This window comes from Caulobacter sp. KR2-114, from assembly GCF_049446115.1.
Lineage (GTDB): Bacteria > Pseudomonadota > Alphaproteobacteria > Caulobacterales > Caulobacteraceae > Acaudatibacter.
On record NZ_JBMSEC010000007.1, the window covers coordinates 162680 to 216392 of the forward strand.

General features: G+C 69.3%; 56 protein-coding genes, 1 tRNA gene, 1 other RNA gene and 1 pseudogene (2 of these 59 cut by a window edge). 24 read left to right on the top strand and 35 right to left on the bottom strand.

Translation table 11 applies throughout. The features are described from left to right. Together ACO2Q3_RS22505 and ACO2Q3_RS22510 are read left to right on the top strand one after the other, a co-directional pair. Positions 1-883, top strand: partial view of an ATP-binding protein gene (locus tag ACO2Q3_RS22505; RefSeq protein WP_423310727.1) — the 3' portion only. The gene continues 623 nt to the left of window position 1, outside the view; 883 of the gene's 1506 nt are visible here — the last part of the coding sequence; its start codon lies off the left edge, out of view; the stop codon is at positions 881-883. Between the two features lie 158 nt (positions 884-1041). Next, a complete protein-coding gene (locus tag ACO2Q3_RS22510; protein WP_423310729.1) occupies positions 1042-1386 on the top strand; it encodes a hypothetical protein in 345 nt (114 codons plus the stop codon). Positions 1387-1632: 246 nt separating this feature from the next. Here ACO2Q3_RS22510 and ACO2Q3_RS22515 read toward each other — a convergent pair whose 3' ends face one another. After that, entirely contained in the window at positions 1633-3252 is a 1620-nt protein-coding gene (locus tag ACO2Q3_RS22515) for an FMN-binding glutamate synthase family protein (RefSeq protein WP_423310731.1), read from the bottom strand. Between the two features lie 175 nt (positions 3253-3427). Between ACO2Q3_RS22515 and ACO2Q3_RS22520 the strand changes: the two genes are divergently transcribed. Beyond that, on the top strand, positions 3428-4522 hold the full coding sequence (locus ACO2Q3_RS22520) for an MBL fold metallo-hydrolase (protein ID WP_423310733.1): 1095 nt from the start codon (positions 3428-3430) through the stop codon (positions 4520-4522). A gap of 136 nt (positions 4523-4658) precedes the next feature. Continuing rightward, the gene (locus ACO2Q3_RS22525; RefSeq protein ID WP_423310735.1) at positions 4659-5294 is read left to right on the top strand and encodes a TetR/AcrR family transcriptional regulator; all 636 of its coding nucleotides are present in this window, start codon (positions 4659-4661) and stop codon (positions 5292-5294) included. Positions 5295-5316: 22 nt separating this feature from the next. On the opposite strand, the gene ACO2Q3_RS22530 is transcribed toward ACO2Q3_RS22525, so the two are convergent. Together ACO2Q3_RS22530 and ACO2Q3_RS22535 are read right to left on the bottom strand one after the other, a co-directional pair. Then, positions 5317-7893 carry a polynucleotide kinase-phosphatase gene (locus tag ACO2Q3_RS22530; RefSeq protein WP_423310737.1) on the bottom strand — a complete coding sequence of 859 codons (2577 nt, stop codon included), beginning with the start codon at positions 7891-7893 and terminating at the stop codon, positions 5317-5319. A gap of 4 nt (positions 7894-7897) precedes the next feature. After that, complete coding sequence (locus ACO2Q3_RS22535; RefSeq protein ID WP_423310739.1) at positions 7898-9295, bottom strand: 3' terminal RNA ribose 2'-O-methyltransferase Hen1; 1398 nt, start codon at positions 9293-9295, stop codon at positions 7898-7900. Between the two features lie 486 nt (positions 9296-9781). On the opposite strand from ACO2Q3_RS22535, the gene ACO2Q3_RS22540 reads away from it, so the two are divergent. Next, positions 9782-11179 (top strand): hypothetical protein, encoded by a 1398-nt coding sequence (locus tag ACO2Q3_RS22540; RefSeq protein ID WP_423310741.1) that lies wholly within the window; start codon positions 9782-9784, stop codon positions 11177-11179. A 172-nt stretch (positions 11180-11351) separates the two neighbouring features. Here the strand turns inward: ACO2Q3_RS22540 and ACO2Q3_RS22545 are convergent, their stop codons facing one another. Both ACO2Q3_RS22545 and ACO2Q3_RS22550 read right to left on the bottom strand, forming a co-directional pair. Beyond that, a complete protein-coding gene (locus ACO2Q3_RS22545) occupies positions 11352-12380 on the bottom strand; it encodes an MBL fold metallo-hydrolase (RefSeq protein WP_423310743.1) in 1029 nt (342 codons plus the stop codon). A 198-nt stretch (positions 12381-12578) separates the two neighbouring features. Then, positions 12579-13241, bottom strand: a complete 663-nt coding sequence (locus tag ACO2Q3_RS22550) for a peroxiredoxin (protein WP_423310745.1) — start codon at positions 13239-13241, stop codon at positions 12579-12581. Between the two features lie 182 nt (positions 13242-13423). Between ACO2Q3_RS22550 and ACO2Q3_RS22555 the strand changes: the two genes are divergently transcribed. The 5 genes from ACO2Q3_RS22555 to ACO2Q3_RS22575 all read left to right on the top strand — a co-directional run bounded on the left by ACO2Q3_RS22555 (position 13424) and on the right by ACO2Q3_RS22575 (position 17048). After that, positions 13424-14938, top strand: coding sequence for a PLP-dependent aminotransferase family protein (locus ACO2Q3_RS22555; RefSeq protein ID WP_423310747.1), 1515 nt, complete (start codon positions 13424-13426; stop codon positions 14936-14938). A 63-nt stretch (positions 14939-15001) separates the two neighbouring features. Next, on the top strand, positions 15002-15379 hold the full coding sequence (locus ACO2Q3_RS22560) for a hypothetical protein (protein ID WP_423310749.1): 378 nt from the start codon (positions 15002-15004) through the stop codon (positions 15377-15379). 96 nt (positions 15380-15475) lie between these two features. Continuing rightward, positions 15476-15565, top strand: a tRNA-Ser gene (locus tag ACO2Q3_RS22565). A 108-nt stretch (positions 15566-15673) separates the two neighbouring features. Then, on the top strand, positions 15674-16366 hold the full coding sequence (locus tag ACO2Q3_RS22570; RefSeq protein WP_423310751.1) for a hypothetical protein: 693 nt from the start codon (positions 15674-15676) through the stop codon (positions 16364-16366). 478 nt (positions 16367-16844) lie between these two features. Then, positions 16845-17048, top strand: coding sequence for a hypothetical protein (locus tag ACO2Q3_RS22575; protein WP_423310753.1), 204 nt, complete (start codon positions 16845-16847; stop codon positions 17046-17048). Positions 17049-17491: 443 nt separating this feature from the next. On the opposite strand, the gene ACO2Q3_RS22580 is transcribed toward ACO2Q3_RS22575, so the two are convergent. Both ACO2Q3_RS22580 and ACO2Q3_RS22585 read right to left on the bottom strand, forming a co-directional pair. Then, positions 17492-18058 (bottom strand): hypothetical protein, encoded by a 567-nt coding sequence (locus ACO2Q3_RS22580; protein ID WP_423310755.1) that lies wholly within the window; start codon positions 18056-18058, stop codon positions 17492-17494. 105 nt (positions 18059-18163) lie between these two features. Further along, complete coding sequence (locus tag ACO2Q3_RS22585; protein WP_423310757.1) at positions 18164-18457, bottom strand: hypothetical protein; 294 nt, start codon at positions 18455-18457, stop codon at positions 18164-18166. A 95-nt stretch (positions 18458-18552) separates the two neighbouring features. Between ACO2Q3_RS22585 and ACO2Q3_RS22590 the strand changes: the two genes are divergently transcribed. Further along, positions 18553-18954 (top strand): hypothetical protein, encoded by a 402-nt coding sequence (locus ACO2Q3_RS22590; protein WP_423310759.1) that lies wholly within the window; start codon positions 18553-18555, stop codon positions 18952-18954. Here ACO2Q3_RS22590 and ACO2Q3_RS22595 read toward each other — a convergent pair. Further along, positions 18896-19483, bottom strand: coding sequence for a hypothetical protein (locus ACO2Q3_RS22595; protein WP_423310761.1), 588 nt, complete (start codon positions 19481-19483; stop codon positions 18896-18898). The two genes, ACO2Q3_RS22590 and ACO2Q3_RS22595, sit on opposite strands and share 59 nt — an antisense overlap. 200 nt (positions 19484-19683) lie before the next feature. Between ACO2Q3_RS22595 and ACO2Q3_RS22600 the strand changes: the two genes are divergently transcribed. Next, entirely contained in the window at positions 19684-20049 is a 366-nt protein-coding gene (locus ACO2Q3_RS22600) for a hypothetical protein (RefSeq protein WP_423310763.1), read from the top strand. 28 nt (positions 20050-20077) lie between these two features. Here ACO2Q3_RS22600 and ACO2Q3_RS22605 read toward each other — a convergent pair whose 3' ends face one another. Genes ACO2Q3_RS22605 through ACO2Q3_RS22615 form a run of 3 tightly spaced genes read right to left on the bottom strand, consistent with a single transcriptional unit; the run spans position 20078 to position 21098 of the window. Next, the gene (locus ACO2Q3_RS22605) at positions 20078-20530 is read right to left on the bottom strand and encodes a hypothetical protein (protein WP_423310765.1); all 453 of its coding nucleotides are present in this window, start codon (positions 20528-20530) and stop codon (positions 20078-20080) included. A gap of 8 nt (positions 20531-20538) precedes the next feature. Further along, positions 20539-20811, bottom strand: a complete 273-nt coding sequence (locus ACO2Q3_RS22610; RefSeq protein ID WP_423310767.1) for a hypothetical protein — start codon at positions 20809-20811, stop codon at positions 20539-20541. Continuing rightward, on the bottom strand, positions 20808-21098 hold the full coding sequence (locus ACO2Q3_RS22615; protein WP_423310769.1) for a hypothetical protein: 291 nt from the start codon (positions 21096-21098) through the stop codon (positions 20808-20810). The genes ACO2Q3_RS22610 and ACO2Q3_RS22615 overlap by 4 nt, the downstream gene beginning before the upstream one ends. 65 nt (positions 21099-21163) lie before the next feature. On the opposite strand from ACO2Q3_RS22615, the gene ACO2Q3_RS22620 reads away from it, so the two are divergent. Beyond that, on the top strand, positions 21164-21409 hold the full coding sequence (locus ACO2Q3_RS22620; RefSeq protein ID WP_423310771.1) for a helix-turn-helix domain-containing protein: 246 nt from the start codon (positions 21164-21166) through the stop codon (positions 21407-21409). A 367-nt stretch (positions 21410-21776) separates the two neighbouring features. Here ACO2Q3_RS22620 and ACO2Q3_RS22625 read toward each other — a convergent pair whose 3' ends face one another. The 16 genes from ACO2Q3_RS22625 to ACO2Q3_RS22700 form a co-directional block, all read right to left on the bottom strand. Continuing rightward, positions 21777-24359: a cell wall hydrolase gene (locus ACO2Q3_RS22625; RefSeq protein WP_423310773.1), complete on the bottom strand. Its 2583-nt coding sequence runs from the start codon at positions 24357-24359 to the stop codon at positions 21777-21779. A 172-nt stretch (positions 24360-24531) separates the two neighbouring features. Further along, a complete protein-coding gene (locus ACO2Q3_RS22630; RefSeq protein ID WP_423310775.1) occupies positions 24532-24912 on the bottom strand; it encodes a hypothetical protein in 381 nt (126 codons plus the stop codon). Between the two features lie 87 nt (positions 24913-24999). Next, on the bottom strand, positions 25000-25638 hold the full coding sequence (locus tag ACO2Q3_RS22635; protein ID WP_423310776.1) for a hypothetical protein: 639 nt from the start codon (positions 25636-25638) through the stop codon (positions 25000-25002). A gap of 240 nt (positions 25639-25878) precedes the next feature. After that, the gene (locus ACO2Q3_RS22640) at positions 25879-26079 is read right to left on the bottom strand and encodes a hypothetical protein (protein ID WP_423310778.1); all 201 of its coding nucleotides are present in this window, start codon (positions 26077-26079) and stop codon (positions 25879-25881) included. A 45-nt stretch (positions 26080-26124) separates the two neighbouring features. Then, positions 26125-26568: a hypothetical protein gene (locus ACO2Q3_RS22645; RefSeq protein WP_423310780.1), complete on the bottom strand. Its 444-nt coding sequence runs from the start codon at positions 26566-26568 to the stop codon at positions 26125-26127. After that, positions 26565-26894 carry a hypothetical protein gene (locus ACO2Q3_RS22650; RefSeq protein WP_423310782.1) on the bottom strand — a complete coding sequence of 110 codons (330 nt, stop codon included), beginning with the start codon at positions 26892-26894 and terminating at the stop codon, positions 26565-26567. The genes ACO2Q3_RS22645 and ACO2Q3_RS22650 overlap by 4 nt, the downstream gene beginning before the upstream one ends. Before the next feature lie 295 nt (positions 26895-27189). Continuing rightward, positions 27190-29391, bottom strand: coding sequence for a bifunctional DNA primase/polymerase (locus tag ACO2Q3_RS22655; protein WP_423310784.1), 2202 nt, complete (start codon positions 29389-29391; stop codon positions 27190-27192). Then, positions 29388-29654 carry a hypothetical protein gene (locus tag ACO2Q3_RS22660; RefSeq protein ID WP_423310786.1) on the bottom strand — a complete coding sequence of 89 codons (267 nt, stop codon included), beginning with the start codon at positions 29652-29654 and terminating at the stop codon, positions 29388-29390. Before ACO2Q3_RS22660 ends, ACO2Q3_RS22655 begins: the two co-directional genes overlap by 4 nt. A 35-nt stretch (positions 29655-29689) precedes the next feature. Further along, positions 29690-30124, bottom strand: a complete 435-nt coding sequence (locus ACO2Q3_RS22665; RefSeq protein ID WP_423310788.1) for a hypothetical protein — start codon at positions 30122-30124, stop codon at positions 29690-29692. Positions 30125-30333: 209 nt separating this feature from the next. Continuing rightward, positions 30334-30528 carry a helix-turn-helix transcriptional regulator gene (locus ACO2Q3_RS22670; RefSeq protein ID WP_423310790.1) on the bottom strand — a complete coding sequence of 65 codons (195 nt, stop codon included), beginning with the start codon at positions 30526-30528 and terminating at the stop codon, positions 30334-30336. Positions 30529-30659: 131 nt separating this feature from the next. After that, positions 30660-31319 (bottom strand): hypothetical protein, encoded by a 660-nt coding sequence (locus ACO2Q3_RS22675; protein WP_423310792.1) that lies wholly within the window; start codon positions 31317-31319, stop codon positions 30660-30662. Continuing rightward, on the bottom strand, positions 31316-32704 hold the full coding sequence (locus ACO2Q3_RS22680; RefSeq protein ID WP_423310794.1) for a tyrosine-type recombinase/integrase: 1389 nt from the start codon (positions 32702-32704) through the stop codon (positions 31316-31318). Before ACO2Q3_RS22680 ends, ACO2Q3_RS22675 begins: the two co-directional genes overlap by 4 nt. Before the next feature lie 271 nt (positions 32705-32975). Then, positions 32976-33152: a hypothetical protein gene (locus ACO2Q3_RS22685; protein WP_423310796.1), complete on the bottom strand. Its 177-nt coding sequence runs from the start codon at positions 33150-33152 to the stop codon at positions 32976-32978. A gap of 428 nt (positions 33153-33580) precedes the next feature. After that, on the bottom strand, positions 33581-34150 hold the full coding sequence (locus ACO2Q3_RS22690; protein WP_423310798.1) for a hypothetical protein: 570 nt from the start codon (positions 34148-34150) through the stop codon (positions 33581-33583). After that, a complete protein-coding gene (locus ACO2Q3_RS22695) occupies positions 34125-38492 on the bottom strand; it encodes an RHS repeat-associated core domain-containing protein (protein ID WP_423310800.1) in 4368 nt (1455 codons plus the stop codon). Before ACO2Q3_RS22695 ends, ACO2Q3_RS22690 begins: the two co-directional genes overlap by 26 nt. Positions 38493-38538: 46 nt before the next feature. Then, entirely contained in the window at positions 38539-38832 is a 294-nt protein-coding gene (locus ACO2Q3_RS22700; RefSeq protein ID WP_423310802.1) for an RHS repeat domain-containing protein, read from the bottom strand. 116 nt (positions 38833-38948) lie between these two features. Between ACO2Q3_RS22700 and ACO2Q3_RS22705 the strand changes: the two genes are divergently transcribed. Further along, positions 38949-39071: a hypothetical protein gene (locus ACO2Q3_RS22705; RefSeq protein ID WP_423310804.1), complete on the top strand. Its 123-nt coding sequence runs from the start codon at positions 38949-38951 to the stop codon at positions 39069-39071. Positions 39072-39137: 66 nt separating this feature from the next. Beyond that, a pseudogene (locus tag ACO2Q3_RS22710) lies at positions 39138-39479 on the top strand (low temperature requirement protein A); the annotation flags it as partial. On the opposite strand, the gene ACO2Q3_RS22715 reads toward ACO2Q3_RS22710, so the two are convergent. Further along, complete coding sequence (locus ACO2Q3_RS22715; protein WP_423310806.1) at positions 39437-39592, bottom strand: hypothetical protein; 156 nt, start codon at positions 39590-39592, stop codon at positions 39437-39439. The pseudogene ACO2Q3_RS22710 and the gene ACO2Q3_RS22715 overlap by 43 nt on opposite strands. A 44-nt stretch (positions 39593-39636) precedes the next feature. Between ACO2Q3_RS22715 and ACO2Q3_RS22720 the strand changes: the two genes are divergently transcribed. Further along, positions 39637-40035, top strand: a complete 399-nt coding sequence (locus tag ACO2Q3_RS22720; protein WP_423310808.1) for an RpiB/LacA/LacB family sugar-phosphate isomerase — start codon at positions 39637-39639, stop codon at positions 40033-40035. Here ACO2Q3_RS22720 and ACO2Q3_RS22725 read toward each other — a convergent pair. After that, the gene (locus ACO2Q3_RS22725; protein WP_423310810.1) at positions 40032-40955 is read right to left on the bottom strand and encodes a LysR family transcriptional regulator; all 924 of its coding nucleotides are present in this window, start codon (positions 40953-40955) and stop codon (positions 40032-40034) included. The two genes, ACO2Q3_RS22720 and ACO2Q3_RS22725, sit on opposite strands and share 4 nt — an antisense overlap. 128 nt (positions 40956-41083) lie before the next feature. Here ACO2Q3_RS22725 and ACO2Q3_RS22730 point away from each other — a divergent pair, with 128 nt between their 5' ends. Beyond that, the gene (locus tag ACO2Q3_RS22730; protein WP_423310812.1) at positions 41084-41824 is read left to right on the top strand and encodes an SDR family NAD(P)-dependent oxidoreductase; all 741 of its coding nucleotides are present in this window, start codon (positions 41084-41086) and stop codon (positions 41822-41824) included. 9 nt (positions 41825-41833) lie between these two features. Here the strand turns inward: ACO2Q3_RS22730 and ACO2Q3_RS22735 are convergent, their stop codons facing one another. The 3 genes from ACO2Q3_RS22735 to ACO2Q3_RS22745 all read right to left on the bottom strand — a co-directional run bounded on the left by ACO2Q3_RS22735 (position 41834) and on the right by ACO2Q3_RS22745 (position 45325). Then, positions 41834-42640, bottom strand: coding sequence for a hypothetical protein (locus ACO2Q3_RS22735; protein WP_423310814.1), 807 nt, complete (start codon positions 42638-42640; stop codon positions 41834-41836). 129 nt (positions 42641-42769) lie between these two features. Then, positions 42770-43678 (bottom strand): hydroxymethylglutaryl-CoA lyase, encoded by a 909-nt coding sequence (locus ACO2Q3_RS22740; protein ID WP_423310816.1) that lies wholly within the window; start codon positions 43676-43678, stop codon positions 42770-42772. A gap of 3 nt (positions 43679-43681) precedes the next feature. Beyond that, complete coding sequence (locus tag ACO2Q3_RS22745; protein ID WP_423310818.1) at positions 43682-45325, bottom strand: ArnT family glycosyltransferase; 1644 nt, start codon at positions 45323-45325, stop codon at positions 43682-43684. A gap of 317 nt (positions 45326-45642) precedes the next feature. On the opposite strand from ACO2Q3_RS22745, the gene ACO2Q3_RS22750 reads away from it, so the two are divergent. Further along, a complete protein-coding gene (locus ACO2Q3_RS22750) occupies positions 45643-46368 on the top strand; it encodes a glycosyltransferase family 2 protein (protein ID WP_423310820.1) in 726 nt (241 codons plus the stop codon). Between the two features lie 242 nt (positions 46369-46610). Beyond that, positions 46611-47042, top strand: coding sequence for a hypothetical protein (locus ACO2Q3_RS22755; protein ID WP_423310822.1), 432 nt, complete (start codon positions 46611-46613; stop codon positions 47040-47042). Positions 47043-47434: 392 nt separating this feature from the next. Here ACO2Q3_RS22755 and ACO2Q3_RS22760 read toward each other — a convergent pair whose 3' ends face one another. Continuing rightward, entirely contained in the window at positions 47435-47956 is a 522-nt protein-coding gene (locus tag ACO2Q3_RS22760; RefSeq protein ID WP_423310824.1) for a thioredoxin family protein, read from the bottom strand. Continuing rightward, entirely contained in the window at positions 47953-48669 is a 717-nt protein-coding gene (locus ACO2Q3_RS22765; protein WP_423310826.1) for a c-type cytochrome, read from the bottom strand. Before ACO2Q3_RS22765 ends, ACO2Q3_RS22760 begins: the two co-directional genes overlap by 4 nt. Before the next feature lie 169 nt (positions 48670-48838). Here ACO2Q3_RS22765 and ACO2Q3_RS22770 point away from each other — a divergent pair, with 169 nt between their 5' ends. From ACO2Q3_RS22770 to ACO2Q3_RS22780, 3 genes are all read left to right on the top strand, one after another. Further along, a complete protein-coding gene (locus tag ACO2Q3_RS22770) occupies positions 48839-49603 on the top strand; it encodes a 3-deoxy-manno-octulosonate cytidylyltransferase (protein ID WP_423310828.1) in 765 nt (254 codons plus the stop codon). Beyond that, positions 49600-50466 carry a prephenate dehydratase gene (locus tag ACO2Q3_RS22775; RefSeq protein WP_423310830.1) on the top strand — a complete coding sequence of 289 codons (867 nt, stop codon included), beginning with the start codon at positions 49600-49602 and terminating at the stop codon, positions 50464-50466. Before ACO2Q3_RS22770 ends, ACO2Q3_RS22775 begins: the two co-directional genes overlap by 4 nt. 234 nt (positions 50467-50700) lie before the next feature. Continuing rightward, entirely contained in the window at positions 50701-51141 is a 441-nt protein-coding gene (locus tag ACO2Q3_RS22780) for an MAPEG family protein (protein WP_423310832.1), read from the top strand. A gap of 166 nt (positions 51142-51307) precedes the next feature. Here ACO2Q3_RS22780 and nudC read toward each other — a convergent pair whose 3' ends face one another. Beyond that, positions 51308-52234 (bottom strand): NAD(+) diphosphatase, encoded by a 927-nt coding sequence (nudC, locus tag ACO2Q3_RS22785; protein WP_423310834.1) that lies wholly within the window; start codon positions 52232-52234, stop codon positions 51308-51310. A gap of 125 nt (positions 52235-52359) precedes the next feature. Here nudC and ffs point away from each other — a divergent pair. Then, positions 52360-52452, top strand: an RNA gene (gene ffs, locus ACO2Q3_RS22790) — signal recognition particle sRNA small type. Positions 52453-52475: 23 nt separating this feature from the next. Further along, positions 52476-53713 carry the 5' portion of a DNA polymerase III subunit gamma/tau gene (locus tag ACO2Q3_RS22795; RefSeq protein ID WP_423310836.1) on the top strand. Its footprint extends 667 nt past the window's final position, so 1238 of the gene's 1905 nt are visible here — the first part of the coding sequence; the start codon lies at positions 52476-52478; its stop codon lies off the right edge, out of view.

Sequence of the window (53713 nt, forward strand, 5' to 3'; positions counted from 1 at the left end):
GGCCGCGGCGGTGCTGGGCCTGGCCTGCCTGGCGGCGGTGCTGCTGGGCCTGCTGGTCAGCCGCCAGATGCTGCGCCGGGTCGAGGCGGTGAACGCGGTCTGCGACCGGGTGCGCCAGGGGGACCTGGCCGCCCGGGCCGGCGGCGCCGAGGCCGACGACGAGTTCGGCGCCCTGTCGCGCCACGTCAACGACATGCTGGAACAGATCGCCGCCCTGGTGCTGGGGCTGCGCGACGTCTCCAACCGCATCGCCCACGACCTGCGCACACCCATCGCCCGGCTGAAGGCCGACCTGGAGCGCGCCGCCGCCGCGCCCGACCTGGACGCGGCGCAGGCCGGCGCCGAGGCCGCCGCGGCCGAGACCGAGGTCATCCTGGAGACCTTCCAGGCGCTGCTGGACATCGCCGAGGCGGAAGCCGGGGCCGATGGCGGCCTGCAGCCGATCCGGCTGGACGACGCGGCGCGGGGGGCGGTCGACCTCTACGAGGCGGTGGCCGAGGAAGCCGGCGTGACCCTGGTCGCCGAGCTGGAGCCGGCGCCGCTGCTGGGCGAGCCGTCGCTGGTGGTGCGCCTGGCCGCCAACCTGGTGGACAACGCCATCAAGTTCTCGCCGCCGGGCGGGCGGGTGGTGGTGCGCACCGTCCGCGCGGGGAGCGAGGTGGTGCTGTCGGTGAGCGACCAGGGACCCGGCATCCCCGCCGGGGAGCGCCAGGCAGTACTGCGCCGCTTCGTGCGCGCCGAGGCGACCCGCGCCACGCCCGGCCACGGCCTGGGCCTGGCCCTGGTGGCGGCGGTGGCCAAGCGCCACGGGGCGAAGATCCGCATGGACGACACCGTCCCAGCCCCCGGCCTGACGGTCAGCGTCACCTTCCGCGCGTTCTGAGCGCCGGGGCGCCGAACCTTACGGCCCGTGTAAGTCTCTGACAGGCTTTGTCAGAAACTGTCGGGGTCTGTAAGTACAGCCTCGCCGCAGCGGCTCGTAATCTCTCTTCATCGGCGAACGGATGGACCGGACGCCAGACCAGAAGAGGGATTATACTGATGACCAGCAAGATGATCCGCGGCGTTGTCGTCGCCTTTGCCGCCGCCGCCGTGTTCGCCGCGTCGGCCACCAGCGCCGCCGCCGCCGACCGCCGGGTCGTGGTGGTGAACGACACCAACCACACGATGACCAACCTCTACGCCTCCAGCGTCCGCGACAGCCGCTACCACGGCGACTGGCTGGGCCGTTCGGTCCTGCGGCCCGGGGAATCGATGGTGGTGGACTTCAATGACGGCAGCGGGGCCTGCCTGATGGACGTCAAGGGCGTGTTCAGCGACCACACCTCCGCCACCAACCGCTACAACGTCTGCCGCGGTTCGGAGATGGACTTCACCGGCAACTGACCGTGACCCTTCCCCGCGGCAACAAGGCCGCCGCGAGCGATCGCGGCGGCCTTTTCTTGTGTCGAGCCCCGCCGGCCGAACTGAGCCCGGCACGCCCTCCCCTCGTCACCCCGGCCGCAGCGAAGCGGAGAGCCGGGGCCGGCCGGGCCGCCGTCCAGCTGGATGCCATCCTGGGCCCCGATGGGCCGGCCCCGGATCGGCGGCGCTGCGCGCCTGGTCCGGGGTGACGAGACTGGGTTTGCCCCCTTACGCCGGGGCCTTGGCGTCGAAGCTGTCGGCCGAGGCGAGGTCCCAGTTGCGGCCGTAGAAGGTGCGGGCGGCGGCGCCGTCGAGCAGGGCGCCCGGCTGCAGGAACTCGTGGATCTGGTCGAAGCCGCGGATCTCGGTGGCGCTGACCCGGCGCGACAGGTGGTGCGCGGCGATCTGGCTGGGGTGCGACAGGCCGGCGGCGGCCAGCATGTCGGCCAGGGCCTTCAGCGTGTTGCCGTGGAAGCTGGCCACCCGCTCGGCCTTGTCCGGCACCACCAGGGCGCGCTGGCGCAGCGGATCCTGGGTGGCCACGCCGGTGGGGCAGCGGTTGGTGTTGCAGCTCAGCGACTGCACGCAGCCCAGGGCGAACATGAAGCCGCGCGCGGCGTTCACCCAGTCGGCGCCGATCGCCAGCACGCTGGCGATGTCGTAGGCGCTGACGATCCGCCCGGCGGCGCCCACCCGGATCTGCTGGCGCAGGCCCGCGCCCACCAGGGTGTTGTGCACGAACAGCAGGCCCTCGCGCATCGGCGCGCCGATGTGGTCGGAGAACTCCACCGGCGCGGCCCCTGTGCCGCCCTCGGCGCCGTCGACGACGATGAAGTCGGGCCGGATGCCGGTCTCCAGCATCGCCTTGACGATGCCCATGAACTCCCACGGATGGCCGATGCACAGCTTGAAGCCCACCGGCTTGCCGCCGGACAGCTCGCGCAGCCGGGCGATGAAGTCCATCAACTGGCGCGGGGTGGCGAAGGCGCTGTGCCGGGGCGGCGAGATGCAGTCGCGGCCCATCGGCACGCCACGTGTCTCGGAGATCTCGCGGGTGACCTTGGCCGCCGGCAGGATGCCGCCGTGGCCCGGCTTGGCCCCCTGGCTGAGCTTGATCTCGATCAGCTTCACCTGGTCGGTGGTCGCCTGGGCGGCGAACCGGTCCGGATCGAAGCGCCCCTCGGCGTCGCGGCAGCCGAAATAGCCGCTGGCCACCTCCCAGCAGATGTCGCCGCCGCCGGCGCGGTGATAGGGGCTGATCGAGCCCTCGCCGGTGTCGTGGTAGAAGCCGCCGCGCCGGGCGCCCTCGTTCAGGGCGTGGATGGCGTTGGCGCTCAGTGAGCCGAAGCTCATCGCCGAGATGTTGAACACCGAGGCCGAATAGGGCTGCGCGCACTGGTCGCCGCCGATGGTGATGCGATAGGTCGACGGGTCGGCCGCCGCCACCGGGGCCATCGAATGGCCGACGAACTCGTAGCCGGGGCGGTAGACGTCCAGCAGCGTGCCGAACGGATGCTCGCCGGCCTCGCCCTTGGCCCGGCGGTAGACCAGCGAGCGCTGGCTGCGCGAGAACGGGGCGGCCTCCTCGTCGCTCTCGAACAGGTACTGGCGCAGTTCCGGCCGCACCAGCTCCACCATCCAGCGGATGTGGCCGATCACCGGATAGTTGCGCTGGATCGAGTGTTCCGCCTGGGTCAGGTCATGCAGGCCGAGCAGGGTCAGCAGCCCCCCCGCCACCGCCAGGCTCCAGCCGGCGTGCGGATGGCCCAGCACGATCAGCGCCACCCCGGCGGCCAGGGCCAGGACGCACAGGGCGAACGCCGTGAACCGGCTCGGATGAATTCCCATGCGCCACTCCCGTTGCGCGCGGCCGGCCCCGCGCCTGATCGTTGCGCGAGCCTTGGGCGGGCGGGCGGCGCCCGTCAAGCGCGGGCGAGGAGATGACGCGCCGCCGCGACCGTGATAATGACATACTAACTGTCATATGTTGCCGCGCCGGATCGCCGGCCGAGGAGCGCTCCCCTTGAAACGTCTGCTGCCCGCCCTGCTGGCGGTCCTGGTGCTGGCCCTCGTGCTCGCCGGCGGGGTCTGGCTGATGCGGGGGCGCCTCGCCGTCGCCGCCATGGGCCGGATCTACGCCAAGGCGCTGGGCCACGACGCGATCGCCGAGCTGCCGGACGGGCTGCACGTGGGCCTGTGCGGCTCCGGCTCGCCCCTGCCCGACCCCAGCCGCGCCGGCCCCTGCACGGTGGTGATCGCCGGACGGCGGATGTTCGTGGTGGACGCCGGCGAGGGCAGCGTGCGGCGCCTGTCGCTGATGGGCTTCCAGCCGGGCCAGGCCAGCGCCCTGTTCCTCACCCACTACCACTCCGACCACATCGCCGACCTGGGCGAACTGATGCTGCAGCACTGGGCCGGCGGGGCGGCCGCCGCGCCGCTGCCGATCTACGGCCCGACCGGCGTCGACCAGGTGGTGCAGGGCTTCGAGGCCGCCTACGCCCTGGACCGCGGCTACCGCATCGCCCACCACGGCCCGAAGGTGGTGCCGCCGGCGGGCTTCGGCGGCGCGCCGCACGGCTTCGCCGCCGACCGCGCCGCGCCGGACGTGGTGCTGATCGACGAGCCGGACCTGAAGGTGATCGCCTTCCCCGTCGACCACCACCCGGTCGAGCCGGCCGTGGGCTATCTGTTCGTCTACAAGGGCCACCGCGTGGTGGTCAGCGGCGACACGGCCCCCTCGGCCCGGCTGGAGGCGGCCGCCAGGGGGGCGGACGTGCTGGTGCACGAGGCCCTGGCGCCGAACCTGGTGGCGGTGCAGCGGCAAGAGGCGCTGAAGGCGCACCGCGACAACCTCGCCGCCATCTTCCACGACATCCTCAGCTACCACACCACGCCCGAGCAGGCCGCCGCCATCGCCGAGCGCGACCACGTGCGCTACCTGCTGTACACGCACCTGATCCCGCCGCTGCCATCGACCGCCCTCTACCCCGCCTTCCTCGGCCGCTCGGGCGAGATTTTCCACGGTCGCATCCGGGTCGGCGAGGACGGCGATCTGCTGAGCCTGCCGACCGGCTCGCAGGAAATCCGCCTCTCCCACCGCCTGCGGACGTTCCAATAACGCGACCGTTGCAGGCCTGCTCTGGCGGAAGCTTAGCCTTTACATCCACTTAACCGTGTTCTCTCAACGAACGCTGGCGCAATGTCGCCGGTCTAGCTAAGCAAGGACGTCGCCCTTCACGGAGATCCCCCAACCCGTGACCGCACCACGAGTCAAAACGCCGCCGGCCGATTCCGTGGCCGACGCCGATCCGCCTGCCGCGCCGGAGACCGACGGCCGCCGCCGCCGCTCGCAGGACAGCCGCGCGCGGATCGTTTCGGCCATGCTGGAGCTGGTGCACGCCGGTGACGCCACGCCCGGCGCCGAACAGGTGGCCGCCCGCGCCAACGTCGGCCTGCGCACGGTGTTCCGCCATTTCAGCGACATGGACAGCCTCTACGCGGAGATGGCCCAGGTCATCGAGAGCGAGCTGCGCAGGGTGGTCGACAGCCCGTTCGTGGCCACCACCTGGCGCGAGCGGATGGTGGAAATGGTCGGCCGGCGCAGCGCCGCGTTCGACCGCATCGCCCCCTTCCGCCGCGCGGCCGACGTCCACCGCCATCACTCCCGCTTCCTGCAGCAGGCGCACGAGCGGATGAACGCGGTCGGCCGCGAGCTGCTCAAGCGCGAACTGCCGGCGGAACAGGCGCGCGATGCGACCCTGGTCGAGACCCTGGACCTGCTGCTCAGCTTCGAGGCCTGGAACCGCCTGCGCCGCGACCAGGACCTGACCCCCCGCCGCGCCCGCGACGTCCTCGAACAGGCCATCCGCCGCGCCGTCGGCGAGGACTGACGCGAGGCGGGCCGACAGGCCCTCAGAGCCGAGGGTCGATCGGCTCGCTTTCCAGCGCCAGCACCGCGAACACGCACTCATGCACCCGCCGCAGCGGCTCGCGCGCCACGAAGCGGCGCAGGGCCTCGTGGCCCAGGGCGAACTCCCGCAGGGCCAGGGTGCGCTTGCCGCCGAGGCCGCGCACGCGCAGCCGCTCCAGGTTGGCCGGGGCGTCGTATTCCGGGCCGTAGATGAGCCGCAGGTAGTCGCGCCCGCGCACCTTCAGCGCCGGCTGGATCACCCCCTTGGGGCCGCGCGCCACGAAGCTCAGCGGCTTGACCACCATGCCCTCCCCGCCGCTGGCGGTGAGTTGCTCCCACCAGTCGCAGACTTCAGCGCACGCCACGTCGTCAGCCAGGTCCACGCGCCGCCAGCGCGTGCGCGTGACGACGCCGTCGCCACTCGCCTCGGCGGCCTCGGCCAGCCGATCGGCGACGCCCATGTGCCAGGCGTGATCCCGTTCGAAGTGCGCCGCGCCCTCGCTGGCCAGCACGTGGAACGGGGCCACCTTCAGGTCGCCGGGTCCCGTAACCGGCCAGACATAGGGCGCCCAGGCGTCGGCGTAGCGCGCGGCGCGGGCGGCGCGGTCGTCGGTGGCGACCCGCAGATCGGCGACCGGGACGCCGCGTCCCGCCGCGCGGGCCAGGGCCTCGCGCGCGGCGGCGAGGCCAGCGGCGGAGGCGGCCGCCACCGGCCGGTACTGGCCGTCGATCAGGCTGGAGGCCTTGGCCGACCAAGGCATGATCTCGGCGTCCAGCAGCAGCCAGTCGGCCTTCAGCTCGTCCCACAGCCCGGCGCCGTCCGCCGCCGCGCGCAGCCGCGCCAGCAGCGCCTCGGTGGTCGCCGGATCGTTGAAGAAGCTGCGGCCCGTGCGGGTCCAGATGGCGCCGGTCTCGTCGCGCTGGGCGTCGAAGCGCGACCGGGCGGCGGCGGCGTCGCGGCACAGGCCGATCACCGCGCGCGAGCCCATGTGCTTTTCTTCGCACACCACCTCGCCGATCTTCTGGCTGCGGAAATAGCCCAGCGCCTCCTCCGGCCGCTCCAGCCAGCCCTCCTGGCGGCTGGTCTCGGAGGGCGACATGGTCGGCGGCAGATAGGCGAGCCACTGGGGCGCCAGGGCGAAGCGGCTCATGGCCTCGAGCGCGGCCGCGGCGTTCTCCTCGGCCACCACCACGCGCCCGCGCAGGGTGGTCTCGGCCCAGCGCCGGCCGCTGACGTCGGCCATATCCAGCAGACTGTCGGCCAGGGCCTGGCCGCCCGGCCCCCCGCCGGCCGGGACCAGCGGCCGCTGCGGTTCGCACCACACCGCCTGCGCCGGGACCTGCACCAGGGTCCGTTCGGGCCACCGCAGCGCGGTCAGCTTGCCGCCGAACACACAGCCGGTGTCGATGCACAGGGTGTTGTTCACCCACTCGGCCTCGGGGACCGGGGTGTGGCCATAGACCACCGTGGTGTCGCCCCGGTAGGCGGCGGCCCAGTCGGCGCGCACCGGCAGGCCGTAGGCGTCGATCTCGCCGGTGGTCTCGCCGTACAGGGCGAACTCGCGCACGGCGCCCGAGCCACGGCCGATCATCTCCGCCTTCAGCCCCGCGTGGGCCACGGCCAGCCGCCCGCCATCCAGCCAGTAGTGGCTGCGCAGGTCGTCCAGGAACGCCGGCAGGTCGCGGCGGAAGGCGGGGTTCTGCGCCTCCACCTGGGCGATGGTTTCGGCCAGGCCGTGCGCCACCGTCACCTTGCGCCCCTCCAGCCAGCGGCGGAACTTGCGCTCGTGGTTGCCCTGCACGCAGTAGGCGTCGCCCGCCGCCACCATGCTCATGACGATGCGCAGCACGTCGGGCGCGTTCGGCCCGCGGTCGACAAGGTCGCCCAGGAACACCGCCTTGCGCCCGGACGGCGGCGTCACGCGCACCGTCCGACCCGCGCCCTCGCCGCTCCAGGCGACGTGGTAGCCCAGCTCGGCCAGCAGCGTCTGCAGCTCGTCCGCGCAGCCGTGGATGTCGCCGACGATGTCGAACGGGCCGGCGTCGCTGCGCTTGTCGGTCCACAGCGGCTGGCGGGCGATGGTCGCGGCGGCGATGGCGTCCTCGCCGGTCAGGCGGATGACCTGCCGGAACCCCTCGCGGTTGAGCCCGCCCAGGCCCCGGCGGATCTCGCCGGCCATGCGGCGCACCACGTCGAAGCCGAACGGCCGGTCGGGCCGGCCTCGGTTGCGCTCCACGCAGACGTCGATGCCCGGATCCAGCACGATGGCCACCGGCAGGGCGTGCCAGCGCCGGGCCAGCGCCACCCAGCCCTTGCGGTCTGCGGGGCGAACGTTGGTGGCGTCGATCACCGTCAGTCGTCGGTGCTTCAGCCGCTTGTCGGCGATCGCCGCCGCCAGTTCGAAGGCGTCGGCGCTGACCGACTGGTCGGTGTCGTCGTCGATCACCAGGCCGCGGCAATGATCCGAAGAGATCACCTCGGTCGGGGCGAAGTGGCGCGCCGCGAAGGTGGACTTGCCGGACCCGGAGGCGCCGACCAGCACCACCAGGGCGAAGTCGGGAAGGCTGATGCTGCTCATGGCTTCAAGCCTCCGCCTGGCCGAGGGTGAACACCGCCATCTGGGTGGGCGCGCCCAGGGTCGGGTCTTGCGGTCCGATGCCGCTCAGGGCGAGCTGGTAGCCCCAGGCGCCGGCCACGCGGCCGGCCCAGGCGGCGAACTCGTCCCGCGTCCACTCGAAGCGGTGGTCGGGGTGGCGCAGGGCGCCGGGGGCCATGCCCTCGAACAGCGCGTTGTATTCCGCGTTCGGCGTGGTCACGACCACCGTGCGCGGGCGCGCGTCGGCGAACACCACCGCCTCCAGGGCGGGGATGCGGTCGGGATCGAGGTGCTCGATCACCTCCACCAGGGCGGCGGCGTCGGCCTCGGCCCAGCGGCTGTCACGATAGTTGAGGGCGCCGTGCAGCAGGGTGACGCGGCCCTCCGGCGGCCCGCCGGCGAGGTTCAGCTTCAGCCGACGCGAGGCCCGCTCCAGATCGCGCGAGGCGGCGTCGACGCCGATCAGCCGCTCGATCCAGCGCTCGCGCACCAGCCGCTGCAGCAGCTTGCCCTCGCCGCAACCCAGGTCGGCGACCACCTTGGCGCCGGCCGCGCGCAGGGCCTCGGCAACCGCGCCCAGGCGCTCGTCGTTGAGCCGCAGCGGCTTCTCCAGCGCATCCTCCGGCGCGGCGCGGGGCGCGGCCGCCACGGCGTCCTCGTCGTCGGCCGCCTCGAGCGCCAGCCGCCGGAGCGCCGCGCGCTCCAGGCTGCGCCGGTGGATCAGGTAGCGTCCGACGATCAGGTCGCGGGCCGGATGCCCCTCCAGCCAGCCCTCGCCGCGCTTGAGCAGCTTGGTCACCTCGTCCTCGCCCACCCAGTAGTGCTTGTCGTCGTCGAGCACCGGGATCAGCACATAGAGGTGGTTCAGCAGGGCCGACAGCCGCTGCGTCCCTGTCAGGGCGAGAGCCAGGTAGGGCGAGGAACCGCCGTCCGGCGCGGCCACCGGTTCGACCCCCACCGTCCAGCCCAGCGGCTCGAACAGCGCCCGCACCAGGGCCTCGCCGCCCCGCGCCGGCAGCGGTGTCACCCGCGCCTCCAGCGGCAGGGCTTCGCCGGCCAGCTCGGGCCGCTCGCGCGAGACCCCGTTCATGGCGCTGCGCAACGCCCGGCCCATGGCCACGGCCAGGAACGACGAGGCCGCGTACGGCCGGTCGTTGACATACTGGTCCAGCAGCCCGTCGCTGAACCCGTGGCCGCGCACCAGGCCGACGGGGTCAACCTCCATCAGCAGCGTCGCCTCGCAGCGCGCCGCATCCGCCTGCGGATAGAAGACCAGCGCGCGGCCGAACGGCAGCTCGGTCTCGTGCAGCCGGTCGGGATGCTTGTGCAGCAGGAATCCCAGGTCGGTGGCCGGAGGGCGGGTGGTGGCGATGGACAGCAGCATGGGACGCATTTCTACGGGCGATGGTTGGAGGTCATGGCCGCCTGGAAACGAAAAACCCCTCCAGGCCAGGCCGGGAGGGGTCTTTGTCGTCGAGTCGGATCGAAGTCCGTCAGGCCGAATACCCTCCCACGCGCGCACGTTCCAGCACGACCAGCTGGCCGTGGCGGTTCGAGCCGCAGAAGAGATTTGGGCGTTTGGCGATCATGGGTCTTTCCGAAGCGCGGGCGATAGCATGAGCGCCGCGGCGCGGCCAAGCACAATCCTGACTAGAACCGCGAACACTCCTTCCACTGTCATCCCGGAAAACCGCGCCTGCGGTTTATCCGGGACCGCCGGAAGCGCTGAGGGTCGCAAGCGGTAGTGGACGCAGGTGTCTGCCGCGGTCCCGGATATTCGCTGCGCGAATTCCGGGATGACAGAGGGGGAGGCAACGCGCGGGCCCCTCCCCGGTTGAAGCCCACCCCTTTCCGTGCGAGCCCTGGCCCGATGGGGACTGCCAAGACCGTGAATCCGGCCGAGCCGAAGACGCCGATCGCCCTGCCCGGCCTGGTGGCGGCCGGGATGCTGCTGGTCGGCGGCGCGGCGGCGGTCGCCTTCAGCTGGCCGGGGCACTGGTCCTACGACTCGGTGGTCGAGCTCGATCAGGGCCGCAGCGGGATCTACAACGCCTGGCACCCGCCGGTGACGGCCTGGCTGCTGGGCCTGGCCGACCGGCTGCAGCGGGGGGGCGCCCTGTTCACGGTGCTGGAAGGCGCCCTGGTGTTCGCCAGCCTGGCCAGCCTGGCGCTGATGGCCCGGCGCGGCGGCTGGGCGGTGGTGGCCGCCGCGGCCCTGGCCCTGGCGACGCCGCAGCTGGCGATCTATCCGGCCATCGTCTGGAAGGACGTGCTGTTCGCCGGCGCCGCCCTGGCCGCCTTCGCCTGCCTGGCCTGGTACGGCCGGGGCTGGCCCAGCCCGCGGCTGAGGTGGGCGCTGCTGGTCAAGGCCGGGGCGCTGCTGGCCCTGGCGGCCCTGGCGCGGCAGAACGGGCTGATCCTGATCCCGGTGGCCGCGGTGACGGCGGGCTGGATCGCCGCCCGCCAGGCGACGGCGCGCCCGTGGGCCCGCGGGGTCGCCGCCGGCGCGGTGCTGCTGGCCGTCGCCATCGGCGTCGCCGTCGCCGGCTCGGCGGCGCTGAAGACCCGGAGCGACGGCCAGAACGAGCGCCAGCGGCAGTGGACCGAGCTGCGCCTCTACGAGATGGTCGCCGCCCGCCAGCTGGATCCGGGCGCCGGCTTTCCGATCCTGGCCGCCCGGGCGCCGGCGATGAACGCCTTCCTGCTGGGCCAGGGTCCCAGGCTGTTCAACACCCAGCGCATCGACCCGCTGGTGCAGAACGACACCGTCGCCGCGCACGAGGACGCCGACCGTCCCGCCGTCCTGGCCCAGTGGCGGGCGATCTTCGCCGCCCGGCCGTGGCTCTACCTGCGGGTCCGGGCGGAGCTGTTCCGCCAGGTCTTCGCCGCCCCCGACATCGAGGCCTGCGTGCCCCTGTCCGTGGGGGTCAACGGCCCGCCGGAGGAGATGAAGCGGCTGGGCTTCGAGACCCGCTACAGCGACGCCGACGACGTGGTGTTCACCTACGCCCAGGCGTTCTTCCACAGCCCGGTGTTCTCGCACGCCGCCTGGGCGCTGCTGGCGGCCGCCCTGATGATCGCTCTGCTGCTGCGGCGGCGGCCCGAGGACCTGGCGGTGGCCGGCCTGCTGGCCGCGGCCCTGACCTTCACCGCCAGCTTCTTCGCCATCAGCATCGCCTGCGACTACCGCTACCTCTATTTCCTCGACCTCTCGGCCCTGGCCGGGGCGGTGTACGCGGCCGGGACGGCTCAGTTCGCCAGGCGGTGAGGGTGGAACCCCTCACCTTCCCACGCGCCTTGCTCGCGCAAGTCCCGCGGGCCCCTTCCTCTCCCTGTGGGAGAGGAAAGAGGTCGGCGATACTCTTCACCTCTCCCGCAGGGAGAGGGAGGGGCCCATGGCGCAGCCATGGGAGGGTGAGGGGTTTCGCCCTCTCCGGAATCTACCGCTCCAGGGCGTAGCCGGCCTCGCGCCAGGCGGTCATGCCGCCGTCGAGGGCGCTGGCGCGGCCGAAGCCCAGGTCACGCAGGGTGGCGGCCGCCAGGGTGGAGATCTTGCCGAACTCGCAGCAGGTGAGGATGCGCACCGTCGGGTCGGGCAGCTCGCTGTTGACCCGCAGCTCCAGCTGGCCGCGCGGCAGGTGGCGGGCGCCGGGGATGTGGCCGGCCTCGAAGGCGTCCTTCTCGCGGATGTCCAGCACCACGAGGTCGCGACTGTTGCCGCCCAGGCGCTCGTTCAGGTCGGCGATGGACATGAACGGCGCCTTGGCCGCGGCCTCGGCCAGCAGCTGGGCCACCGACTTGCCGCCGCTCATGTTGGTCCGCAGCGCCTCGGTCAGGTGGGTGGGCGCCGCCAGGTCGAGGTGCTCCATCATCTCCACGAAGGCGGCGCGCTCGGTCTTCTGCAGGCGCGGGTTGCCGGCGATCTCGGCGCCGATGGTCGAGTTCTGCCGGCCCTTGTAGTCGTGCGCCGGGTAGACCAGCGTCTGCGGCGGCAGCTTCAGCAGCTTGTCGAACAGGCTCTCGAACAGGGCGTGCGGGTCGCCGGTGGGCAGGTCGGTGCGGCCGGTGCCGCCGATCAGTAGGGTGTCGCCGGTGAACACCCGGTCGTCCATCACCAGGCACATGGAATCGCGAGTGTGGCCGGGGGTGTGCATCGCCCTCAGACGAAGACTGCCCGCGACCAGGGTGTCGCCGTCGTCCAGCCGCATGTCGACATAGGGCGCCGGGCTCAGCCGGAACGCCACCACCGTGGCCCCCACCGCCTTGCCCATCTCGTTGGTAGCCGAGAAGTGGTCGGCGTGGGTGTGGGTGTCGACGACGTACTTGATGCGCACCCCATGCTGGCTGGCCAGGCCGAGGTAGTGGTCGATCTGGCTGTCCTCCGGATCGATCAGCACCGCCGCCCGGCTGCCGTCGCAGCCGAGCAGATAGGATTGGCAGCCGCCGGTGGCGACCTGTTCGAAGATCATGCTCGGCCCTCCTGGTTGATCTCGTGAAACCTGCCCGTTTGTGCCGCCGGCGACCTGCTGGAGCCCCCTCCACCCCCTTCGGGGGTCCCCCTCCCCCAAGGGGGGAGGAGAAGCAGCGCTTTGGCCGACCATACCGTTCTCTTCCCCCTCTGGGGGAAGTCCCGGCGAAGCCGGGGAAGGGGGCCGCCGTGCGCCGCCTCAGCCCTCGGGCTGGGCGACGATGCGCAGGTACGGCTTCACGGTCTTGAAGCCTTGCGGATACTTGGCCCGGGCGGCCTCGTCGCTGACCGACGGCGGGATGATCACGTCCTCGCCCGGCTTCCAGTTCACCGGCGTCGCCACCGTGTGCTTCGCCGTCAGCTGGCAGGAGTCCAGCAGCCGCAGCACCTCGTCGAAGTTGCGGCCGGTGGTCATCGGATAGGTCAGCATCGCCTTGACCTTCTTGTCCGGGCCGATGACGAACACCGAGCGCACCGTGGCGTTGTCGGCGGCGGTGCGCCCCTCCGAGGTGGTCCCGGCGCCCTCCGGCAGCATGTCGTAGGCGGTGGCGACCTTCAGCTCCGGATCGCCGATCATCGGATAGGTCACCGCCGCGCCCTGGGTTTCCTCGATGTCCTTCGCCCAGCGCGCGTGGTTGTCCACCGGGTCCACCGACAGGCCGATGATCTTGGTGTTGCGGCGGTCGAACTCCGGCTTCAGCCGCGCCATGTACCCCAGCTCGGTGGTGCACACCGGGGTGAAGTCCTTGGGGTGCGAGAACAGGATCGCCCAGCCGTCGCCGATCCAGTCGTGGAAGGTGATCGGCCCTTGCGTGGTCTGGGCGGTGAAGTTCGGGGCTTCGGAATTGATCCGCAGGGACATGGGAAGGCTCCGTGACGATAGGTGGCCCGGGAGTCGGTGGGCCGGGGGGCGGTGGGCCGGCAGGCGGCGGGCGGGACCTCCGGGCGGCGCCTCGCCGGCGGCGATCCGGCTTCCCGCCCGGAACAAGCGTGGCTTAGGCCGTTGCGCGCGGCCTGAAAATATCCACTTCTGCGGCGATGGAGATGACCACTTCCGGCGGGGGGCGGCGGGCGGCCGGCGCGGGCGGTGACGCGGCGGCGGCCACCGCCCTGCTGGCCGTGGTGCTCGACCGCCAGGGCGCGGAGCCGCTGGGCCGCCAGCTGCACCGTCGGATCCGCGAGCTGATCCTGGCCGGCGCCCTGGCCCCGGGCGCGCGGCTGCCCTCCAGCCGGCGGCTGGCCCAGGACCTCGGCGTGTCGCGCGCGGTCACCCTGGACGCCTACGACCAGCTGACCAGCGACGGCTACGTCGAGGGCCGACGCGGCTCGGGCCAGTATGTGCGCCCGCTCGACCGGGTGCGCGCCGCGCGCCGTCCCGCGCCGCTGGCCGGACCGCCCGCCAGCCCCGGCGCCGGCCCCGGCGGCGGCGATGACCTGCTGGCCCTGCGCGGCCTGCCGTTCGATCCCGACGCTCCGGCGCTGGACCTGTTCCCGGCGGACGATTGGGCCAGGGCGATGGCCCGGGGCTGGCGGCGCGATGCGGCCGCCGCCCTGGCGTTCGACCAGTGGTCCGGACTGCCCTCGCTGCGGGCCGCGGTCGCCGGCCACCTGCGCGCGCTGCAGGGCCTGGACTACGCCCCCGACCAGGTGCTGATCACCGCCGGCGCCGCCGACGCCCTGTCGCTGATCGCCCGCGCCGGCGAACCGGGCGAGGCGTGGGTCGAGGACCCCGGCCACAACGGCGCCCGCCGGGCGCTGGCCCGGGCCGGCCTGGGCGTGGTCCCCGTCCCCGTGGACGCCGAGGGGCTGGACGTGGCGGCGGGGCGCAGGCTCTCCCCCCACGCCAGGCTCGCCCTGGTGACCCCCGCGCGGCAGTTCCCGATGGGCGCGCCGCTCAGCCTGCCGCGCCGGCTGGCGCTGATGGACTGGGCCCGCGAGACCGGCGCGGTGGTGGTCGCCGACGACTACGACAGCGAGCTGCGTTTCTCCGGCCGGCCGGTCCCGGCGCTCGCCAGCCTGGCCGGGGGCGAGGCGGTGCTGTCCATGGGCAGCTTCTCGCGCCTGACCTTCCCCGGCCTGAGGCTGGGTTATGTGGTCGGGCCGGCGGCGCTGATCGCCCGCCTGGTGGAGCTGCGGGCGCGGGACGGCGCCCTGGTGCCCACCGCCGCCCAGCCGGCCCTGGCCGAGTTCATCGCCGGCGGCGGCTTCGCCCGGCATCTGCGGGCGCTGCGCCGCCAGATGACCGCCCGCCGCCAGGCCCTGGTCGCCGCGCTGGAGCGCCGCCTGACCGGCTGGGCCCAGGTGCTGCCGCAGGAGGCCGGCCTGCACGTCACCGTGCGGCTGCAGGACGCCGTCGCCACCGATCCCGCCCTGGACGTGGCGATCTCGCACCGCGCGGCCGCCCGCGGCCTCAACCTCGACCCCCTCTCGACTCACGCGGCCGGCCCCGGCGGCCCGCAGGGCTTCCTGCTGGGCTACGCCGCCTGGGACGAGGCGCAGTTGGCCGCGGCGGTCGAGACCCTGGCCCGGGTGGTGGGCGAGGGGCGGCGCGCAGCCTGAGACCGCTTCACCCGGCGCCCCGTCCCGGGGCATCGTGCCGCCGGCAGCGGAGGGCTTGGCGACATGCGGATCACGGACCTTGCGTTCACCGGCGCCCTGGCGGCGCTCGCCCTCCTCGCGTCTGCCGGCGCCGGCGAGGCCGGGCCAGGCGCCGACGCGCCGCAGGTCTTCACCCTCAAGGGCGCCCGTCTGGTCGAGACGCACGACGTATTCCGCAACGGCGAGCTGGTGGGGAGCGACTTCACCGTCGGCGCCTACGCCGGCCACGCGGTGTTCGACCCCAAGGGCGGGGCCAGCTGGACGGCCGGCCCTTGCCGCTTCGTCCTCACTCCGGGGGAGGACCGCAACGGTGACGACCTCGGCTGGGTGCTGGCGGCGCACGACCTTGCCGGCGGCCCCTGCCCCGGCGTGGCCAGCGGACACTACCTGCCGCCCAAGTAGCCCGCGCCGGGCGAAGCGCCGCATACGGCAGGAGGGGCTTGCGCGCCCCCGCCGCCATCGCTAGTTATCCGCCCCTTCGCTCGCGCGCCCTAAGTCGGAGAGGTGGCTGAGCGGTTGAAAGCACCGCACTCGAAATGCGGCATACTCGCAAGGGTATCGCGGGTTCGAATCCCGCCCTCTCCGCCATTAGTCCCTGAAATATAACGGGAAAGTCTCCCGGCTCAGCGAGGCCCGCGCACAGCACGTGGCAAGCGGGGCACAAACGGGGCACAAAACGAAGCCGGAGTGAGCCAAATGACCTTCGGAACAGCCATTCGGACACTAGCCTTCAATCTGGCTTGCCTAGGCTTAGTGGGCTTGTTCGCAGTCGGCGCGGTGCGGCTCGGTTGGAAGACAGACCGCCTGCTCACGACCCTGGCCGCAGCGATGGTTTGTGGCTTTCTGGGAAATCTGGACCGGGTGAAATCGTTTAGGGCCGGGGCAGGCGGCTTGCAGGCAGAGACCCATGCCGTGGTCGCCGAGGCCAAAAGCACAATCATTGAGCTGCGAAGGTTGGGCACTACGCTGGGGACTACCTTGGTGACCCTGATCGCCGGCGAGGGCCGCTACGGCGGCTTAACCGCAGCCAAAAAAGACGAGCTGAAGGAGGAAGTTCTAGCCTCGCTCCGGGCCATCGACGTTCCAAAGCCCGACGTTGAGAGCATCGCAGCGCTAGATCGGCAATACGTGATCGTGGACTACTGCGAGGCGATTTCCGACCAATTCAGAATGCCGGGTGTTGAGGGCCCTAAAGCCTGGAACGCCTTCTGGTCCCGGTGGACGAATTTTGAACGGCCGCAGCCGTCTGAACTCCGCTCCTTCCTCGAGAGTCTGTCGCCTATCGAACCCTGGAGGGAGGCCCTCTTGGTCGATTACGAGCATTACATCCGAACGGGGAAGCACCGACGCCCTCACCTTTGGAAACAACGTGGTGAGTGGGCGAAATAGACCAAGGATGGCAGCTGGCCCTCCTAGATTCCGGCGGCCCATAGCCCGCGTCGTCATCACCATTGGACATGGGCGGTCACAGCCGGCTGCCTGCTCCAGCGGGGCGGCCCGCCTCCACCCGGTCAGGGTCGCCCCGCACCTCGCCTAAGTTCCGAGATCAGGAGCCACCCGCGTTGTTGAGGTGTCCGAGATGCGGGACTGCCGCGAGGCTGCGCGAACTATCGCCATCAGCGGGCGACGCTCAGGCCGAGGTCAGCGAGGTCGTTGTGGTTTGCGCCCACTGCGAGCGCGCATTGTGTTGCGCCTGATGGGCAATCCTCCTGCGACGACTGATCCCCGACGCGGGCCTGGCGGCACTTGATCGAGCAGGGGGCTTACGGCCCTGGACTTCGCCCGACCGCTGTGGCGCCGTGCATCCATGTCGGACCCTCCCGTGACAATCCCCGGCGGCTACCCCAGAGCCCGGATACCTAGCCTCATGCAGCGGCTGAAGGCCGCTACGCAGATTGTCAAGGCGGCCGGCGAAACCATCGCCGCCGTCGAGATCGCCCCTGATGGCGCGATCCGCGTGGTGACCGGCAGCGGCGCCGCCATAGGGGAGAAGGTGCCGGAGGTTAATGAGTGGGACGAGCTGTTGAAGCAGCACAGCAGGCCTACGCCACGACAGCTGAGGCGCGGCTGAGAAGCCCGCCGGCGCGCGCAACGGCCGAAGCGGCGGGCGCTAGTCGTCCTTTTGCGACGCTCCGGCGTCTTGATCGTTCACGTAGGCCTGGCAGCCCTCGATGAATGACTGGCTGTTGCCGGTACAGTCATCCTCGTCGTCGATCGAGTGCTCTTCCGCCCACTTGTAACCCGCCTCGTGGCCCGAACAGTCCTGCGTACAGTCGGCGTCTCCATGGCGGTCCTCGTAGGGCCTGTCGGAGTCCGGCGAGACCGGATAGGTCGGAGGGGAACTGTAGGGTGTCGTTGCCGGCTCAGCTGGCGAAGCTTCGGCGGTGGGCGAGTCTTCGGTCGCTCTCTTTGAACAACTGGCGATACCGCTGAAGGCAACACTTGTTGCGAACGCAAACGCTGCCACGAGTCGGAAGGCGCGACTAAGAGCCCCAATCGTCGGGTCCTCAGGTGTCAAGGGAGCGGCGCGGTTTGGCCGTTCACAGTCGGTGGGGCGCCCTGGCCGCCCGCAGCGGCCGGCGCCGCGGCTGGTGGAGGATCCGGAAGGTACCTCACGACCAGATAGCGGCTCTCGTGGTCTTTGATTTCTCGCGAGATGCCGAAGGCTGATCCGTTCCCGCTGTAGTAGCCACCACCATAGGTGCCGTTGACGTTGCCGAAGGTCGAGCCGGTCACGCCGGTCACTTCGTCCTGTTCGCCCTCAAGGATGATCGCGTCTCCGCCGGCTGCCTTGGCCGCCTTCGCCAAGTCGCTTTCCAGGCCCGACATTCGGATTGCCCCGTATAAGCCGGTCTTGTGGCGCCTGTCGCTCAGCGAGCCGAGCACTTGATATCGGCGCGGCGGGTCGCCTCGCATCCAGAAGTCGACGCCATCCACCGTCTTGCGCTCGCCGCCTTGCCCGTCATGGACCGCATTTCGGCCCTCGTAGACAAGAAACTCCGGTGATGCCGCACCGACGGTAGGCAGCGCGATAGCAGCCGCCCCGCCAATGGCCAGCACCCACTTCCGCCACTTGCTCATGAAGACCCCCCTCCCCGTGAGAACGTCACTTGACCACCACAAGGCGAACATGTCGAGGCGCAGCCTCATAGGCAGCAACGCATGATAGCGGGAGGTCCGCGCGCATTACCCAGCACGCTCGTCGATCTCCAGCGGCTGAAATCCATCCATTCCCGGCGCCATGGCCTGGAAGTCGACGACCCCGGCGCAGCCCAGCCGCCGACATCGCGCGCGGCGGTTCCAGAGCGACACCCCGGGGCCGCTGACCACGACCACCAGGCGCAGATTGACCAGCATGATCAGCCCGCAAGTCCGGCACTTCGAGATCACCTGCCAGCGGTTCCCCAGCATGTCCGCCACGGTGCGCCCGTGGTGGTAGCGCATGCGGATCGGCGCCCTGTCGATGTTCCTTTGGCCCATGCGCCCAGCGTGAACAAAGACGGAACATTCCGCTAGACTCCTCGGGCGCTCGGAGTCAGGTTTCGGCGCCCAACGACCGACCTGGAGCGCCTGAGATGGCCGCCAACGGGGATCTAGCCCCGATCACGAAGCTGCCGACCGCCGAGCAGCGCGCCGAGCTATGCCGCGCCCTGGTGACCAGCCGCATGCCGCCGACGCCACGGGAGCTGCGCGAGCTGGACGCGACGCTGACGGTCAACTGCCCGGCCTGCACGGCGCTGAAGCAGCCGCACGGCCTGATCGAGCTGCTCATCGCCCGCGGCAAGGCCGATGTGACCATCGACCAGATCGTGTTTCGTTGCGAGGACCATGGCCAGCGCGGCGAACCGATCGCAGGCGTCAGCATCGACGGCATGGGGCGCCAGCGCCTGTGGCCGCCGGGCGACATCAAGGCGCGACTCAGCGCTGGTCCCATTCCACGACGAGCGTCCCTTCGAACAGCTGAACGGCACGGTTGATGTACTTCCAGTTCGGGCGCCTGCAGCACCGGCGGAAGTAGTGCTTCGTCTTCGCCAGGAGATCGAGATCGAGCAGGGTCAAGCCGTGCTCACGGGCCTTTGCGCGCACCGAATCCAAAGCAGGTACGCCGAGCACCTTGAAGGGTCGTCCGAGGCGGCTGGGCGCGCGGATGTGCCAGGCCTTGCCGTGGATCTGACGGAGGCGAAGGTTGGGAAAGGCCGCCTTCAACTCCTTGTCCGAGGCCTTGCGCGCGTAGAGGCTACGGAGCTTGAGAACCTCTAGGTTGGTCCAGATGTGTCGCCGCCTCACGACCCCCATTTCGTGGGCGCGGACCCTGATAGCTTTGGGAGTGCGGTGCGGCAGGAGCTCGTAAATCCGCCGGTAGTTCGGATAGTGCTCCCTGATGATATCTCGCTCTCGCGGCGTCCAAGCGATTTCGCCAAAGAGGGTCTTGCCTGTCGCAGCGATGCAGGCGCGCGCCCTATCTCCCGCCGCAAGTCCCGCCCGCTGAGAACGCGAAAGCTGCATGGATGTCGTCCGAGCTGTCGTGAGGCGTCGGCCGCCTGGTTGACATGCTGAAGCCAGTCCTGCGGCGGGGACAGCCTGCGACACGTCTATGGCTGTGGGCGGTTAGCGCTCGGTTGTGGACTACGGTTCGCAATTTGCGACGTTCAGCGTGATGCTGAGTGCGATCGACTCCGTAAGCGAAAGCTGAAAGGCTTAGCTTGATGAGCTTGAGCCCGGGCGAAGACTACGAAGCGCGGCAATTGGCCGAATTTGAGCGCGACGGCCCGGAGCACGTGCGCCTCTCACTCATGAGCAGTTTGGTCTACGCGCCAGATAAGCAGCAGCTGGCCGTGAGGTGGCTGGCGGAAAAGGATCGTGCCGCGCAGGTGCGGCAAGCGAACGTCGCTAGGCGCGCGAATATCAGGGACAACGTGACGGCAGGCGCAGCGATCATCGCCGCAGTGGTCTCGATCGTGGGCGCGGTCATCGCCTACGACGCATGGGTCTCGCCAAAAGCAATAAAGGACGAAGCGAAGCCGGCTGCGGCTTGCGCTGCGCCAGCGAAGGCGTGCCAAGCAGCGCCTTGAGCCCGGTCGGTAGTGCGAGCCCCAGCGTCTAGCGCGCGTCGAAAACCGCGCGCGACGTCTGGTCGATAGGATCCGCGTAGCCGGGGACCGCCTCATATTCTGGCGCGCCTTCATCCTCGCAGGCGTCTTCAAGGTCGGTGCAATCGCCGAGCGCCCAGAAACGCTGATCGAGGCACCCGATTGAGCCGATCGACGGCTCAGCGTCGCCGCACTCCTCAAGCAACCCCTCGTCCTCAAAGTCGGGCTCGCCATCGAGCGCATCCAGCTTGGCGATGAGGCTTTCGCGCAGGTCCTCCAGGCGCTCTAGGGCCGCCTCGAGGTGGCGTCGGCGGGCGAGCGTGGCGTTCGCCTTGGCTGCTGCGCCGATGCGCAGAATGTCCACGGCGCTACGGCCAACGAAAAGGCGCGGCCAGCGCAGGAACGCGTCGGTGGCGACGGTGGGGATGGCGACCACGCAAGGGGCGGGCGGAATGTGGCTCATGGCGAGGCTCACCAGCTCAGCCGGCCGGTCAAGCCGGCGGCTTGCCAATCGGCGTTGCGGACGTAGCGAGAAGATGCGGCGGCGCGCCCGGCGGGCGTCGTCACCGTCGAGCGCAGCGACACCGCGCCACCGCGGGCGAGTTGACGGGCCAACCTGGCGGCCGGCGGCGAGCTTCGGGCGATGCGCCACGCGCTCACCAGGCAGTCGGAAAAGCTTCGGCCGCCGTCGGCTCGCTGAAGCTTCCACGCGGCCAGCATCACCTTTTGGGCCACGGTACTCATTGCCCGCGCCTCGGCTTAAGATAGACCTGGGGTTCAGCCACTATGTCGCTAGGGGCGCGCGCCGCGATCTCAGACAGCGCGAGGACGATAACCCTGTCTTTCAGGACGCCCGTCAGTTGCCGGTGAAGGTCGTCAAGTTGCTGATCGCGATTGAGGTTGCGGCCGAGCCATATGCGGCCGGGGTCAGCCGGCAGCACATGGAACGTTCCGCCCAGCGCCTTCCATTGTTGGATCCAATGACGCGCAGCGATGTCTAGAGAGGGGGGTGAGCAGGCGTGCGAGGTCATTTACCTAGCCTTCAACATTTAATGTTGATACAGGTAGACCCCACCCCCAGAGAGATCAACAGAAAATGTTGATAACCCCCGCACAATCTAGAGCCGCCCGCGCGCTCGTCGGATGGACGCAACCCACCCTCGCCACGTCGGCAGGCTTAGGGCTTTCAACGGTTGTGGATTTCGAGAAAGAGCGCCGGGCAGTGTCGGGGGCGGCGATCGAAGCGATGGCGGCAGCGCTGGCTGAAGCTGGCGTGATCTTCATCGACGAGAACGGCGAAGGGCCTGGCGTGCGGCTTCGGAAGGATCGGGCGGGGAGCTAGTATCCGCTGGCCCGTCTCACCTAAGCCACCGCCCGCAGTTCGTCCGCCATAGCACCCATCACCCGACTGCACTCGGCGCGGCCGGCAGACGTCAGTCGGTAGCCTTGGCCGGGGACCGTTTCGACGGATCCGGGTGGCATAGCAGCGCGGACCGCAGCAATGCGGACGTGTACCGTTAGAGGCGCCACGTCAGAGAGCTCGATCAGCCTATCCCGCGGCACACACACACTGCCGGCACTGAGCAGCACCTCCAGCAAAGCGGCCTCCCCGGGCTGAAGCCCAAAAGCAGCCCTCAATGCCGCTCGACGGCTCAATTTCCCCCACCCTTCACGGGTCGCGCCGCAGGCCACGGGAGAGTGGTCACACCTCATTGGGTCTGGTCCTGGAGTTGGAGAAGGCCGGGAAGAAAGGCTTGGGCAGCGGTCTGCTGGGGGTTGGAGCGAGCCGCCAGAGCACGCGCAATGGCCGCTTCGGTGTCGGGGTCCTGCAGAAGCGCGCTGGCCTCATTCGAGGCCCGCTCGAAGAACCGCGCTCCGAGCAGCTTGTTGAGGTGCTGGCCCCACTCGAGCGGGTCGACCAGGTTGCCGATGCTGCGCACGGTGAACGGAGCGAGGCTCAGGGCGTCTGTGTCCGCCTTGTTGAAGGCCGTCAGTGACCCCGGTCGCTCGCGCATGCCTGTCGCCCCCAGGATATTCTGCGTCGTGTTCCACTCGCTGCCGAGCGCGCCGGTCGGGTCGGCTTGCTGAAGCGCCGCGGCCAGCACGTCAGACTGGCCCTGGCCGCCCTGCTGGAAGAAGTACCGGCCGTCGCCCCGCTGGCGCGTACCGGGGGGAGCGCCTGGCGGAAGACCGTGCTGCTGGGCCGGGGGCGGCGTGCCGGGAATGGTCGCTCCGTCGGGAATAGAGCCCATGTCTGGCAAATCGGGCAGGGGCCTCGTCAGCGGCGTGAGGTACGGCGTGAGCGACATGCCCTGACTATTGGCGAAAGCCTCGTCAGACTGGGCCAGCGATTTGAACGAGGTCTGCGCCTGCACAGCGTCGTCGTGCATCGCCTGCAGTACCGCGGCACGGGCGGCCGGGCTCATCTTCTGGCCAGACATCAGCTCAGGGATGAACTGCTTGAGATTGGCCCAGACGCCCTGAGCGTGGTTCAGCGCTTCGACATTGAACTGCCGCGCCACGCCGCCGGAGAATTGGCGGGCGGCGAAATCGCGCAGCTCCACGTCGGAGATGCCGCCGGGGCGCTGCGAGGCCTGGACCGCGGCGTTGTACATGTTGGTTGCCGTGTCGGCGAGTTTGTACTGATCCGATCCCTGCAGCTTGGTCAGGCGGTCGCCCAGGTCCTTCGGCGTGAAGCTGTCGTCAGCCACCTTCACCGGCCGGCCGTCCGGCCCATTGACGAAGATGCCGTTTGCGCCGGGGATTTTGAAAGTTGGCTGTTGCTGGACAGGCAGGGTTTTGACCTGGCCTCCGCTATAGACCTGGTTCGAGCCTAGCGGACCTTGGACGCCCGGAATTGCCTCGTGATACACGCGACCGTCGGGGCCAATCTGCGCGCTGTCAGACGGGGATGCGCCCTGAACCTGACGGAAGCTCATGCCAGGCTGGCGCTCGTATTGACCGGTGGCGCTGTTCCACACGGGCTTATCGGCGTCAGGCGGGGTGCGCCAGCGGCTCTGCAGCTCGGCCGCCTTGGCCAGGCCCTGCTGCACCTGCGCCGGGTTCCCCGAACGCAGCATCATCTGCACCCAGTTCCATTCGTCCTGGGTGGGCGGCATGCCGTGCGGGGGCTGGATGTTCGTCGGCGCCGGCGGCTGTTGCGGGGGCGCAGGTGCGGGGAGCTGACCGCCGGAAGGCGCGGCCACCGGCCCGTTGCTGGCGACTTGGTAGGAGCGATCAGCCACGCCACCGATGGGCGGTGCCGGGATGCTCGGGTCGGGTCCCGTTGTCTGTTGGAGCGGGCGCGGGGTCGGTGGACCCGCGTTGACGGGGCCGCCTTGCGCCAGCTGCGTGCCCTGCTGGCCGCTCTGCGGGAAGCCCGCGGACTGGATCATTGGCGGGACGGCCGCCGATGGGGTGTAGCCGAGTTGCGAGAACTGGTTGCCCCCGATCATCTGGCCGCCCCCCACCGCCCAGGCCGGCGGACGGCGGCCGAGCGCAGCTTGGGCGCTCGGCGACCAGAAATGGTCAGCGTTCGTCGTCGGACCGTTCGTAAAGACCTGATCGGCGTTTGCCGCGGCTTGCTGATAGGCGGGGCTGTCGGTCGGGATCGCCTGGAGGCGCGCCCAAGTCGCCTTGTTGCCGTAGGGCTCGAATTGGCCCTTTTCGCCGATCACCTGGTCGGGCGACAGATGTCCGGCGTTCATCCTGTTGAGGATCGTAGAAGCGACCGCCCGCTGTCCGGCGTCGTTTCCACCGGCTTCGCCGATGATCGTGCGCACAAGCATGTCGTGAGACTTGCCGATCGCGTCCCAGTCGGGGGGCGCCACTGGACCACCAGCGGTCTGAGAGGCCGTGGTCAGGGCATCTGCCAGATGCGCGTTCGGGTCTGTCGCGCCCGTGGCGGCCGCGGGCGGGGCAGACGCAGACGGCGTGGCGGAGACGCCCGGCTGCGGTCCGCCTACGGACGGAGTGGCCGCAGGCGGCTGCGTCGGATCCGGCAGCCCGATCATCGCACGCTGCGCCATGGCGGCCTGGTCCGCTTGCTCGCGCGCCAGAAGCTGGGCGTTCGCTCGGCGCGAGCCGTATTGCAGGAGGGCCTCGGCCAGCAGGTTCGAGGCGAGGGCGCCGCCCGTCCTAATGTTCTGGCCGCCTTGCTCCCCCATGCGGGCCAGGGCATCGGCTAGATACTGGCTGTGCTGGACATAGGGGATGGTCGCGGGGGTGGCGTATTGAAGCGCGCGCGCTGCTAGCTCGCGGTTCACTTCATCGTAGGTGCTGCCAGCGGTCATCGGGCCCCCCCGAAAGCGTCAAGCGCGTCTGCGAGGAGTTGCGCCGAGGTTGGCGTGCGCGCCGGCTTTGGCGCGTCAGAGCGGACTACATCGCCGTCTTCGGTGCGGCTGAAATAGACGGTCCGGCGGCGGTCGGATTGGCGCTCGAGGCGCGGGGTCGTTTCAGTCACCATCACGCCGGCGCTCCGTAGATGTTGCCAGAGCCTTGGACGCTGATGCCGCTGCTGGGGGGCTGGGCATCGGGCGGGAGCATCCCGCCGCCCTGCACGGAGATGCCGCCCGCAGGCGTCGCCAGCTGTTGCTGGCGCTTGTTCAGGGCGTAGCGGTCCAGCGCCTCGGCCAGGAGGTTGGATGCGAGGCCCATCGTATTGCCCTGCTCGTGTCCGCCGCTCTGGAGATCGCTGAGCGCTCGCGCGAGGTAGGCGCTGCGCGGGTCAGCCGCCTGCAAAGGGGTGAGCTGCGGCGCGCCAGGATAGATTGGGGTCTGTTCCTGTCTGACAGGCTGACGTCCCTGCGCCGCCTGTCCCAAATTCAAGAAGCTAAAGCCGGTCATCGCGCCCCTCGCTCGGTCGAAGCTTCGACCACACGAGTTTGCGCCCGTTCGAACCCCCATATATTTTTTCTGAATGCTTCTCGCCGCCTAGTGGATCATCGCCGACGCAGAGGTCCAAGCAGACGCCGGTACCTCTCTGCTGGCGTCGCCTGTTGCAGCATTCTGCTCGCTGAGCCCCAACCGAAGCTGTGCGCCCATGGCTAGCAGCGCACTGCCATCCAGCCGGCGCGTGGTTGAGAATGCAGTGGGGACGGCTGGCGGCCCATAGCTGCAGCAGACCTGAACCTCACCGATCTGTGTTTGCTGAAACCGGAGCAGGATGCGGCCGAGCAGAAGGCCGCCGCCCTCAACGATCTCGACCGCCCCATAGTCGGGTGCGCCAACCGTGATCGGCTGAAGGAACGCGCCCGCCAGGAGCGGAGCGGCGACCGCCGCGGAGAGGGTCGGCGGCAACCAGCCTCGCAGAAGCGGGTGCTGCTCGGCGTCCTCGGGGTCGAACACCATCGGCGCACCGCGAACCACGAAGGTCACCGCCGCCAATGACGGATCCTCGCCACCGCTGTAGGACGAGAGGACCCGTAGGAGCAGGTCGCCAATCGCTGCGGAGGGCAGGCCATCGGTGAGTGAAAGGCCCTGGGCCACCAGGTGCGCGGTCAGGGCCGGCGCGTACTCGGCGCTGAGGTGTTGGGCGAGCGCGGCTTGGAGAGCGGCAGGTTCGAACATCATTGGCTTGGTCCTCTTGAGAGGTTACAGTTGCGCCGGGGCTCTTCCTCGGCCCGGAAAGCCGCCCTGATTGGCGCGGGGACGAAGTGCGCAGACCACTCCTCAGGTGTTGGCGCACGACCGGCGCGCAGCCACTCTGGCTGAGCGGCGAACTCACTGTCTGACATTGGAGCGAAGGCGAGCACTCGCCGGTTCAGCTTAGGGTCCGCGCGCTGTTCCAAGCGCAGAAGGCGTCGCTCGAAATCACGCATCGCGAGACGCCATGAAGCTGCTGTCGCCGGAGCGAGTAACGCCCGTCACGACGACCAGGCCGACAGGAGGGCTGGCGCTCTGAATTGTCAGCCACTCGGCTTCTGTTGGCTCCGCGGAGAGGACCAGCAAACAGCCCGCGGCTGGTTCATGCTTCGCCTCAAGGCGGCGAAGGCGGCGTTCGACGTCACGCAAAGTGATCCTCCTTTGGGTTCAAGCGCGCGCGATTGGTGCGCGCGCTCACGGGGCGCCTCCGGTCTTGGCTTCCAGTTCGGCGATACGGCGTTCAAGTTCGGTCTGGTCGTAGGCGCGCAGATAGGTGTTCAGCACGTCCATGACCGCGCCGGCCTCTGCGGGTGTGACCTCGCCGCGGCCCATCGCGCCCAGGATCTCAGACACCTCTCGCATCGCGTCCGCCGGGGAGTTGACCGGCGCCACCTTGAAGGTGACGGGCCGGTCCTTGCGGGGCGGCAGGATGCGCTCCAGGCACAGCCGCAGCGCTACGCCATCGCCGGCCAATGCCAGTTCGACGGCCTTGCGTGTCAGCTGTGCTGCCTCACCATCCAGCAGCGCTTCAGCGGCCAGCGTGGCCTTATGGCGCGTGCCCTTAGGCTTGCCCGCGTTGCCGGGCTGGAAGGGCCTGCCCCGCGGTTTAGTCGCGGATTTGCGCGGCGCTTCTGTCATGCAGCCCTCCTAAGCCCAATCAATCGAAGTTCCTCGCCGACGATCCAGATGGCCGCCCGACACTCTGCGAGGCCGCCCTCAGTGAGGCGATAGCCGCCGCGCTCAGTGTCCAGCCCTTCGGCATCAAGTGCGGTGCGCAGGCTGGCCACGCGCTGCGCGAGGGTGCCTGGAGCGATTTCTGCGGCGGCGACCAGATCCGTACTGGCCACCAGGGCGCCGTCGGCAAGGTAGAGCGTGGCGAGCAGATCAGCCTCGGCCCTGGTCAAGCCGAACCATTCACGAAAGGGGATGCGCAGGATGTGCGCCGGGGTGTCGGGCGCGTTCATGCCGACCTCACTGCAGAAATTGGCGCGAACCTCTCAGCTGCAGGCCGCGCTACTTGGCGTACTGCCGCTTGATCGGCGCCGCCCTTCGGGTGAAGCGCGAGTTTCACCGAAGCGTCTTCCCCGAAGGGGTGAAACTCTGAAGGTCTGAAGGTGCCGTAAAAACAATGGCTTGCGAGGGCGAAAATCGGACTTTCAGCGGAAGTCGCTGAAGGTCTGAAACTCGGCGGCAAAACCCCTTGCTGCATAGGGAGTTGCAGAGTTTCAGGCGGCCATTTGAAGGTCTGAAGGTCCACGATCACGCGGCCCTCTTCGAGACGTAGACGAGGCGGCGACGAAGGCGCCCGGCGGCCTCCTCGACAACGTGAATGAGGTGCTCGCCATGAGGATACTGCGGGGCGAAATCTCCGATGATGCGGCCGCGCGCGGCGCTCTTCCTGAGGCCCGTTGCCATCGGATTGAGGGCGTCGGTTAGCGGGTCCAAGGCGATGGCGTCATCCGCAGATGTGTGGCCGGCAGCGACGCAAAAGCGGACTAGTTCGGCCGCCAGCTTCGCCAATGCCTCGTCGGCCTGCGCCTGCGGGTCGTCGTCTTCAACTGGCTCTAGAGGGGAGTACCTGAGCACGCCGATCACGTCTGCAGGGCGCCCATCAGCAGCATTATTGAGACCGACCCCGACACGCCGAAACCAGGCGGCTCGCCCGTCAACGACGGTCATATTCGCTTTGGCACTATCAACGCGGACGAAGGCGTGCGCATCGCGCTTGGCAATCCCAAAGGCCTTGGCGTCGTCTCGGCTCATGCTGAACATGGTCAGGACGAAGCGCGCCACGCCAGCCAGAGAGCCACCGCCGCGGAGGGCGTTCAGGTTGCCGGCGGCGTTATCGCTGTCGGCCCCCTTCGGCGTGTGGTGAAAGACGAGCACGGCCGTATCGCACTCGACCGCGATCTCGCGGAGCACAGCCGCGACCTGAGCGAACCCTTCATTGGTTTCTGGGCAGTCGTGAAACTCAATCAGCGGATCCAGCACGAAAAGCTTGGCGTTTGCCTCTCTGATCCCGGCCTTGATCTCGTCGATAGCCGCAGTGTGGCGTACGTAGACGCCCTCGCGGGCGGAGTAGCTCACCAGCTTCAGCGGCCCGGTCTCCACCGTCGACCGGAACAGCAGGCGTCCAGCCAATTGCTGCGGTTCGATCCCGTCGTCGTAGCACGCCGCCAACAAGCGCCGCTTCAGTTCGTCCCGATCCTCCTCACCGTTCAGGATCAGCACCGCCCCCGTTTCCTTCGGGCGCCAGGGGCCAAGCTCGCGGTGGAGCGCGAAGGCGATCGCCACCTGAGCCCCCCAGGTGGTCTTCCCCGTACCTGGAGGCGATGCGACGGCCGTTACGGCGCGGTGCATGAGGATGTCGCCGAACGCCCACGGACGCGGCCCTGGGACAACGTTGTCGAGCCCGTCGAAGCCGATGGCGGCCGAAGCCTCGTTGGGAGAAACGACGCGCAAGTCTGGACGCCCAGCGGATGGGAGCTGTCCGTTTGCAGCGATGCGCGGCGGCGCACTCCGCGGCTGCAGCATGCCGGACGTCATGCCGCTCTCAATCGTCTTGAGCGCCGCTGATTGACCGTCATCGCCGATGCTTCCGTTGGCCTCGGCAGCTACTAAGAGCGCAGTGCGCGCCTCGTCCTCGTCCAGCTCCCCCCCAGCCACGAGCTGGCCAAGACTGAAGGCCGCCCGGTTCAGGGCTCCGTTGCGCCCCCCTTCAGGCGTGGCCGCCAGCGCCCGGCATTCCGCCTCCAGGCCGCGTCGCCCGTATGGCGTCGACGTGTCGAGCGCTCTTAGAAGGGCGCCGCGCTGTGAAGAACCAGGCGGCTGCGCAGATGGCTTTGTGAGCCGTTGCTCGGGTCTTGTCCTGGAATTGGCATTCAGGGCGGCGTCAGTCAGCCAGCCCGGCGCCTCCGCGATTGGAAACAATCCAGGCGGATTGTGCCAGTCGTAGGTCTTACCGTCGGCGCGGCGCGACCCGGCGATGATGACATAGCCACCCTCCCCCCGCGCATCGATATGGGTGGCGATAGCGCTGTCGCTGTTACGGACGGGCGCTTCCTCGTGCCACGCGAAGAGGCAATGCCAGCCGCCACTTGCCGAGCGCTGGACGGTGGTTTGCGTGAGATCCTCCAGGCTCCAGCCGAGCTGATCCAGGCTTTCCATTCCGACCTTGCCCTTGTCGGGGTCGGTATCGATGTCGAGTACCCAAAAGCCCGATGCGCGCCCCGTGGGAACGCCCACCATCGCGTCGGCGCGGCTCGCCCACCAGTTTCGCACTGTCGCCTCGTCCAAGGTCGCATCGTGGAAGCCGTTGGGGGTCAATGGCGTCTTGCGTTGGGGTGAGCACGGAAAGACGGGCCAGCCACGCGCGATGCACTCAAGCGCGACACTTAGCGCATCCCTACCGGGGGGCGGCGCCTGCCGGGCGGCGTCGTTGAAACCCAGAGCCGCGCTCAAAACTCCTCCTCCATCTCGCCAGAAGCGCCCCAGCGCGCACAGACGGCGCGTCCGTTGATGTTGGCGAGGTGCTGGCGCTGAGCGGCCCGCAGGGCGTCCACGACGTCGTCGATCGCCTCCAGGGGGATATTCAGGCCCACCCGCAATTGCCTCAGGTTGCCGTGCGGGTCCCGCGCACAGGCAGAGACCTTTACGATCGGCGTTCCGTAGGCCTTGGCCGTGGCGACGCGGACGAACCGGCTGCGCATGGGGATCAGGCTCACGGTGTGGGCCGTTTCGCCAGGGACGAACGGGGCGTTCATTGGCGCACCGCGATGTTCGGGTTGGCGCTGCGGAGGAACGTCACCCAATCGTCGGCGTGCTCCGGTCGCGTCTCCACGATCGCGACCGAAAGGCGACTGAGGGCGGCGAACGTAGCCGCGCCTTGGTACTCTTCCGGGTCTGGCTTCCCAGCGACGATAAGGGCCGCGTCGCAGTTCGACACAGCTCGGCGAAGCGCCTTGCGCGGAAAGCCGGCGGGGCCGCGGGAAACGTACATGTCATCGCCGATCAGCATCAGCAGCGGGTGACGGCGGTTCGGAAGCCTGAACGGCTCGCAGCCCTGCATGACCAAGATGTGGTCAACGCCATGATCGCGCACCGCCGCCCAGATTGGGCGAAGGTGCAGAGGCGCGCCCTGGATCGCATAGGTGATCCGCTCGCGGGGCGGGATGATCAGAGCCGGCGTCATCATTCGGCGCCCTCCGCATCCTTCGCCGCCTGGAACGCCTCGCGCTCCGCGTCCGCCGTCAGACGCCAGACGTTGACGGAGCCGCCGAGCGCGCGTTGCCCTGAACGCACTTTTGTCCTATCAGTGGACTTGTTCGATCCCCCAGATTGGACAGTGAGTTGCGAGGGTCGCGCCCTGCCAGGCGCGGCCCTTTTGCTTGTCTGGCTCATCGGTCAGGCGACTTCGCGAGACTGAATGAACTGATCGATCTCGTCAGATCGCCAGCCGATCCGATTCGCCGAGATACGTCGGGGCTTCGGCAGTTCACCGGTTTCAGCGAGCCGCTGGACAGAGCGGGGCGATAGGCTCAGCCGTTGAGCGACCGCTCGAAGCGGCCAAAAGCGCACGACGTCTTGATCGTCTTGCATGGGTTGCCTCCAGTGACGTTCAGCCGCCGGGGATGGCGTTGGCTGACGTGGAGACGTTGCTGCGGTCCGTGCTTTGAAAGGAGTGCGGCGCTTTCGATTGGCGCAGCGGTTTCGCGCAGCGGTTTGGCTGGTTACCGGCGGCGCTTTGGCTTCTTCAGGGACGACAGAGCCGGATAGTTCTTAGCAACGGCGCTCCAAACGCGATTTGTTGCCCGCTCTGAGATGCCAAATTCGTCCATGGCCTGCGCCTTCCAGAGAGCGCCCGTTGGCGCAGGCTCACCACTTTCGAGGCTGGCTTTGGCCAACGCCAGCAACTGATCCGAAGCACGCTTCTCAGCTGCCGCAGTGGATTTGACCGGGGGCAAAGCGAGACGTTCCATCAGTGTCCCCAGTTCCCCACCCCCGATGAAAACCCACTCATCATTCACAGCGCAGCGCTCAACGATAGCAGTGCCGTTTCGCAGCCAGAGCGCTGCCGCGATGTCGCCGTGGCCCTCTCGGGTATAGGTGCCGATCTTTCCGTCCGCGCACGCGCTCACCAGTGCCGCTGCAGCCGCTTGGCGCTGTTCTCGGCTTGCGATCCAGTCGGCGCCAAACTTGGCGTTGCCGAGCTTCTCAATCGCATGGCCGAGAAAGACGTGGTCCTCACCAGCTGGCGGCCAATTGAATCTGTCGCTCCAGGCTGTCGGTTCTGCCTGCCGCCTCGTAACTGGGGCACCGCCGACAATTGACACCGCCGCACGTCTGGCGGCCTCTGCATGGGCAATTTCCCGCTCGCGCTCGTCACTCATGCCGCTGCTCCTGGAAACTCGCGCACGTTGGACGTCCGCGGCTTCTCGCCAACGATTTCGAGTAGCAGGCTTTCCCAGGCAACCAATGCCCGGCGCTTCTCGGTGATGTAGGTGTTCGCGTCGTAGTGCCGGCCAGAGACCGCCGCGCCGCCCCCCGTGTCGGTCGTGTGGCTGAGCACCAGCGAGCGAATGAAGTGGGACACGCCAATGCGCTCCGAGGTTAGCGCCGTGCTGCCCGTCCGCCGAAGGTCGTGAGGAGAAGCGTCCGTGATCTCTAGCGCCTTCATCACAGGAGCCGCGGCGTGCGTGACAGTTCCCGGCCGGATCGGCGTCAGCACATCGCGAGGCGACGGGAACACGGGAAAGTCGGTCGGCATTTTGCCGTCGGGACCCGGCTTCAGCGCTGTCCGTGCTAGGGCGATGGCCTCGGTGATCAGTTCCACGGCCCGCGCGGGCAAGGGCACCAGGTGGGGCTTGCGCGCCTTCATCCTGGGCGCCGGGATCAGCCAAACCGCCTGCGCCAAGTCGACTTCAGACACCATCATGCCGGCGATCTCGTTCCGGCGTTGGAGCAGCAGCAGAGAGAGCTGCAAGAGGATCGCCATGGACCTGGACAAGTGCACCTTGCCCGCCTCCTCCTGACCTTCCCTCAAGGGCAAGCGGAGAGATCCTGGAGCCCGCAGGCCATTCCAAAGGCGCTTCAGCTCATCGTCCGTCAGAACCCGTGACCGCGGCGTCTCGGCTTCGCGAGGCTGTCCGGTCGCCACGTTCACCGCGACCAGCTTTCCCTCGTACTCGGCGATGGCGTAGCTGTAGATCTGACGGATGACGGCGAGCGCTTTGTTCGTTTGGGCGCCGATCCCCTTCGCCGCCATCCCGCGCAGGAACTTGCGCACCACGGGGCGGGTCACGTCCTCAAGCTTCATGTCGCCGAGCGCGGGCAGAATGTGGCGGTCTAGGCTGCCGTCCGCATCCTTCAATGTCCGGTCGCTCTGGCGCTTGCCCCTGGGCTTCCATTCGCCCGCCCGACAGGCGGCCGTGTAGGCGTTGGCGAGGTCGCGGAACGTCTTGATCGGCTGCGCCTTGGCTTCAGCCTTCACCTTGAGACGGTCGCCGGCCGGGTCGGCGCCGGTCTTCTTCACCGCCCGCAGGATCACCGCCGCCTCAATGCGGGCGTCCGCCAGGCTCATTCCGTCAACGCCCGCCTCGGCGAAGGCATAGCGCCGCTGTTTGCCATCGACCCGATACCGGACCACCCAAGTCTTGGACCTCGGATTGACGAGCAGGCAGAGCCCCGGCGTGTGGCTGTCCCATACCTCCACCCGCTGCTTGGGCTTCGCCTTCGCGTTTCTTACTGCGGCGTCAGTGAGGTTGGTCGTCGCCATGTCCGTCTCAATCAAGCTTGCGGCGCCCAATGGGGCACATAGGGGGCACATCTCGATGTCGCTGTATGGTATCGGACGACGCGCGCTGGCACGCAATAGCCCTTTCGCCGAAGGGTTTCGCGTTTTTCCTGTCGGCGGGTGTCATCCCCTGTCGCCGAGACTGCACCGCACTCGAAATGCGGCATACTCGCAAGGGTATCGCGGGTTCGAATCCCGCCCTCTCCGCCATCGGCCGCACGCCGACCTCAGCTCCTTCTCAGCGCCCACCCCCTCAGGCTTGGTACGCCGGGACCAGGGCCCAGTCGTCCGGCCAGGCCGGGTCGGCGCGCCAGGTGGTCCAGCGGTTGTCGAACGGGGCGGCGCCGCGCACCGCGGCATCGACCACCGCCCGGCCCTCGTCGTAGAGGGTGCGGGCGCGGCCCTCGCCGATCCAGCCCAGCTCGACCATGCGGGCCAGGTGCTTCTCGTCCTTCCAGCGCCACTGGCGGTCGGGCCGATCAGCACGTCCAGCGCCTGGTCGCAGGTCACCATCCCGCCCGGCATGCGCCGGAAGGGGTTCACGAGGTCGACGTACCAGCAGATGAACGGCCCGCCGCCGCCGTGGAACATCAGCGACACCGCGTGCGAGGCGCCAGGGTCAGGATCCTCAGCCGATCGGTGGTGTGGCGGTTCATGGCCATTACCCCTGAACGTGACTTGGAGTGTGGGCCGCGCCATAAGCCCCGCGCCCCCCTTTTTGGGCCCGGAGGGTAATCCCTGTGATATCTTCGCGCGCAGACTCAGTTGGGGAAGTGCAACATTCTCTTCATATCTCATGCGACCCTCGATCGCACCAAGGTTGCTGCATGCTCATCAACAACTTCAGTTCTGTTATGACTAATGCTTGGTTGAAGAAGGAGACCCAATTGGCCCGGGCGCTACGGCCGTCGACGGCGGACAGGATGGCTCGATATTGCTGGGCCATTGTCGGCCTCGCGCGTCGAACACAATCCAATGAGCTCTTAGGCGGCTAAGAAGGTCAACGACGGCTGGGTTGTCGGCAGCGTCGTTGTCGCGCCCAGCGACCTGGACAAGCGGCATGTATCTATAATCGTCTGCTCCCCAAATGACGATGCCGGGCTCTGCAGAGGTCGGTTGCAGGGTCAACAGTATCTCCTTGCCATCAACCAAAGGTAGGCCCAGATCTCGCTGGGTTTCCTGCCTATCTCTACGGGACTGATCGCCAAAATCTCGCAAGATGTATTTATGCTCGACAGCAAATTTCGACGTCAACGCAATCAGCTCAGCCTGATCCCGGTCGCCGTGCAAGCACACTTTTGCCACACGCACTGGAATCTCCGCTTTTTCACGACCGCACGCGACAACTATAGCGCCAGCGGTCATCAACCCCGCGATCTTGATCGCCCTCATCACGTTCCCATCAATATAGCGCTCCACCCACAACATTCGCCGCGCTCGGCTGATTTTTATTGCACTCAAGATTCGCGGCCACCATCGAAGCATAAAACAGAGGAACACCGAGAATATAGTTAAGCCTCGCATTATTGCCGTTGTGACCAACCCCTTCCACGGCAACCTCTGATCCAGCCTCGGTTGGCGACACGTGAATTGTAACCGTGCCGTAGTAGAACATGTGCCCCGGCAACGTAGTGTTTACAATAGTACGAGATCTAACATCAACGGTTTGTTCAATCCAATTACCGAGGGCGAGCTCGACTTGCTGTCGAGGGGCCGATCCCGCCCTATAGCCCGGAGCCGAGACAAACGGCGCCCTCCAATATTTGAACTGTTCATCTGCATCGCAGAGCGAACCCCCAGTCATCGTATAGTGATGACTTCCCGGCTCTGTAAGCCATCGAATTATCGCGGCAGCCAAGGGATTAATTATAACCGAAGGTTCATGAGCAGGCTTGGTATGATCACCGGGAAAAGACTTCCCTCGACCCATCGCCCAACTCATATCCAAGATCGAGCTGAGAGCAGGGCCATTGTCAAAATACCCTTTGCCGCCCGCACAGGTCATGTCACTCGGACATGAGACGATCCGCTGCCCGTTGACAACAACTTCCTCGTCTTCGTGGCACGACGTTCCGCGAGCATTGCACCGGATCGTCATACCCGATGGGTCCGACAGGTTTATCGGATCGTCAGCTGCATATCCGTAGAGATTCTGGTCTGAAGCATCGCCCGCCGGGTCCGGTTGGAGGAATCTGCCGAGGAACGGGTCGTATGCTCGCGCCTTGTAGGAATAGAGATGCGCCTCCGGGATCATGAGTTGGCCCGTGTAGCGATGCCGCGCGCCGGTCCACCCGCTGGGCTCTCCATTCGGACCGTACCCGTAGACGCTGCTCGAACTGGCGACATTGCCGGAACTGTCCGCGTAGGCGATGGTCGAGCCTTGGCTGTCCTGCTCGAGCCATCGGCGATCGGTCGTCCCCGCCCCCTCATACCAGACCACCGGCTCGTCGGCGCCGGAAGGCCCGGGCACGTAGCGGCGCAGCAGGTTGCCCGCGGCGTCGAACTCCGCCGCCAACGCGGCGCCCGAATAGAGAAAGGTGGTGGTCGCCCCCCCAGCCGTGCTGGTCTGAAGACGCCCAAGAGGGTCATAGGCGAGACTGACGGCGGTCGGTCCCGAGGCTGTCAGGAGCCGATTCTCGACGTCGTAACTGAACACCCTCGAACCGTCCGACGTCAGATTGCCCCGGCTGTCGTACGCGAACGCCACGCTGGCCACGGCAGTATACTGGTTGAGCCCGTTTGCAGCGTAGCTCTTGCTCTGGCTCCCTGGGTGGCTCGTATAGAGGTCGTTCGTTGACGTGCTCCCGATCACTTGGCCGGCCGCGTTATAGCTGAAGCCATAGGCCACGTTGTAAGCGCTGCTGCCGGCCGCGAACGTATGCCCAAAGCCCGTCAGACGATCGGCGCCGTCGTAGCTCGAATAGGACGTGGACACGCCGGCGCCGCCGGCGCGGGCAATAGCCGTGCGCCGGCCAAGATCGTCGTATGAATAGCTGGCCAGAACGCCGACCCCGGACGTCGCGCCGTTCTCGCGGATCGCCGTCACGCGTCCAGCAAGGTCGTGGTCGTAGGAGACGTAGAGAGCATCGGGCCAGGTGATCGCGCTCAACTCGCCGGCCGGGTCGTACTGATAGGCCATCGTGCGTCCCGCGGCCGATTCCGACGTCAGGCGCGACAAGGCATCGTAGCTGTAGTCGACACCAGCGCCGCCAGCGGACCCGTAGTGCGCATAAAGCTGACGGCCCAACAGATCGTAGCCGTAGAAGACGCTACTGCTGGCGCCGCCCGGGAGATCCTTCTCGGTCACATGGCCAAGATCATCGTAGGCGAACCCGATCGTTTCACCGCTTCGGCGGCGCACGCCGACTAGGCGAATGGCCGAGTCGTAGGTGTAGCTCTCGTAGTCCGTTGTGCTGGAGGTGTTGGATCCCTGACTCGCCACCGGGTAGCTGATCTTCGCGATCCGATCGAACCAATCGTAGTCAAAGGTCGTCAGATTCGAGAGCGCGTCCAGGACGGTCTTCACACGACCATTGCCGCTATAGGTGAGCGTCTCATAGTCGGACTGCGCGGCGGTGGCGTAGCTCGTGGTGACCTTCGTGACCCGATTGCCGGCGTCGTAGGTGGTCTTGGTGATGCGGTCCGGTCCGTTGGCGCCCGTCGTGCCGAGGCTACAGGCGGACGAGGGCAACGCTGCAAAGATGGCCGGATTCATGCGCACAGCAACGCAGATTTGGTTTCCTGCCGTATCGTAGCTGTATTGCGTCGCTGTCTGCGCCGCACCGCCGCTGACCAGCGAACTCTTCGTGAGATTGCCCGAGGCATCGTAGGCCGAGGCGGACTGCTCCAGGACAGTCATCGACGCCCAGTCCGAATCCGACTGGCTGTTGACCGTCCCACGCTCGACGAGTGTCACTTGCCCGTCAGCATTGTAGCTGTAGCGCAGCGCGGGAAACTTGAGTGCGCCGGCGTCATCAGGATCGGGCGAGACGATGCCCACTAGCTCACGATCGGCGTCGTAGCGATAGCGCACCGTATCGACCGTCCCGGACAGGGGGCCATCCACCGTCAGCAGATTGCCGATCGGATCGTACGTGGAGGAAGTCGTGGCAGAGAGTGCGCCGGTGCCCGATCCCACAGACAGAGTTACCGGCGCCAGATTGTTCGCCGCGGTAGAGCTGCCGGTTCCATAGCCGATCGAACTGACGGCTTCGTCCGCCGTGCCGGCGCAACTGGCCGTCGTCTGGCATTGAGACGTCTGCGTCAGCCGGTAGACTGGACTGGGGGCCTGCACGATCACGCCGGCGCCAGTCTTGTACCAGGCGTACATCGCGGTGTAGCTGTACCGGACCTGAGGACGAACAGCGCCAGCGGCTGCTGGCGGGGCTGTCGCGGTCAGGACGCCGCCATGGACCGGATCGTAGGTATAGTCCGTTTCGCGGTTGTAGGGGTCATAGGTCGATGTCGGCTTGTTGCACGTCACTGAGTTCGAACAGGACGAAGGATAGTGCGCGGCCGTAACGACCGACCCGGCTGCGCCTTTCCCGACTTGGTTTGTTTGCGTGATGTTGCCCCGCGTGTCGTAGGTATAGGATGTGTAGTTACCTTCCGATGCGGTAATCTGTGACACCCGACCGTAGACATCGTAGGCGTACGTCGTCGTATTGCCGTTGCCGTCAGTGTCGGTCGAGACCAACCCAGTCGACAAGTCGGACGTCACTACGCGGGTGTGAGAAAGCGGGTCCGTTACGGTGACAGTTCTTGTCGAGCCGACATCTGAATAAGCATAGGTCCAGGTCCCCGCGAGGTTCGACACCGACGTTACCCTGTACGATCCGTCGTAGCCGATTGTGGTGGTGTCCGTCGCGCTGGAGGCGCGTCGGAGCGACGTGATCTGGTTGACCGATCCGTATGTATAGCGACTGGTCCTGGACAGCGCGTCGGTCGTCGTCCTCGCCGAAGCGTTGTCCGCCGGCACCGCGTAGGTAACGGTCGGCCAACTCATCGTCAGGCCAGTGCACGTGTAGGCCAGAGGGTCGCAGTAGTCGACGGCCGCATTGATCGCCATTACACTGGCGAGCGCCCCCCAGGACAGGAACTGGCTAAAGCTCCCTGGCTGCGCATTCACCCCATAGAACATGTGCATTTGATAGCCGAAATTGTTTACCACCGACTCAAGTCGGTATGCCGTCTGCCCTCCAAATACTATCGACTTGTAATTATAGGTGTAAACTGTACCGTCAGATTTAGTTAGGCTGGTGATCGCGCCGAACGGTGCCGGGTTGGTCGTGACGAAGTGCCTGATATTGTAGTCGAACACCGCTACACTTCCATCACGACCTGTATATGTATATTTCTGCGTCGATGAGTTGTATGAGAACACAGAACCATCGGCTTCATTACTTGCAAAGGACGTTTGGTTGCCGCTAGTGTCGGTAAAGGAGTGGGACTCCAAGCCAATCGTTACCGTGTATGTCGGCGCAAATACGGAAATTCCGCCACCGAGGCTATCCACCCATCCATAGGCGAGTGCGCCTGAGGCGTGCGGATAGTATCGTCGCGTGTAGGTCATCCCACCCGCGCTGGCCACGCCGATCGATAGATCGGTAACCGTGAACCCAAGCCCGCCGCTCGCCAAGTCGACGCCATTGTCATCGATGGCGGACTTGACAGGTGGGCCGTAGGCAATGGTCTGCGCCAGTGCGGCTTCACCACTGAAAAGCAGTAGTGCCGAGGCAACCCAGCCAACCGCGACCACCCAACCCTTCATCCCGCCCCCAAAAACGAAACAGACTAATCTCACATGGTTCAGGTATTCAGGGAGACACGACGTACTGCGTTCGATTGCCCATCGCGTCATAGGTATAGGTGATCGTCGTGCCGTCCGAATAAACGACTGACACCAGCCGACCATCACTGTCGTAAGTGTAGATTATTGTTCCAGCGGCGACCGGCTGCGCAATCGCGACCACCAGGGCGGCCACACCAAAGGTTAAAACGAGGCGCCTTAACTGCACTGCTCGCCCCCCAACCCCCGCCCCTGCCGCAACTGCGATCAGGCCGCGCCTTTTCGATTGCAGGAGAAGGGCACACAACCACACGTCGGTCAATCGGTAGTTGCTCAGGATGCATTGTCGCCTCGATGCGGGCCTGCCCCGGTCCACCCCCTCCCCCAAACCCGCCCTTTCCCGCTACGCTCCCTTCGACCGCACCCAGGGGCCCATCCATGCTCACACCCCGCCTCGCCGTGATGCGTGGCCGCGATCCGTCGGAGCGTGGGCGGGCGTCGACGCCGTTGGAGCTGTTGTTCGACCTGTCGTTCGCCATCGCCTTCGCCGCGGCGGCCTAGCCGCTGGCGGAGCTGGTGGCGCGGGGGGGGGAGGCGGGGGCGGGGCTGCTGGGGTTCGGCTTCGCCATGTTCGCCATCTGCTGGGCGTGGGTGAACTTCTCGTGGCTCGCCTCGGCCTACGTCACTGACGAATGGGCCTTCCGGGTGATGACCATGGTGCAGATGGCCGGGGTGGTGGTGCTGGCGCTGGGCCTGCCGGGGCTGTTCGAGTCGATCGCGCAAGGGGCCGCGCAAGGGGCCGCGCACGGGGCGCGGCCGGACAACCGGCTGATGGTGGCCGGCTATGTGGTGATGCGGCTGGCGCTGGTGGCGCAGTGGCTGCGCGCGGCGGCGCAGGATCCGCCGCGGCGGCGCGCGTGCCTGGCCTATGCCCGGGCGGTGTCGGCCGTGCAGCTGGGCTGGGTGGCGCTGGTGGCGTTGCCGACGCCCGCCGCGGCGCTGTGGCCGCTGACCGGGCTGCTGGTGCTGGCCGAGCCGGGCCGTGGATCGCCGAACGGCTGGACGGCGGCACCCCCTGGCACGCCCACCACATCGCCGAGCGCTCAGCCTGCTGGCGATCATCGCCATGGGCGAGGGCCTGGCCGGGGCGGTGGCGGCGCAGGGGTGGACGGCGGTGGACATCGGGCCGGCGACGGCGGAGAGCACCCATTATCCGGCGCATGGCGAGGCGGCGGCGCGACGGGTGGCCAGCGGCGACTGCCGGTTCGGCATCATCCTGTGCGGCACGGGCCAGGGCATCATGATGGCGGCGAACAAGATCCGGGGCATCCGCTGCGGCGTGTGCGCCGACACCTTCTCGGCGCGGATGATCCGCCAGCACAACGACGCCAACATGCTGTCGCTGGGCGCGCGGGTGGTGGGCGAGGGCCTGGCGCTGGACATCGTCGACGCCTTCCTGAACGCCGGCTTCGAGGGCGGCCGGCATGCGGCGCGGGTGGCGATGCTGGGCGCGCTGGAAGACTAGGCCGTCGCGGCCCCGGCGGCGGGCGGGCGGCACACCGCCATCACCAGCTCGCGCAGCCAGCGGTGGCCGGGATCGGCGTCGAGGCGCGGATGCCAGATCGCCGATACCGCAATCGGCGGCGTGCGGACCGGCAGGTCGAAGCGCCGCAGGCCGCGGGTCAGCGGATCCTCGCCGTCGAAACAGGAGCCGGGCACGAGCGCGACCAGGTCCGTCTGGCCGGCGATGCGCAGGGCGTCGGGAAAGCCGGGGACCACGGCGACCACGCGCCGGCTCAGCCCCCGTTCGGCCAGGGCGTGGTCGACCGGCCCGGCCGCGGCGCCGCGCCGCGAGGCCACCACGTGCCGGCAGGCGGCATAGCGTTCGGCCGTGATCGGCCCGTCCAGCAGCGGGTGGCCAGCCCGCGCCGCGCCGACGAAGCCGTCGCGGAACAGCAGCTGCGCGCGCGCCTCCGGCGCCGCGACGCCCGCCACGCCGATCTCAAGGTCGACCGGCCCTTCGCGCAGGGGTCCGGCGTCCTTGTCGGGCTTGGGCGCGAAGCACAGCCGCGCCCGCGGCGCCGCCTGGGTCACGCGGGCCGTCAGCGGGCCGGCGAAGCGGGCCAGGAAGCCCTCGTTGGCGCGCAGGGTGAAGCTGCGCTCCAGCGCGGCCAGGTCGAGCGGCGCGGCGGCGGGCGACAGCACCGCCCGGGCCTCGCGCGCCAGGCCGCGCACCCGATCGGCCAGCGCCTCGGCATAGGGGGTGGCGACCAGGCTGCGGCCGGCCTGCACCAGCAGCGGATCGCCGGTCGCCGCGCGCAGCCGCGCCAGCGTGCGGCTCATGGCCGAGGCGCTGAGCCCCAGCCGGCGGGCGGCGCGGGTGACGCTGCGCTCGGCCAGCAGCACGTCGAGGGCCGGCAGCAGGTTCAGGTCGACGGTGTCCATCGGCGAACGATACCCCCCTGACGACGAGAGGCCCAGCGTCCGGCGCAATCATGGTGTGCGGGCCGTGCGTCTGGCGCAAACCCGGCGAGCCGCGCATATCCGCCTCAGTCCTCCTGGAGACCCCGAACATGACTGACCCGACCAGCGCTGATGCGCCGTCCATCCTGATCGTCGGCGCTTCGCGCGGCCTGGGCGCGGCGATGGCGGCCGAATTCGCCGGCCGCGGCTGGCGGGTCACCGGCACGGTGCGCGGCGATGGCGCCGCCCCCGGCCGGACCGCGCTGCACGCCCTGGCCGAACAACGCCCGGACCAGGTGGCGATCGAGACGCTGGACATCACCCGGCCGGAGCAGATCGCGGCCCTGGCCGGCCGGCTCGCGGGGGCCCGCTTCGACATGCTGTTCGTCAACGCCGGGGTGGCCAACGGCGACCGCGCCGAGACCTTCGCCGACATCTCCACCGACGACTTCACCCGCATGATGCAGACCAACGTGCTGGGGGTGATGCGCACGGTCGAGGGGCTGCAGGACCTGGTGCGCGCCGACGGCCTGATCGGGGTGATGTCGTCGGGCCAGGGCAGCGTCGCCAACAACACCACCGGCGGCGGCGAGATCTACCGCGCGACCAAGGCGGCGCTGAACCAGAGCCTGCGCAGCTATGCCGCCCGCCACGCCCGCGACCCCCATGCCGGCGGTCGGCGCGCCCTGGTGCTGATGGCCCCGGGCTGGATCCGCACCGACATGGGCGGGCCGGACGCCCCGTTCGGCATGGAGGAGGCGATCCCCAAGGTGGTGGACGTGCTGGTCGCGCGGCAGGGCCAGCCGGGCCTGGCCTATCTGGACCGGTTCGGCGCCACGGTGCCGTGGTGAAACTGGAGCTCAGCCCGCGGCGGGCTTCGCCCCCGGCGGCGGGCCGGGCGGGTGGCCGAGGTTGAGCGGCGCCACGGCCGCGCCCGGTGAGCCGGCGGCGACGGCGGCGTACAGCGCCTTGCCGACCGGGCTGTAGGTGATCGCCTCGGTGCCCAGGAACACGCCGAAGGTGACGGCCAGGCCGACGAACCAGGCGGGATGCACGCGGCCATGGCGGCGCTGGTCGAACACCATGCCGGCCACCGGGAAGATCAGGCAGACGAAGAAGCTGGCCTCCCACGCCCAGGGCGCCAGCAGGGGCATCGGCAGGAGGCGGCCGACCCCCGGCCCGACCATCATCGCCATGCCGCTGAAGTGCAGCCGGCGGTGCCAGTCGGTGCGCTTGCGCAGGGCCACCGCCGCATAGGTCAGGCTGGCGAAGCCGATCAGGGTCAGCGGGTCGAACACCAGGAACTGCAGCGGCTTGAAGAAGAACGGCACGCGGCCGACGCGGATGTCGTAGGCGGTCACCGCGCAGCCCATCGCCAGCATCAGCACCACCCAGCCGGCGGCCAGCCAGCCCAGGCGGCGGTGCAGGGCGATGTTGCCGCCGGCCGCCAGGATGTTCTGCGTCAGGAAGATCACCACCCAGGCCATGAAGGTCAGCGCGTGGGCGTGGATCAGCGGCGGCGCGCCGAAGCTGGAGCGCCCCATGACCAGGTTCAGGATGAACCCCGCCGCAATGGTGACGGCCATGATGATGGCCCCGCCCAAGAAGAAGCGGCGATCGTCCCCGCCCGGCGAGATGGACGGCAGTGGTTCTGCGATGGCGGCCATGGCGTTCCCCCTACGGATGGCGTGCGCCATGGATATTGCCACCGCGGCCGCGCTTGATCCAGCGACGTTCGACGAACGGTGTTTGCGGGGGGATCGCTTTCCCTTCCCCCGCAAGCGGGGGAAGCGGGATCAGACCGCCTTTGCCGGGAAGCCGCCCGCCTTGCTCAGCGACGAGATCGGCGGCTTGCCGATCTTCTCGCCGATCCAGCGGCCGGCCTCGACCATGGCCTCGAGGTCGACGCCGGTCTCGAAGCCGGCGCGCTCGAGCATGTAGACCAGGTCCTCGGTGGCGATGTTGCCGGTGGCGTTGGGGGCGAACGGGCAGCCGCCGAGGCCGCCGCAGCTGGCGTCGAGCACGCGGACCCCGGCCTCCACCCCGGCGTAGGCGTTGGCCAGGCCCGTGCCGCGGGTGTCGTGGAAATGCAGGCGCAGGCGCTTGTCGCCGGCGACCCGCGCGGCGGCCTCGACCCGGCGGCGCACGGTCCAGGGATCGGCCACGCCGATGGTGTCGGCCAGGGCGATCTCGGCCACCGGCAGGGCGGCGGCCTCGCGCACGATGGCGACCACCTGGTCCTCGGACACCTCGCCGTCGAACGGGCAGCCGAACGCCACCGAGATCGTCACCGAGATCGGCGGCCCGCCCTCGGCGGCGCGGCGGCCGGCGATGGCGGCCATGGCGGCGACCTGTTCGGCGACGCTGGCGCCCTGGTTGCGGATGCCGAAGCCGTCGGTGGCGCAGACCACCACATTGGCCTCGTCCACCCCGGCGGCCAGCGCCCGGTCCCAGCCGCGCTCGTTCAGCACCAGGCCGATGCGCGAGCGGCCGTCGGCATGCGGCAGGCCGGCCATGATCGCCTCGGCGCCGGCCATCTGCGGCACCCGCTTGGGGTTGACGAAGGACACCGCCTCGATGCGCCGCACGCCGCAGGCCTCCAGCCGGCGGATGAAGTCCAGCCGGTCGGCCGGCTCGAGGATGGCCTTCTCGTTCTGCAGCCCGTCGCGCGGGCCGACTTCGACGATCTCGATCTTCTGGGTCATGAGCTACTGTCCAGGCGCGGATGTGGGCGCGGGCGGCGCGTTTTCCAAGGCAGGCTTGAAGAGGCGCAGCGCCACCGGCCGGCCGTTGGAATAGTCGAACCCGTGCACGGCACCCACCATCTGCGCGGCGTCGCCGTTGGCGCGCAGGGCCGCGACGAAGGCGTCCTGCTGGCGGCCCTCGACCACCACCGGGCGGCCGTCGGCGATGGCGTCGGCCGCGGTCTGGCCATCGCCGAGCTCGGTGGCGGTGCCCAGGGCGAAGATCAGGCTGGGCTCCTGGTAGCCGGCCAGGGTGATCGGCCCGGGGGTCATGCCGTTGCGCGGGTCGAGGCCGGCGCGGCGCAGGGCGATCATGGTGTCGCTGGAGGGCCAAAGCGGCGTCAGCGCCGGCGCCAGGGCCGCCCAGAACACGGTGTGGGCGACCAGGCCCAGGCCGCTGGCGATCACCAGGCCGCGGCCGGCGTTCTGGCGCAGCAGCAGCCAGGCGCCGACGCCCCCCGCCGCCAGGAAGGCCAGGGCGCTGGCCGCCGCGGCCGGCCAGGCGCCGGGGACCTTGAGCCAGATCGGGGCGGCCAGGCTGACGGCGGCGAAGGCCACCGCGGCCAGCGCGGCCAGGCCGGCGCCGGCGAGGCGCGACAGCCGGCCGATCGGCTCGGCCAGGGCGCGGGCCATCAGCCACGCCAGGGCGCCGAACAGCGGCAGCGGATAGTGCGGCAGCTTGGTGGGAATCAGCTCGAACACGATCCAGGCCGGGACCGCCCAGGCGATGGCGAAGCGCACCCCCGGCTCGGCGCGGTTGCGCCAGCCGCCGGAGAGGCCGGCCGGCAGCAGCAGGGTGGCGGGGAAGATCAGCAGGCTGGCCAGCAGGGCGTAGGTCAGCGGCGGCGCGCCGTGACCCTCCTGGCCGCCGGCCAGCTTGGGCGCCAGGTCGCCGCCCACCGCCGCGCCCCAGAACGCCCCGTCGGTGGCGACGGTGATGGCCATGGCCCACGGCCCCACCAGGGCGGCGATCAGGATCAGCCCCCAGCCCCAGCCCAGGTGGCGCATCCAGCGCGCCTTGCGGTCCCAGACCCCGAGGGTCAGCAGGGTGAGGCCGACGATCAGCGGGCCCACCGGCCCCTTGACCAGGATCGACACCGCCAGGCCCAGCCAGAACCAGGCGCGGGTGCGCCGGCCGGCCCGCGGACCGCCCGTCTCGGCCAGGTACAGCCGCCCCAGCGCCGCCATGGCCAGGGTGATCGCGCCGGCCAGCACCCCGTCGGTGGTGGCCAGGAAGGCCTCGGTGGAGAAGACGAAGCCGGTCCCCAGGGCGACACCGGCGATCGTCGCCAGGCCCGGGCTGAGGAAGGCCGAGGCGCCCCAGGCGCAGGCCGCCGCCGCCAGCGCCGCGCCCAGCAGCGACGGCAGGCGATAGGCCCAGATCTCGCGGTCCTCGGCGTGCGACAGCAGCTTCACGCTGGCGGCCTGCAGCCAGTAGACGCCCACCGGCTTCTTGAAGCGCGGCAGGTCCTGGAACTGGATGGAGACGAAGTCGCCGGTCTCCAGCATCTGCGCGGTGGCCTCGGCGAAGCGCGGCTCGTCGCGGTCGATGGTCGGCGTCAGGAACAGACCGGGCAGGCCGGCGAGCACGGCCACGAAGGCCGCCATCAGAGGGCCCCGCCCGCCGCGCGCCCACCCCTCCAGACGCTCCTGAAGACTCATGCCCCCGTTGATAGCACGATCCTTCGCCGGCGCAGGGTTTCGGCAGCATCCCTGCCGGCGCAGCCCCTCACCTTCCCAATCGCTGCGCGATCGGGCCCCTTCCTCTCCCTCGAGGGAGAGGAAATAGCGATCACGGCCGCACCGCCTGAATCCTCTCCCTGCAGGGAGAGGAAGGGGCCCGCGCCCGCCAGGGCGTGGGAGGGTGAGGGGTCGCGCCAGCCCCCGCCATTCCCCGCCCCCGCGTTCCGCCCTAAGACGTCGCCATGGCCGACGCCCCCGACATCTCCATCGTGGTCCCCGTGTATGACGAGGCGGGCGCGGCCCCGGCGCTGGCGCGGGAAATCGCCGCCGCGTTCGCCGGCCGGTCGTTCGAGGTGCTGTTCGTCGACGACGCCAGCGGCGACGGCACGCGGGCGGCCTTGCAGGCGCTGCGGTCGGAGATCCCGCAGCTGCGGGTGCTGGCGCACGGCCGCAACGCCGGCCAGAGCCGGGCGATCCGCACCGGGGTGCTGGCCGCCAGGGCCGCGGTGATCGTCACCCTGGACGGCGACGGCCAGAACGATCCCGCCGACGCCCCGCGCCTGGTCGAGGCCCTGGTCGCCGGGCCGGCGACGCTGGGCCTGGTCGGCGGCGAGCGGGTCAGGCGCATGGACGGGGCCAACAAGCGCTGGGCGTCGCGGGCGGCCAACGCCATCCGCCGGCGGGTGCTGGACGATGGCGCGGTCGACACCGGCTGCGGCCTGAAGGCGTTCCGGCGCGAGGCCTTCCTGGCGCTGCCGTACTTCGACCACATCCACCGCTACCTGCCGGCGCTGATGCTGCGCGAGGGCTATCAGGTCGCCTTCCAGCCGGTGAACCATCGCCCGCGCGGCAGCGGCCGCTCGAAGTACAGCAACCTCGGCCGCCTGTGGGCGGCGCTGTCGGACCTGCAGGGCGTGCTGTGGCTGAAGCGCCGGGCGCGCGACCCGGGGACGATCGAAGAGGATTGATCGGCAATCGCCCTTGCCGCTCCCTCCGATCTGTCATCCCGGAATGGGCGTCAGCCCATATCCGGGACCGCCGGAAGCGCTGGACGCAGCGTCGAACGCTGGCGCCTGCCGCGGTCCCGGATATCCGCTGCGCGGATTCCGGGATGACAGAGGGAGGCGCGAACGTGGGAGGAGTAGCCGCAAACGGGGAAACGCCTTATCCCTCAGCGATCTACCGGGGGGTAGGGTCCGTCGGGGGTCTGATGAACGCGTTCGCCGCCACGCCGCTGCTGGTGCTGCCAGCTCTGGCCTACAACCTGTTCGCCCTGACCCTGTCCGGCGGACTGTTCTCCAAGCTGGCCAGCGAGCGGCTGGGCCGGCCGCTGTTCAGCTTCACCACCTCGGCCGGGGTGGTCTGGCCGGTGACCTTCTCGGACCTGCTGCTGACCGTGGCCCTGGTGGTGCTGTTCATCGAGCTGCTGAAGTCCACCACCAGCCGGCGCACCGCCATCATCAACCACTCGCTGTCGATGCTGCTGTTCGTGGCCCTGCTGGTCGAGCTGCTGCTGCTGCCGGCGTTCGCCTCGTCGACCTTCTTCCTGATCACCCTGATGGTGATGCTCGACGTGCTCGCCGGCTTCATCGTCACCATCGTCGCCTCGCGCCGCGAGATCGACCTGCGCGAGGACCGCTGACACCCTCTCTTCCCCCCTTGGGGGAAGTCCGGCCGCAGGCCGGGATGGGGGCTCCAGCTGGACGGGATCGGCCGTGCTCCGCTGGAGCCCCCTACCCCCGCTTCGCGGGTACTTCCCCCAGAGGGGGAAGAGAACTTGCGCCCGGCAGGGATGACCCGCCCGGCAGGGACTGCCGCGTCAGACCAGCACCATGAACAGGGTCGTGACCACGATCAGATCGATGGCGCGAAAGGCGATGGCGGTCATGGGAGCTCCGACGGACAGGGTTTCTCCGTCGTTAAGCAAGATGGGCGCCAGGGTTCCCGCGCTGGCTTCCCCCACACTGTCATCCCGGAATCCGCGCAGCGGATATCCGGGACCGCGGCAGGCGCGGGCGTCCGCTACGGCCGGCCCTATTTCGTCCAGCTGGCCAGCCAGTCGGCCAGGGCCTGGGGGGTCATGGAGCGGGCGTCGGTGAGGGCCGATTCGTGGCCGGCGTTGATCAGCCGGCCGTGCTCGTCGAGCACCAGCACGGTGGGCGCGCCTGGCAGCCTGGCCAGGCCGTAGCGCGCCGGGATCTGCATGTTGCGGTCGTAGCGGCCGACATCGACCGTCACCACCTCGTAGTGCGCCTTCATGAAGGCGGCAATCTCGGGCAGCTGCAGCACCGCCGCCAGGATGCGGCAGTCGGCACACCAGTTGCCGCCGAGGTCGAGCAGCACCCGCTTGTGACCGACCCTGGCGCGGGCCAGGGCGGCCTTGACGGCCGCCTCGGCGTCGGCGTCGACGTCGTAGGGATAGGGCAGCGGCGTCGGCAGCTGCTTGAGCGAGGCGATCGACACGTGCGGCGCCGGCGCGGCCTGCGCCCCGGGGCCTGCGGCCAGCAGCATCGCGCCGGCCGCCAGGACGGCGGCCGGCAGGCGGCGCAGGATCACTTCTTGGCGGGCGCCGCGGCCGAGGCGGCCGGGGTCGCCGCGCTCGCGCCGGCGGCGGGCGACGCCGCACTGGCGCCGGCGGCCGGGGCGGCGCTGGCGCCGGCCGGGGCGGGGGCGGCCGAAGCGCCGGCGGCGGGGGCCGCGGCGGCGGGGTTCGGCGCCGGGATCGGCAGGTTCGAGCCCAGGGTGTTGAGGTAGGCGATCAGGTTGATGCGGTCCTGGGCGGCCTTCAGACCGATGAAGGTCATCTTGGTGCCGTCGATGTACTTTTGCGGACCGTGCAGGAATTCGTAGACGTGCTCGAAGTCCCACTTGCCGATCTTGCCGCCGAAGGCCTTCATCGCCGGCGAGTAGTTGGCCGCGAAGGCCGGGCTGGAGCCCGGGGTGCGGCCCAGCACGCCGTACAGGCTGGGGGCGGACGGGCCGGGCGCGCCGCCCGGATCGAAGCTGTGGCAGCTCTTGCACTTGTCGCTGACGGCCTGGCCGGCGGCCACGTCGGCGGTCTTCAGCACCGTGCCCCAGTCGGGCGGGGTGTCCGCGGCCTCGCCGCCGCCGCCGCCGCCTTCGCCCGATGACACCGGCTCGATGGCGTAGCCCGCCTTGGTCAGCGGATGCTTCTGGAAGATCATCGGGGGCACCACCGCAAGACCGGCGATGATCAGAGCCGTAGCCAGACCAGCGCCGGCGATCTTGTTGAAGGTGAGGTCGCTCATTCGGACTTGGGCCCCTGAATTTTCCCTGCGGGAGGGCTCGGCGCGACGCGCCGCAATCCCGCCCCTTATTGCGCCCCGGTCTCTTACACGCTACCGCCGGCCGCGCAACCGGCCATTGGAGCCGAGCTTCAACGGACCGCCGACCCGCGCCATTTCGTCGCTCCCCCTCATGAAAACCGCCCTCAACCCCGCCACGAATCCGATCGTGCTGATCCCCGCGCGGCTGGCCGCCAGCCGCCTGCCGGGCAAGCCGCTGGCCGAGATCGGCGGCGTGGCGATGATCGTGCGCGTGCTGAAGGCGGCGGAGGCGGCGGGGGTCGGCCCGGTGGCGGTGGCGGCGGGCGATTCGCAGATCGTGGCGGCGGTGGAGGCGGCCGGCGGGCGGGCGGTGCTGACCGATCCGGACCTGCCCTCGGGCTCCGATCGCATCCAGTCGGCCCTGGAGGCGCTGGATCCGGCCGGCGTCCACGACACGGTGATCAACCTGCAGGGCGACATGCCGTTCGTCAGCCCCCGGATCCTGGTCGCCTGCGCCGGCCTGCTGGCCTCGGAGCCGGCCTGCGACATCGCCACCGTTGTGGCGCCGGAAGCCTCGCCGGACGACCGGCGCAATCCCAACGTGGTCAAGGCGGTGCTCAGCCTCGCCGAGGGCGGGCGCGCGGGCCGGGCGCTGTACTTCACGCGCTCGACCCTCTACGGCGACGCGCCGGTGTGGCGCCACGTCGGCGTCTACGGCTACCGCCGCTCGGCGCTGGCCCGCTTCAACGCCGCCCCGCCCTCGCCCCTGGAGCGGCGCGAGGGGCTGGAACAGCTGCGTGCGCTGGAGCTGGGGCTTTCCATCTGGGCGGCGGTGGTCGATACCGCGCCCCTTTCCGTCGACACGCCGGCCGACCTTGAGGCGGCCCGCCAATTCGCCCTCGGGAGCGCACGATGACCTTGGACACCGCCTCGCGAGGAAAGATCGCCTTCCAGGGCGAGCCCGGCGCCAACAGCGACGAGGCCTGCCGCGCGCACTATCCCGACTACCAACCCGTGCCGCACGCCACCTTCGAGGACGCCTTCGAGGCGGTGAAGTCGGGGGCCTGCGCCCTGGGCATGATCCCGCTGGAGAACTCGATCATGGGGCGGGTGAGCGACGTGCATCACCTGCTGCCGCAGTCGGGCCTGAAGATCATCGGCGAGCGCTTCAAGCCGATCCATTTCCAGCTGATGGCCAACCGCGGCACCCGGCTGGGCGACGTGAAGACCGTGGTCTCGATGCCGTTCGCCTGGGGCCAGTGCCGCCGGCTGCTGCGCCAGCTGGGCGTGTCCATGGAGGCGGCCAGCGACACCGCCGCCTCGGCCCGGATCGTCGCCGAACACCCCGACCCGACCCGCGCGGCCATCGCCCCGGCCCTGGCGGCCGAGATCTACGGCCTGGACATCATCGCCCGCGACATCGAGGACGAGGCGCACAACACCACCCGCTTCGTGGTGCTGACCGCCGAGCCGAACCCGCCGGCCCCGCCGCCCGGCGTGCGCTGCGTGACCAGCTTCGTGTTCCGCGTGCGCAACATCCCGGCGGCGCTGTACAAGGCGCTCGGCGGCTTCGCCACCAACGGCGTCAACATGACCAAGCTGGAAAGCTACATGGAGAACGGCGCCTTCACGGCCACCTTCTTCTACGCCGAGGTCGACGGCCGCCCGGAGGACGTGGGCCTGAGCCACGCCTTCGACGAGCTGAAGTTCTTCTCCGACCACCTGGAAGTGCTGGGCGTCTACCCGGCCGACCCGTTCCGCGAGGCGAGCGGGATCTGAACCTCCAGACTGCACCGTAACCTCGTCACCCCGGACAAGGGCGCGAAAGCGCCCGCCGATCCGGGGCCAGCGCTCCCGCGCCCCAGACGAACTCCAGAGGCCCCGACTCGCAGCGGCCACTCACCATCCTCTGAGCGGCGGCGCGGCCGGCCCCGGGTCTGCGCTGCGCTTCGCCCGGGGTGACGGGAAGGGGGCGAGAGCTTAGCCTTTCCCCAAATCCCGGGGGGAACACACATGCCGACCGAATCGCCGATCACCCATTCGATCCTGACGCCGGCCCTGGCCCTGGTGGTCTGGTCGCTGGTCGTCCTGGTGTGGCTCTACGTGCGCCGCATTCCGGCGATCCAGCGCGCCGGGATCACCCCCGACCAGGCCCGCGAGCCCGGGGCGCTGGACGCGCTGCCCGGCCAGGTGCGCTGGGTGGCGGACAACTACAACCACCTGATGGAGCAGCCGACGCTGTTCTATGCCCTGGTGTTCTACAGCTACCTGGCCGGCCAGCAGAACGGCGTGAACCTGGCCCTGGCCTGGGGCTATGTGGCGCTGCGCGTGGTCCACAGCCTGGTGCAGGCCACCGTCAACGCGGTGATGGTGCGCTTCTCGATCTTCGCCGTCTCGTCGCTGGTGCTGGCGGCCCTGGCGGGACGGGACGTCTGGGCCTTGGTGGCGGGGTAGCGAGGTCCTTCCTTACTCTGTCATCCCGGAACGGGCGCGAGCCCGTATCCGGGACCGCCGGAAACGCTGACGTTTGTCGGCCGTAGCAGGCGCCGGAGCCTGCTGCGGTCCCGGATATCCGCTTCGCGGATTCCGGGATGACAGAAGAGAGAAGGTGACGGCCGACTTACCCCTCTTCCGCCCAGGCCTTGATCAGCTGGTAGGCGATGGCCATCGCCCCGGGGGCCCTTGCGCCGGGCAGGCCGCCGGCGACCAGGGTGCGGGCCTCCTCGCGGGTGAACCAGCGCACCTCTTCCAGCTCGGTCTGGTCGGGGGCGGCGTCCTCGTTCTCGACCTCGGCGATCAGGCCGATCATCAGCGACGAGGGATAGGGCCAGGGCTGCGTGGAGTGATAGCGCACCTTGGTGGCCCTGAGCGCCGCCTCTTCCATCAGCTCGCGGGCGCAGGCCTCCTCGATGGTCTCGCCGGGCTCCAGGAAGCCGGCCAGGGCCGAGTACATGCCCTTAGGCCAGGCCGCCTGGCGGCCCAGCAGGCAGCGGTCGCCCTTGGCCGCCAGCATGATCACCACCGGGTCGGTGCGCGGGAAGTGCTCGGACTTGCAGGCCGGGCAGACGCGCTTCCAGCCTGCCTCTGCAACCTCGGAAGGCTGACCGCAGACGGCGCAGTAGCGGTGGCGGCGGCGCCACTCGAACATCTGCTTGGCGGTGGCCAGGATCGCCGCGTCGGTGGGCGGCAGGGCCAGGGCGATGGCGCGCAGGTCCTCGAACCGGCCCATACCCTGCAGCGGCCCGTCCACCGGATCGGCGTCGCCGTCCACGTCGACGGCGAACACGGCGGTATCCTGCCACAGGCCCATGAACAGCAGCTGTTCGGCGCCCGAGGACAGCTCCCGCGCCATGCCGGCGGGGATGTAGGCGATCTGGCTGCCGCCGTCCTTTGCCTTTTCCACCAGCACCCTGCCGTTCCACAGGGCCACGCCCAGGGAATCCGGCGAGGCCAGCTTTTCGGCGATCCAGGCGGTGTCGCGGCGGCGTTCGCTGGCGCGATCCAGCGGGTTGCCGGCGAAGGTGTTCATGAAGGCGTCGAGGGGCATGGCGACGGTTCTAAGCGACTTCACGCGGCGAGGCCAAGCCGGGAGATCGGCGTTCGACTGCGAACCGCCCCCTGCGACACGCGCCCGCTTGCGCCGCCGGGCCTCGCACGCGATATAGGGGGTGGAGATCGGCGATGGGCGGAGGCCTCGCCAACCCGGTCAGGACCGGAAGGTAGCAGCCGTAACGAGATTTGCTCCGGGTCGTCTGCCGGTCTCCACCCAGCCCCTGACCCAGGCGACAATGGCCGACCAAGACCTTCCGCCCGGAACCACGCCCGATACGACGGCGCCGTGGGAAGACGAGGCTCCCGAACGCGACGACCTGACCGCCGACATCTTCGGCGCGGCGCCGCCGGCCGCCGCGGCCGCGCCGGCGCCGATCCCCACGCCGACCCTTGCGCCAACGTTGAGCGAGACCGTCGGGTCCGGCGCCGCCTATACGGTGCTCGCCCGCAAATACCGGCCGCAGAGCTTCGAGGACATGATCGGCCAGGAGGCGATGGTGCGCACGCTCACCAACGCCTTCGCCAGCGGCCGCATCGCCCACGGCTTCATGCTGACCGGGGTGCGCGGGGTGGGCAAGACCACCACCGCCCGCCTGCTGGCGCGGGCGCTGAACTACGAGAGCGACACCGTCCACCAGCCGTCGGTGACCGACCTGGCCACCCCTGGCCGGCACTGCGCGGCGATCACCGAAGGGCGGCACATCGACGTGCTGGAGCTGGACGCCGCCAGCCGCAGCCGGGTGGACGAGATGCGCGAGCTGCTGGACGGGGTGCGCTACGCCCCCGCCGAGGCGCGCTACAAGGTCTACGTCATCGACGAAGTGCACATGCTGTCGACGGCGGCGTTCAACGCCCTGCTGAAGACGCTGGAAGAGCCGCCGCCGCACGCCAAGTTCATCTTCGCCACCACCGAGATCCGCAAGGTGCCGGTGACCATCCTGTCGCGCTGCCAGCGCTTCGACCTGCGCCGGGTCGAGCCCGACGTGCTGGTGCGGCATCTGTCGGCCATCACGGCCAAGGAAGGCGCCCGCATCGAGGCCGAGGCCCTGACCCTGGTCGCCCGCGCGGCGGAAGGCTCGGTGCGCGACAGCCTGTCGCTGCTGGACCAGGCCATCGTCCAGGGCGAGGCCGGCCAGACGGTGACGGCCGCCACGGTGCGCGACATGCTGGGCCTAGCCGACCGGGCGCAGACCATCGGCCTGTTCGAGAAGACCGTGCGCGGCGAGGCCGGCCCGGCGATCGAAGCCTTCCGCGCCCTGTACGGCTTCGGCGCCGACCCGGCCCAGGTGGTGTCGGACCTGCTGGAACACTGCCACGGCGCCTCGGTGGCCAAGGCGCTAGGCCCCGATGTGCTGGTGCTGCCCAAGGACCAGGCCGCCAGCCTGGCGGCGCTGGGCGCGGCCCTGTCGGCCGGCAGCCTGTCGCGGCTGTGGCAGATGCTGCTGAAGGCCTATGACGAGGTGCGCCGGGCCCC

Excerpts from the sequence above, each read along its gene's own strand:
- ACO2Q3_RS22635 (WP_423310776.1), bottom strand. The coding sequence starts at position 25,638 with ATGATGTTCGAACCTGCCGCTCTCCAAGCCGCGCTCGCCCAACACCTC.
- ACO2Q3_RS22740 (WP_423310816.1), bottom strand. The coding sequence starts at position 43,678 with ATGACCCAGAAGATCGAGATCGTCGAAGTCGGCCCGCGCGACGGGCTG.
- ACO2Q3_RS22720 (WP_423310808.1), top strand. The coding sequence starts at position 39,637 with ATGGGCGAGGGCCTGGCCGGGGCGGTGGCGGCGCAGGGGTGGACGGCG.
- ACO2Q3_RS22705 (WP_423310804.1), top strand. The coding sequence starts at position 38,949 with ATGCTCACACCCCGCCTCGCCGTGATGCGTGGCCGCGATCCGTCGGAG.
- ACO2Q3_RS22600 (WP_423310763.1), top strand. The coding sequence starts at position 19,684 with ATGAGCTTGAGCCCGGGCGAAGACTACGAAGCGCGGCAATTGGCCGAA.
- ACO2Q3_RS22690 (WP_423310798.1), bottom strand. The coding sequence starts at position 34,150 with ATGTTGTGGGTGGAGCGCTATATTGATGGGAACGTGATGAGGGCGATC.
- ACO2Q3_RS22555 (WP_423310747.1), top strand. The coding sequence starts at position 13,424 with ATGACCACTTCCGGCGGGGGGCGGCGGGCGGCCGGCGCGGGCGGTGAC.
- ACO2Q3_RS22610 (WP_423310767.1), bottom strand. The coding sequence starts at position 20,811 with ATGAGTACCGTGGCCCAAAAGGTGATGCTGGCCGCGTGGAAGCTTCAG.
- ACO2Q3_RS22615 (WP_423310769.1), bottom strand. The coding sequence starts at position 21,098 with ATGACCTCGCACGCCTGCTCACCCCCCTCTCTAGACATCGCTGCGCGT.
- ACO2Q3_RS22765 (WP_423310826.1), bottom strand. The coding sequence starts at position 48,669 with ATGAGCGACCTCACCTTCAACAAGATCGCCGGCGCTGGTCTGGCTACG.
- ACO2Q3_RS22695 (WP_423310800.1), bottom strand. The coding sequence starts at position 38,492 with ATGAAGGGTTGGGTGGTCGCGGTTGGCTGGGTTGCCTCGGCACTACTG.
- ACO2Q3_RS22770 (WP_423310828.1), top strand. The coding sequence starts at position 48,839 with ATGAAAACCGCCCTCAACCCCGCCACGAATCCGATCGTGCTGATCCCC.
- ACO2Q3_RS22625 (WP_423310773.1), bottom strand. The coding sequence starts at position 24,359 with ATGACCGCTGGCAGCACCTACGATGAAGTGAACCGCGAGCTAGCAGCG.
- ACO2Q3_RS22750 (WP_423310820.1), top strand. The coding sequence starts at position 45,643 with ATGGCCGACGCCCCCGACATCTCCATCGTGGTCCCCGTGTATGACGAG.
- ACO2Q3_RS22665 (WP_423310788.1), bottom strand. The coding sequence starts at position 30,124 with ATGATGACGCCGGCTCTGATCATCCCGCCCCGCGAGCGGATCACCTAT.
- ACO2Q3_RS22575 (WP_423310753.1), top strand. The coding sequence starts at position 16,845 with ATGCAGCGGCTGAAGGCCGCTACGCAGATTGTCAAGGCGGCCGGCGAA.
- ACO2Q3_RS22605 (WP_423310765.1), bottom strand. The coding sequence starts at position 20,530 with ATGAGCCACATTCCGCCCGCCCCTTGCGTGGTCGCCATCCCCACCGTC.
- ACO2Q3_RS22630 (WP_423310775.1), bottom strand. The coding sequence starts at position 24,912 with ATGACCGGCTTTAGCTTCTTGAATTTGGGACAGGCGGCGCAGGGACGT.
- ACO2Q3_RS22510 (WP_423310729.1), top strand. The coding sequence starts at position 1,042 with ATGACCAGCAAGATGATCCGCGGCGTTGTCGTCGCCTTTGCCGCCGCC.
- ACO2Q3_RS22745 (WP_423310818.1), bottom strand. The coding sequence starts at position 45,325 with ATGGCGGCCTTCGTGGCCGTGCTCGCCGGCCTGCCCGGTCTGTTCCTG.
- ACO2Q3_RS22680 (WP_423310794.1), bottom strand. The coding sequence starts at position 32,704 with ATGGCGACGACCAACCTCACTGACGCCGCAGTAAGAAACGCGAAGGCG.
- ACO2Q3_RS22775 (WP_423310830.1), top strand. The coding sequence starts at position 49,600 with ATGACCTTGGACACCGCCTCGCGAGGAAAGATCGCCTTCCAGGGCGAG.
- ACO2Q3_RS22620 (WP_423310771.1), top strand. The coding sequence starts at position 21,164 with ATGTTGATAACCCCCGCACAATCTAGAGCCGCCCGCGCGCTCGTCGGA.
- ACO2Q3_RS22585 (WP_423310757.1), bottom strand. The coding sequence starts at position 18,457 with ATGGGCCAAAGGAACATCGACAGGGCGCCGATCCGCATGCGCTACCAC.
- ACO2Q3_RS22530 (WP_423310737.1), bottom strand. The coding sequence starts at position 7,893 with ATGAGCAGCATCAGCCTTCCCGACTTCGCCCTGGTGGTGCTGGTCGGC.
- ACO2Q3_RS22560 (WP_423310749.1), top strand. The coding sequence starts at position 15,002 with ATGCGGATCACGGACCTTGCGTTCACCGGCGCCCTGGCGGCGCTCGCC.
- ACO2Q3_RS22545 (WP_423310743.1), bottom strand. The coding sequence starts at position 12,380 with ATGATCTTCGAACAGGTCGCCACCGGCGGCTGCCAATCCTATCTGCTC.
- ACO2Q3_RS22670 (WP_423310790.1), bottom strand. The coding sequence starts at position 30,528 with ATGCAAGACGATCAAGACGTCGTGCGCTTTTGGCCGCTTCGAGCGGTC.
- ACO2Q3_RS22540 (WP_423310741.1), top strand. The coding sequence starts at position 9,782 with ATGGGGACTGCCAAGACCGTGAATCCGGCCGAGCCGAAGACGCCGATC.
- ACO2Q3_RS22650 (WP_423310782.1), bottom strand. The coding sequence starts at position 26,894 with ATGAACGCGCCCGACACCCCGGCGCACATCCTGCGCATCCCCTTTCGT.
- ACO2Q3_RS22595 (WP_423310761.1), bottom strand. The coding sequence starts at position 19,483 with ATGCAGCTTTCGCGTTCTCAGCGGGCGGGACTTGCGGCGGGAGATAGG.
- ACO2Q3_RS22550 (WP_423310745.1), bottom strand. The coding sequence starts at position 13,241 with ATGTCCCTGCGGATCAATTCCGAAGCCCCGAACTTCACCGCCCAGACC.
- ACO2Q3_RS22685 (WP_423310796.1), bottom strand. The coding sequence starts at position 33,152 with ATGGTCGAGCTGGGCTGGATCGGCGAGGGCCGCGCCCGCACCCTCTAC.
- ACO2Q3_RS22580 (WP_423310755.1), bottom strand. The coding sequence starts at position 18,058 with ATGAGCAAGTGGCGGAAGTGGGTGCTGGCCATTGGCGGGGCGGCTGCT.
- ACO2Q3_RS22645 (WP_423310780.1), bottom strand. The coding sequence starts at position 26,568 with ATGACAGAAGCGCCGCGCAAATCCGCGACTAAACCGCGGGGCAGGCCC.
- ACO2Q3_RS22735 (WP_423310814.1), bottom strand. The coding sequence starts at position 42,640 with ATGGCCGCCATCGCAGAACCACTGCCGTCCATCTCGCCGGGCGGGGAC.
- ACO2Q3_RS22675 (WP_423310792.1), bottom strand. The coding sequence starts at position 31,319 with ATGAGTGACGAGCGCGAGCGGGAAATTGCCCATGCAGAGGCCGCCAGA.
- ACO2Q3_RS22515 (WP_423310731.1), bottom strand. The coding sequence starts at position 3,252 with ATGGGAATTCATCCGAGCCGGTTCACGGCGTTCGCCCTGTGCGTCCTG.
- ACO2Q3_RS22590 (WP_423310759.1), top strand. The coding sequence starts at position 18,553 with ATGGCCGCCAACGGGGATCTAGCCCCGATCACGAAGCTGCCGACCGCC.
- ACO2Q3_RS22725 (WP_423310810.1), bottom strand. The coding sequence starts at position 40,955 with ATGGACACCGTCGACCTGAACCTGCTGCCGGCCCTCGACGTGCTGCTG.
- ACO2Q3_RS22570 (WP_423310751.1), top strand. The coding sequence starts at position 15,674 with ATGACCTTCGGAACAGCCATTCGGACACTAGCCTTCAATCTGGCTTGC.
- nudC (WP_423310834.1), bottom strand. The coding sequence starts at position 52,234 with ATGCCCCTCGACGCCTTCATGAACACCTTCGCCGGCAACCCGCTGGAT.
- ACO2Q3_RS22730 (WP_423310812.1), top strand. The coding sequence starts at position 41,084 with ATGACTGACCCGACCAGCGCTGATGCGCCGTCCATCCTGATCGTCGGC.
- ACO2Q3_RS22535 (WP_423310739.1), bottom strand. The coding sequence starts at position 9,295 with ATGCTGCTGTCCATCGCCACCACCCGCCCTCCGGCCACCGACCTGGGA.
- ACO2Q3_RS22755 (WP_423310822.1), top strand. The coding sequence starts at position 46,611 with ATGAACGCGTTCGCCGCCACGCCGCTGCTGGTGCTGCCAGCTCTGGCC.
- ACO2Q3_RS22780 (WP_423310832.1), top strand. The coding sequence starts at position 50,701 with ATGCCGACCGAATCGCCGATCACCCATTCGATCCTGACGCCGGCCCTG.